This window comes from Pseudomonas cichorii (assembly GCF_019719005.1).
GTDB lineage: Bacteria > Pseudomonadota > Gammaproteobacteria > Pseudomonadales > Pseudomonadaceae > Aquipseudomonas > Aquipseudomonas cichorii_E.
The window spans coordinates 1-55830 of sequence record NZ_JAIGPJ010000021.1 but is presented as its reverse complement, the minus strand read 5'-3'; the positions used below and the strand labels follow the sequence as shown (position 1 = coordinate 55830).

General features: G+C 59.4%; 54 protein-coding genes (1 of these 54 only partly in view). 25 read left to right on the top strand and 29 right to left on the bottom strand.

The features are described from left to right. The 4 genes in view from rsmA to K5D32_RS16110 are tightly spaced (each overlapping or abutting the next) and all read right to left on the bottom strand, a layout consistent with a single transcriptional unit that may run on beyond the window. Positions 1-365 carry the 5' end (the start) of a 16S rRNA (adenine(1518)-N(6)/adenine(1519)-N(6))-dimethyltransferase RsmA gene (gene rsmA / locus K5D32_RS16125; protein ID WP_221593939.1) on the bottom strand. Its footprint begins 442 nt before the window's first position, so the window shows 365 of its 807 coding nt (coding positions 1-365); its start codon is at positions 363-365; the stop codon falls past the left edge of the window. Then, complete coding sequence (gene pdxA, locus K5D32_RS16120) at positions 362-1351, bottom strand: 4-hydroxythreonine-4-phosphate dehydrogenase PdxA (protein WP_221601012.1); 990 nt, start codon at positions 1349-1351, stop codon at positions 362-364. Before pdxA ends, rsmA begins: the two co-directional genes overlap by 4 nt. Next, on the bottom strand, positions 1348-2670 hold the full coding sequence (locus tag K5D32_RS16115) for a peptidylprolyl isomerase (RefSeq protein ID WP_221577892.1): 1323 nt from the start codon (positions 2668-2670) through the stop codon (positions 1348-1350). The genes pdxA and K5D32_RS16115 overlap by 4 nt, the downstream gene beginning before the upstream one ends. Next, positions 2651-5422: an LPS-assembly protein LptD gene (locus K5D32_RS16110; protein ID WP_221577891.1), complete on the bottom strand. Its 2772-nt coding sequence runs from the start codon at positions 5420-5422 to the stop codon at positions 2651-2653. Before K5D32_RS16110 ends, K5D32_RS16115 begins: the two co-directional genes overlap by 20 nt. Positions 5423-5551: 129 nt before the next feature. On the opposite strand from K5D32_RS16110, the gene K5D32_RS16105 reads away from it, so the two are divergent. The 3 genes from K5D32_RS16105 to K5D32_RS16095 are packed head-to-tail and all read left to right on the top strand — an operon-like array spanning position 5552 to position 8054. Then, positions 5552-6565, top strand: a complete 1014-nt coding sequence (locus tag K5D32_RS16105) for an aminoglycoside phosphotransferase family protein (RefSeq protein ID WP_221601010.1) — start codon at positions 5552-5554, stop codon at positions 6563-6565. 46 nt (positions 6566-6611) lie between these two features. Next, positions 6612-7286, top strand: a complete 675-nt coding sequence (murU, locus tag K5D32_RS16100) for an N-acetylmuramate alpha-1-phosphate uridylyltransferase MurU (RefSeq protein ID WP_221601008.1) — start codon at positions 6612-6614, stop codon at positions 7284-7286. Beyond that, positions 7287-8054 carry a TerB family tellurite resistance protein gene (locus K5D32_RS16095; protein WP_221577889.1) on the top strand — a complete coding sequence of 256 codons (768 nt, stop codon included), beginning with the start codon at positions 7287-7289 and terminating at the stop codon, positions 8052-8054. 69 nt (positions 8055-8123) lie between these two features. Here K5D32_RS16095 and K5D32_RS16090 read toward each other — a convergent pair whose 3' ends face one another. Continuing rightward, a complete protein-coding gene (locus tag K5D32_RS16090) occupies positions 8124-9083 on the bottom strand; it encodes an alpha/beta hydrolase family protein (protein WP_221601006.1) in 960 nt (319 codons plus the stop codon). Between the two features lie 106 nt (positions 9084-9189). On the opposite strand from K5D32_RS16090, the gene K5D32_RS16085 reads away from it, so the two are divergent. From K5D32_RS16085 to trpE, 9 genes are all read left to right on the top strand, one after another. Then, the gene (locus K5D32_RS16085) at positions 9190-11202 is read left to right on the top strand and encodes a histidine kinase (protein ID WP_221601004.1); all 2013 of its coding nucleotides are present in this window, start codon (positions 9190-9192) and stop codon (positions 11200-11202) included. Further along, positions 11199-11828: a response regulator transcription factor gene (locus K5D32_RS16080; protein ID WP_198724448.1), complete on the top strand. Its 630-nt coding sequence runs from the start codon at positions 11199-11201 to the stop codon at positions 11826-11828. Before K5D32_RS16085 ends, K5D32_RS16080 begins: the two co-directional genes overlap by 4 nt. Before the next feature lie 273 nt (positions 11829-12101). Next, positions 12102-13226, top strand: a complete 1125-nt coding sequence (locus K5D32_RS16075) for an ABC transporter ATP-binding protein (protein ID WP_221577886.1) — start codon at positions 12102-12104, stop codon at positions 13224-13226. 81 nt (positions 13227-13307) lie between these two features. Further along, entirely contained in the window at positions 13308-14339 is a 1032-nt protein-coding gene (locus tag K5D32_RS16070; RefSeq protein ID WP_095068342.1) for a polyamine ABC transporter substrate-binding protein, read from the top strand. Positions 14340-14418: 79 nt separating this feature from the next. Then, positions 14419-15666 (top strand): ABC transporter permease, encoded by a 1248-nt coding sequence (locus tag K5D32_RS16065; protein ID WP_221593933.1) that lies wholly within the window; start codon positions 14419-14421, stop codon positions 15664-15666. An 11-nt stretch (positions 15667-15677) separates the two neighbouring features. Further along, positions 15678-16502, top strand: coding sequence for an ABC transporter permease (locus K5D32_RS16060; RefSeq protein WP_221601002.1), 825 nt, complete (start codon positions 15678-15680; stop codon positions 16500-16502). Positions 16503-16651: 149 nt separating this feature from the next. Beyond that, complete coding sequence (gene rpe, locus K5D32_RS16055; protein WP_221601000.1) at positions 16652-17326, top strand: ribulose-phosphate 3-epimerase; 675 nt, start codon at positions 16652-16654, stop codon at positions 17324-17326. Continuing rightward, entirely contained in the window at positions 17323-18141 is an 819-nt protein-coding gene (locus tag K5D32_RS16050; protein WP_221577882.1) for a phosphoglycolate phosphatase, read from the top strand. The genes rpe and K5D32_RS16050 overlap by 4 nt, the downstream gene beginning before the upstream one ends. A 70-nt stretch (positions 18142-18211) precedes the next feature. Then, a complete protein-coding gene (trpE, locus tag K5D32_RS16045; protein WP_221600998.1) occupies positions 18212-19699 on the top strand; it encodes an anthranilate synthase component I in 1488 nt (495 codons plus the stop codon). A gap of 84 nt (positions 19700-19783) precedes the next feature. Here the strand turns inward: trpE and K5D32_RS16040 are convergent, their stop codons facing one another. Beyond that, on the bottom strand, positions 19784-20812 hold the full coding sequence (locus K5D32_RS16040) for a bile acid:sodium symporter family protein (RefSeq protein WP_221600996.1): 1029 nt from the start codon (positions 20810-20812) through the stop codon (positions 19784-19786). Between the two features lie 85 nt (positions 20813-20897). On the opposite strand from K5D32_RS16040, the gene K5D32_RS16035 reads away from it, so the two are divergent. Beyond that, on the top strand, positions 20898-21701 hold the full coding sequence (locus K5D32_RS16035; protein WP_221600994.1) for a helix-turn-helix transcriptional regulator: 804 nt from the start codon (positions 20898-20900) through the stop codon (positions 21699-21701). A 234-nt stretch (positions 21702-21935) separates the two neighbouring features. Then, complete coding sequence (locus tag K5D32_RS16030) at positions 21936-22832, top strand: PA4780 family RIO1-like protein kinase (RefSeq protein WP_221577878.1); 897 nt, start codon at positions 21936-21938, stop codon at positions 22830-22832. A 54-nt stretch (positions 22833-22886) separates the two neighbouring features. Here the strand turns inward: K5D32_RS16030 and cueR are convergent, their stop codons facing one another. The 3 genes from cueR to K5D32_RS16015 all read right to left on the bottom strand — a co-directional run bounded on the left by cueR (position 22887) and on the right by K5D32_RS16015 (position 25933). Next, positions 22887-23288 (bottom strand): Cu(I)-responsive transcriptional regulator, encoded by a 402-nt coding sequence (gene cueR / locus K5D32_RS16025; RefSeq protein WP_221577877.1) that lies wholly within the window; start codon positions 23286-23288, stop codon positions 22887-22889. Next, positions 23285-25483 (bottom strand): cation-translocating P-type ATPase, encoded by a 2199-nt coding sequence (locus tag K5D32_RS16020; protein ID WP_221600992.1) that lies wholly within the window; start codon positions 25481-25483, stop codon positions 23285-23287. Before K5D32_RS16020 ends, cueR begins: the two co-directional genes overlap by 4 nt. Before the next feature lie 69 nt (positions 25484-25552). Next, the gene (locus tag K5D32_RS16015; protein ID WP_200994974.1) at positions 25553-25933 is read right to left on the bottom strand and encodes a hypothetical protein; all 381 of its coding nucleotides are present in this window, start codon (positions 25931-25933) and stop codon (positions 25553-25555) included. A gap of 146 nt (positions 25934-26079) precedes the next feature. Between K5D32_RS16015 and K5D32_RS16010 the strand changes: the two genes are divergently transcribed. Together K5D32_RS16010 and K5D32_RS16005 are read left to right on the top strand one after the other, a co-directional pair. Then, positions 26080-26280, top strand: coding sequence for a heavy-metal-associated domain-containing protein (locus tag K5D32_RS16010; protein WP_221577874.1), 201 nt, complete (start codon positions 26080-26082; stop codon positions 26278-26280). 91 nt (positions 26281-26371) lie between these two features. Further along, the gene (locus K5D32_RS16005; protein ID WP_221577873.1) at positions 26372-27574 is read left to right on the top strand and encodes a multidrug effflux MFS transporter; all 1203 of its coding nucleotides are present in this window, start codon (positions 26372-26374) and stop codon (positions 27572-27574) included. A gap of 129 nt (positions 27575-27703) precedes the next feature. Here the strand turns inward: K5D32_RS16005 and K5D32_RS16000 are convergent, their stop codons facing one another. Next, positions 27704-28717 (bottom strand): zinc-binding alcohol dehydrogenase family protein, encoded by a 1014-nt coding sequence (locus K5D32_RS16000; RefSeq protein ID WP_221577872.1) that lies wholly within the window; start codon positions 28715-28717, stop codon positions 27704-27706. A 116-nt stretch (positions 28718-28833) separates the two neighbouring features. On the opposite strand from K5D32_RS16000, the gene K5D32_RS15995 reads away from it, so the two are divergent. Beyond that, entirely contained in the window at positions 28834-29745 is a 912-nt protein-coding gene (locus K5D32_RS15995; RefSeq protein ID WP_221577871.1) for a LysR family transcriptional regulator, read from the top strand. A 447-nt stretch (positions 29746-30192) separates the two neighbouring features. Beyond that, positions 30193-30885, top strand: a complete 693-nt coding sequence (locus K5D32_RS15990) for a helix-turn-helix transcriptional regulator (RefSeq protein ID WP_221577870.1) — start codon at positions 30193-30195, stop codon at positions 30883-30885. A gap of 51 nt (positions 30886-30936) precedes the next feature. Here the strand turns inward: K5D32_RS15990 and K5D32_RS15985 are convergent, their stop codons facing one another. The 7 genes from K5D32_RS15985 to K5D32_RS15955 form a co-directional block, all read right to left on the bottom strand. Then, on the bottom strand, positions 30937-31890 hold the full coding sequence (locus K5D32_RS15985; protein WP_221577869.1) for an adenosine deaminase: 954 nt from the start codon (positions 31888-31890) through the stop codon (positions 30937-30939). A 76-nt stretch (positions 31891-31966) separates the two neighbouring features. Continuing rightward, positions 31967-32935, bottom strand: a complete 969-nt coding sequence (locus K5D32_RS15980; protein WP_221600990.1) for a 2-oxoglutarate and iron-dependent oxygenase domain-containing protein — start codon at positions 32933-32935, stop codon at positions 31967-31969. An 81-nt stretch (positions 32936-33016) separates the two neighbouring features. After that, positions 33017-34111 (bottom strand): BMP family ABC transporter substrate-binding protein, encoded by a 1095-nt coding sequence (locus K5D32_RS15975; protein ID WP_198724479.1) that lies wholly within the window; start codon positions 34109-34111, stop codon positions 33017-33019. 167 nt (positions 34112-34278) lie between these two features. Then, positions 34279-35070 carry a Fe(3+) dicitrate ABC transporter ATP-binding protein FecE gene (gene fecE / locus K5D32_RS15970; protein WP_095068353.1) on the bottom strand — a complete coding sequence of 264 codons (792 nt, stop codon included), beginning with the start codon at positions 35068-35070 and terminating at the stop codon, positions 34279-34281. A 4-nt stretch (positions 35071-35074) separates the two neighbouring features. Next, the gene (locus K5D32_RS15965; protein WP_221600988.1) at positions 35075-36043 is read right to left on the bottom strand and encodes an iron chelate uptake ABC transporter family permease subunit; all 969 of its coding nucleotides are present in this window, start codon (positions 36041-36043) and stop codon (positions 35075-35077) included. Then, positions 36040-37029 (bottom strand): iron-dicitrate ABC transporter permease FecC, encoded by a 990-nt coding sequence (gene fecC / locus K5D32_RS15960; protein ID WP_221600986.1) that lies wholly within the window; start codon positions 37027-37029, stop codon positions 36040-36042. The genes K5D32_RS15965 and fecC overlap by 4 nt, the downstream gene beginning before the upstream one ends. Continuing rightward, positions 37030-37950 carry a Fe(3+) dicitrate ABC transporter substrate-binding protein FecB gene (locus K5D32_RS15955; RefSeq protein ID WP_221577864.1) on the bottom strand — a complete coding sequence of 307 codons (921 nt, stop codon included), beginning with the start codon at positions 37948-37950 and terminating at the stop codon, positions 37030-37032. A gap of 225 nt (positions 37951-38175) precedes the next feature. Between K5D32_RS15955 and K5D32_RS15950 the strand changes: the two genes are divergently transcribed. Further along, on the top strand, positions 38176-39267 hold the full coding sequence (locus tag K5D32_RS15950; protein WP_221600984.1) for a calcium:proton antiporter: 1092 nt from the start codon (positions 38176-38178) through the stop codon (positions 39265-39267). Positions 39268-39349: 82 nt separating this feature from the next. Here the strand turns inward: K5D32_RS15950 and K5D32_RS15945 are convergent, their stop codons facing one another. The 4 genes from K5D32_RS15945 to K5D32_RS15930 all read right to left on the bottom strand — a co-directional run bounded on the left by K5D32_RS15945 (position 39350) and on the right by K5D32_RS15930 (position 42331). Then, on the bottom strand, positions 39350-40708 hold the full coding sequence (locus K5D32_RS15945; protein WP_221600982.1) for an 8-oxoguanine deaminase: 1359 nt from the start codon (positions 40706-40708) through the stop codon (positions 39350-39352). A 156-nt stretch (positions 40709-40864) separates the two neighbouring features. After that, entirely contained in the window at positions 40865-41146 is a 282-nt protein-coding gene (locus tag K5D32_RS15940) for a helix-turn-helix domain-containing protein (protein ID WP_221577861.1), read from the bottom strand. A 113-nt stretch (positions 41147-41259) separates the two neighbouring features. Then, positions 41260-41946, bottom strand: coding sequence for an SDR family oxidoreductase (locus tag K5D32_RS15935; protein WP_221577860.1), 687 nt, complete (start codon positions 41944-41946; stop codon positions 41260-41262). Between the two features lie 34 nt (positions 41947-41980). Continuing rightward, a complete protein-coding gene (locus K5D32_RS15930) occupies positions 41981-42331 on the bottom strand; it encodes a MerR family transcriptional regulator (RefSeq protein WP_221593921.1) in 351 nt (116 codons plus the stop codon). Positions 42332-42413: 82 nt separating this feature from the next. Between K5D32_RS15930 and K5D32_RS15925 the strand changes: the two genes are divergently transcribed. Genes K5D32_RS15925 through K5D32_RS15910 form a run of 4 tightly spaced genes read left to right on the top strand, consistent with a single transcriptional unit; the run spans position 42414 to position 44400 of the window. Further along, positions 42414-42827 (top strand): hypothetical protein, encoded by a 414-nt coding sequence (locus K5D32_RS15925; protein ID WP_221600980.1) that lies wholly within the window; start codon positions 42414-42416, stop codon positions 42825-42827. Positions 42828-42882: 55 nt separating this feature from the next. Next, a complete protein-coding gene (locus tag K5D32_RS15920) occupies positions 42883-43368 on the top strand; it encodes a hypothetical protein (RefSeq protein ID WP_221600978.1) in 486 nt (161 codons plus the stop codon). Continuing rightward, a complete protein-coding gene (locus K5D32_RS15915; RefSeq protein ID WP_260407415.1) occupies positions 43365-43811 on the top strand; it encodes a hypothetical protein in 447 nt (148 codons plus the stop codon). Before K5D32_RS15920 ends, K5D32_RS15915 begins: the two co-directional genes overlap by 4 nt. Beyond that, entirely contained in the window at positions 43768-44400 is a 633-nt protein-coding gene (locus tag K5D32_RS15910) for a BRCT domain-containing protein (RefSeq protein WP_221600976.1), read from the top strand. Before K5D32_RS15915 ends, K5D32_RS15910 begins: the two co-directional genes overlap by 44 nt. Positions 44401-44471: 71 nt before the next feature. Here the strand turns inward: K5D32_RS15910 and K5D32_RS15905 are convergent, their stop codons facing one another. From K5D32_RS15905 to K5D32_RS15875, 7 genes are all read right to left on the bottom strand, one after another. Next, positions 44472-45395, bottom strand: coding sequence for an ABC transporter permease (locus K5D32_RS15905; RefSeq protein ID WP_221600974.1), 924 nt, complete (start codon positions 45393-45395; stop codon positions 44472-44474). Then, entirely contained in the window at positions 45395-46495 is a 1101-nt protein-coding gene (locus K5D32_RS15900; RefSeq protein WP_198724493.1) for an ABC transporter permease, read from the bottom strand. Before K5D32_RS15900 ends, K5D32_RS15905 begins: the two co-directional genes overlap by 1 nt. Before the next feature lie 11 nt (positions 46496-46506). Further along, on the bottom strand, positions 46507-48060 hold the full coding sequence (locus K5D32_RS15895) for an ABC transporter ATP-binding protein (protein WP_221600972.1): 1554 nt from the start codon (positions 48058-48060) through the stop codon (positions 46507-46509). Between the two features lie 525 nt (positions 48061-48585). Beyond that, positions 48586-49179 carry a YigZ family protein gene (locus K5D32_RS15890; RefSeq protein WP_221577855.1) on the bottom strand — a complete coding sequence of 198 codons (594 nt, stop codon included), beginning with the start codon at positions 49177-49179 and terminating at the stop codon, positions 48586-48588. A gap of 32 nt (positions 49180-49211) precedes the next feature. Further along, the gene (locus K5D32_RS15885) at positions 49212-49874 is read right to left on the bottom strand and encodes a TetR/AcrR family transcriptional regulator (RefSeq protein WP_025258390.1); all 663 of its coding nucleotides are present in this window, start codon (positions 49872-49874) and stop codon (positions 49212-49214) included. Positions 49875-49959: 85 nt separating this feature from the next. Then, positions 49960-51357: a uracil-xanthine permease family protein gene (locus K5D32_RS15880; protein WP_221577854.1), complete on the bottom strand. Its 1398-nt coding sequence runs from the start codon at positions 51355-51357 to the stop codon at positions 49960-49962. Positions 51358-51533: 176 nt separating this feature from the next. Beyond that, positions 51534-52454 (bottom strand): LysR family transcriptional regulator, encoded by a 921-nt coding sequence (locus K5D32_RS15875; protein WP_095068356.1) that lies wholly within the window; start codon positions 52452-52454, stop codon positions 51534-51536. A gap of 111 nt (positions 52455-52565) precedes the next feature. On the opposite strand from K5D32_RS15875, the gene K5D32_RS15870 reads away from it, so the two are divergent. Next, the gene (locus tag K5D32_RS15870) at positions 52566-53912 is read left to right on the top strand and encodes an aspartate aminotransferase family protein (RefSeq protein WP_200994954.1); all 1347 of its coding nucleotides are present in this window, start codon (positions 52566-52568) and stop codon (positions 53910-53912) included. A 51-nt stretch (positions 53913-53963) separates the two neighbouring features. Continuing rightward, positions 53964-55457 carry a CoA-acylating methylmalonate-semialdehyde dehydrogenase gene (locus tag K5D32_RS15865; protein ID WP_221600970.1) on the top strand — a complete coding sequence of 498 codons (1494 nt, stop codon included), beginning with the start codon at positions 53964-53966 and terminating at the stop codon, positions 55455-55457. An 81-nt stretch (positions 55458-55538) separates the two neighbouring features. Here K5D32_RS15865 and K5D32_RS15860 read toward each other — a convergent pair. Further along, positions 55539-55830: hypothetical protein (locus K5D32_RS15860; RefSeq protein ID WP_221600967.1), on the bottom strand; the 292-nt coding region annotated here is incomplete at its 5' end.

Sequence of the window (55830 nt, the reverse complement as noted above, 5' to 3'; positions counted from 1 at the left end):
TGAAAGATCAGCGGCGTGGAGATGTTGTAGGGCAGGTTGCCCACGACGCGCAGGCTGCTGGGCGCAGCGCCCAGGCTGTTGAAGTCGAACTTCAGGGCATCGCCCTGATGCAGGTTGAAGTTCGGCTTGCCTGCGAACTGGCTGTTGAGGATCGGGATCAGGTCCTTGTCCAGCTCGACCACATCCAGATGTGCGCCGCTGTTGAGCAGGCCTTCGGTCAGGGCACCCTGGCCCGGGCCGATTTCCAGCAGGCGGTCTTCAGGCTTGGCGCGGATGGCGCGCAGGATCTTGTCGATGACGCCAGCATCGTGCAGGAAGTTCTGTCCGAAGCGCTTGCGCGCCCGGTGTTGGTATTGCTCGGTCATGAATGAGTCTCGGCCATCTGGTAGGCGGTTTGCAGGGCTACTTGCAGGCTGCCGGTGTCGATCTTCCCGCTGCCTGCCAGATCCAGCGCAGTGCCATGATCGACGGAGGTGCGGATGATCGGCAGGCCGAGCGTGATGTTGACTGCCGCGCCGAAACCTTTGTATTTCAGCACGGGCAGGCCCTGGTCGTGATACATCGCCAGCACTGCGTCGCAATGCTCCAGATATTTGGGGGTAAACAGAGTGTCCGCAGGCAGCGGGCCTCGCAGGTCGATGCCCTCGCTGCGCAGACGCTCCAGGGTTGGTTCGATGATTTCGATTTCTTCGCGACCCAGGTGTCCGCCTTCTCCCGCATGGGGGTTTAGGCCGCAGACCAGAATGCGTGGTCGTGGGATGCCGAACTTGTTGACCAGATCGGCATGCAGGATGCGCGTGACGCGCTCAAGGCGTTCCGGTGTGATGGCATCGGCAATGTCACGCAACGGAAGATGAGTGGTCACCAGTGCCACGCGCAGATCACCCGTAGCCAGCATCATCACCACCTGTTCGGTATGAGTCAGCTCGGCAAGAAACTCGGTATGCCCGGAAAAGGCGATGCCGCCTTCGTTGATCACACCCTTGTGGACAGGAGCGGTGATCATCCCGGCGAACAGCCCGTCGACACAGCCTTGTGCGGCGCGGGTAAGGGTCTGTAGCACGAAGGCCGCATTGGCCGTGTCCAGCGTGCCGGTTACCACCCTGGCTTGCAGCGGGGTATCCCAGACATACAAGCTGCCAGCAGGCGCCGGTTGCTCGGGAAGAGCATCGGGAGTGACGGCAATCAGGTTGACGGCCACGCCCAACTGAGTGGCCCGTTCCAGGAGCAGGTCACGGTTGGTAATGGCAATCAGGGGATGTGGCTGAGGCTGCGTGGCGAGCAGCAGGCAAAGGTCAGGACCAATGCCGGCCGGCTCGCCGGGTGTCAGTGCGAAACGCTTTGGTTTCACTGTGCAGCCTGGGCCGCGCCGGGAAGCTTGATCTCGACGTAGGCTTCGTCACGGATCTGACGCAACCAGGTTTGCAGCTCTTCGTCGTACTTGCGGTTACGCAGTACGAGCAGGGCTTGCTGGTCACGGGCCTGGCTGGTGGCGTCAGTGGCGCGACGGCCAAGAACTTCCAGAATGTGCCAGCCGTATGCAGTCTTGAATGGCTTGGACAGCACGCCTTGTGGCGTATCGTTCATGGCTGCACGGAACTCTGGAACCAGCGAGTTGGGGTCAACCCAGTTCAGGTCGCCGCCGTTGAGCGCCGAGCCCGGATCTTCCGAGAAGCTCTTGGCCAGTTCGCTGAAGTTCTCGCCAGCTTCTATACGGTCATAAAGCTTGGTCGCCAGACGACGTGTCTCTTCTTCGCTGCGGATTTCGCTTGGCTTGATCAGGATGTGACGCACATGCACTTCGTCGCGCATCTGGGTCTGGCCTTCGCCGCCGCGCTTTTCCAGCAGCTTGAGGATGATGAAGCCGCCCGGTGTACGTGCCGGAGGGGTTACTTCACCCGGACGCATGGAACTGAGCATGTCACCGAAAGGTGGTGGCAACTGAGCAGCCTTGCGCCAGCCCATGTCGCCGCCTTCCAGTGCGCTTTCGCTTGCAGACCGTGCAACGGCCAGTTGAGCGAAGTCGGCGCCTTTCTGCAGTTGACCGTAGATATCCTGAGCCTGACGGGCAGCCGCCTGGATCGCATCCGACGAAGCGCTGTCCGGTGTCGCGATCAGGATATTGGCCAGATGGAACTCTTCGGACAGCTGAGCCTTGCCCAGGTCGGAAGCCAGGAAGTTCTTCACTTCCTGCTCGGAAACCTGGATGCGCTCGGCCACACGACGCTGGCGCACGCGGCTGATGACCATCTCGCGACGAACCTGCTCGCGGGCATCGTTGTAGGACAGACCGTCATGAGCCAGGGCAGCACGGAACTGCTGGACGCTCATGTTATTGCGCTGGGCGATGGTCTCGATAGCCTGGTTCAGCTCTTCATCGGTGATACGAATGCCGGAGCGTTCGCCGATCTGCAACTGAAGGTTTTCCAGGATCAGGCGATCAAGTACCTGCGACTGCAGCGCTTCGGCCGGCGGCGTACCGGCTCCGCGCTTGGCAATGGTCTGCTGGACTTCGCGAACACGCTGGTCCATCTGGCTTTTCATGATCACGTCGTTGTCGACGATGGCCACTACGCTGTCCAGAGGTTGAACCGCTGCATGAACAGCGCCGCTCAGGAGTAACGCGCCCAGCATCAGCGGGCGCAGACAATCAGAAAGCTTGGTCTTCACGTTCACGATAACCTTGAATGCCTTTGTCGAGGAAGCTCTCTACTTTGGCGCCGGTAACGCCGCCCAGTCCCTTCAACACAATTTGTAGGAATACGCCGCGGTCGCCTTTCTCGTTCTGAGGGGCAGCCTGGCTGTATTCGTCGTAGTCGACCCAGTAGCGGTTGATCAGACGCAGTTTCCAACAGCAGTTGTCGTACTCGAAACCACCAAAGGCTTCAAGGGTACGGTCGCGGTTGTAGTCATACTGCCAGCGGCTGATAAGGCTCCATTGCGGCACGATTGGCCAGATGACCGAGAAATCGTGTTGCTGGATCTTGTAGTAGTCCTTCACGTAGCCCGGTTGACCTGGAGTGCCATAGTCGCCACCGCCCACTGTCCAGCGACCGGTGTTCTCGTCGTAGCGGACCTGGTCGTTGCGATAGCGATAGCCGGCGTTGATGATCTTGCCCGGGTTATCTTCAGGCTGGTAATGCAGCATGGTGCTGCCCGAACGCGTGCTGCGGCTGTCCGGATCCCAGTTGAAGTCGGAGTTGATGCGGAAGTCGCGGTTGAAGCGGTATTCGTGCTCCAGCGCATAAGGCGAAACCTTGGCCTTGGCATCGTCGCGGTCGGCGAAGGTGATACCTGGCAGTTGAACCTTGCGATCACGGAAGTACACCGCCTGACCGATGCTGAAGCGCTGACGCTCAAAGCCGTTCTCTTCGATCCAGCGGTTGGTGACACCGAAGGACAGCTTGTTCTCGTCGCCGATACGGTCGTAACCGGTAAAGCGGTTGTCGCGGAACAGGGACGAGTAGTTGAACGTGCTTTCGCTCGTGTCGAAAACCGGAATGTCATTCTGGTTCTCTTCCGGCACGTACAGGTAGAACATGCGCGGTTCCAGCGTCTGGCGATAATCCTTGCCGAACCACTGGGTATTGCGGTCGAAGTACAGGCCGCTGTCGACGCTCACGATAGGCAGGCTGCGGGTCTGTTTGCTTTCGAAGTCAGGCACGGCGGCTCTGCCGCGGCTGTCCAGATCCAGGTCGTACTGGGTGTAGACATACTTCAGCTTGGGCGTCAGGAAGCCATAGGTCCAGTTCATCGGCAGGCTGACCGACGGAGCCAGGTTCAGACGATCACCGTTGGCGCGAGCCAGGCCGCCTACGTTGGTGTCCAGGCGAGCTTCCGGGTTGCCGTCCTTGTCGAAGTAGGTGCCGCTCTGCAGGTCGCGCTCGAAGCGCACGGCTTCGGTTTCATAATCGAAACGCAGGCCGGCAGGGTTGTATGGCAGCGTGCCGTTGAGCGTGAGTTGTGGCACACGGTCATACGGCGTGATGTTGGCGATCGATGCCAGTTTGTAGGCATGGACGTTGAGCATTGCCCTGTAGCTATCACCGCGATAGGTCAGGGACCCTTGCTGGTTGAGGAACTCAGGTGTGTTCACGCCGATCTGGTCGGTATCCAGATCCTGGAAGTAGTACGGGTCGCTGATGTCGGTGTAGTCGACCTTGGTCAGCCAGCGGGAGTCAAGACCACCGGTGTGCTGCCAGTTGAGCATCCAGCGTTTTTTCTCGTACTCGGACTGCAGTCTGCGCTCGTCATCTTCGTCGTTGAGGTAAGCGCCGCCGAACTGGCCTTCGCTGCTCTTGGTGAGATAACGGAACTCGCCTTCCATCAACAGGCCGCGGTCGGCCATGTAGCGTGGATACAACGTGGCGTCGTAGTTGGGCGCCAGGTTGAAGTAGTAAGGCGTAACCAGGGTGAAGCCGTTGTCGCCACCGGCAGCAATGGTCGGCGGCAGGAAGCCGGACTGGCGACGGTCGTCGATCGGGAAGTAGATATACGGCGTGTAGAGTACCGGTATGTCCTTGACCCGCAGCGTGACGTTGGTCGCGGTGCCGAAACCGGTGGCCGGGTTCAGCGTGATGTTGTTGCCCTTGAGCGTCCAGGCGTTGCTGCCCGGTTCGCAGGAGGTATAGGTACCGTCCTTGAGGCGGATGATCGCGTTCTCTGCACGCTTTGCGTAGCGCGCGTTACCGCGAATGTTCGACTTGTGCAGAACGTATTCCGCGTTGTCGACCTGGGCTTCGCCGGTGTCGAGTTGCAGTTCGGCACGGTCGCCGACGATCAGGGCACCGTTGTCGCGCAAGCGGACATCGCCGTTGAGCTCGCCACGGTTCTCGGCCTGATACAGAGCGGCTTCCTGAGCCTGAGCCTGCATGCTGCCCTGACGCAGGACGACATCGCCAGCCAGGGTCGCAATCTGCTTTTCCTGCTCGTAGCGCGATGCCTTGGCACCGACGAACAGGGGAGCGTCGCTCTTGGGGGTCTTGTCATCCATGCCTGGACGGATCGGCTCGACATAGGCTCCCGAGCAATAAGGACCGGTTTCGGCCAATTGCGCAGCCGTGAGCTTTTCACGGGGAACCCAGTCAAGGTGGCTGTAGTCAGCACTACGCGACGCCAGACCTTTACCTTTGGCTTCGCTGACCAGTTTTGTCGTGTCGACAGTCGTGCCGGCCGTGGTGCCTTGCGAAATCACTGTGCCGTTGGAGCTGACCTCGGTCGCGCTGTGCACGGGACGTGGAGGCAGCGCTACAGCAGCCGTATTCGATTTCGGCGCACAGTTCCAGGCACCCGAAGCAGAGACTGAGCAGTCATACTGTTCCGCGGCAACCACGAACTGAGTGGCCAGGGGTTGCATCGCCAGCAGACTGCCGGTTACGAGCAACGGAAATTTTTTACGAAACGCGGGGGATTTCAATGCCATCTTATTAGTCCGGGCTTCCTGCGCGCCATCTGCCCGCGGGGGGGCCGCACGCCTCTCGATGGGCTGAAAAAGATCCCGGATAATAAAGCATGACCCGCTTGACGGCTAGCGCCGTCGGAGACCCTTGTAATGTCAGACCAAGATATACGCCTTCAATCCCTGAAAGTTTGGCTCGATGAGCAGTTGCCAGCGCTCTTTGCCAGACAGAAATGGGGCGCCGTACCCCCGGCCACGTTGACTGCGGCCAGTAGCGACGCGAGTTTCCGTCGCTACTTCCGCTGGGAAGGCAGCGATAAAACTTTTATTGTCATGGATGCGCCTCCACCTCAGGAAAACTGCAAACCTTTCGTGGACATTGCTCATTTATTGGCCAGCTCGGGCATTAATGTTCCGAAAATTCATGCCGAAGACCTGACGCAGGGCTTTTTGCTGCTCAGCGATCTGGGGCGTCAGACGTATCTGGACGTCATCGATGCGGACAACGCCGATGCATTGTTTGCCGATGCCATCGAAGCGCTGCTGACTTATCAGCAACTGCCGATGGATGCGCCGTTGCCCAGTTATGACGTGGCCTTGTTGCGTCGTGAGCTGGAGCTTTTCCCCGAGTGGTATGTAAAGCGTCACTTGGGGATTGAGATGGACTCCGCGCAACTGGCCAGTTGGCAGCATGTCAGCGACCTGTTGATCGAAAGCGCCCTGGCGCAGCCCAAGGTGCTGGTTCATCGCGACTACATGCCGCGCAACCTGATGATCAGTGAGCCCAATCCGGGCGTGCTGGATTTCCAGGATGCGGTCTACGGGCCGGTTACTTATGACATTACCTGCCTGTTCAAGGATGCGTTCCTGAGCTGGCCTGAAGAGCGCGTTGCCGGCTGGCTGAACACTTACTGGAACAAGGCGCGCGCCCTGGGTATTGAGATTCATGAAGACTTCGCCGCCTTTTCGCGGGCCAGTGATCTGATGGGTGTGCAGCGGCACTTGAAGGTCATCGGGATTTTTGCCCGCATCTGCCATCGTGATGGCAAGCCGCGCTATCTGGGTGATGTTCCGCGCTTCTTCTCGTATATAGAGGCCGTTGTGTCGCGACGTCCGGAGCTGGCAGAACTGGGACAACTGCTGACCAGCCTGCGGCCATCGGCGTGAGGTGTGATTATTTTGAAGAAGGATCGATTGTGTGGAAGAGGCTTGCATGAAAGCGATGATTCTCGCCGCCGGTAAAGGCGAGCGGATGCGACCGTTGACCTTGCACACACCAAAACCTCTGGTGCGTGCCGGTGGTGTTCCCTTGATCGAATACCATCTCAAGGCATTGCAGGAGGCCGGGTTTCACGACCTGATCATCAACCATGCCTGGCTGGGGCAACAGATAGAAGACTATCTTGAGGATGGCCAGCGTTGGGGCGTGAACATTCGCTACTCACCCGAAGGCGAGCCACTGGAAACCGGTGGCGGTATCTTTCGCGCACTGCCACTGCTGGGGGATGAGCCCTTTGTTGTGGTCAACGGCGATATCTGGACCGATTACAACTTTGCCGGGCTGCGCACGCCCCTGACCGGGCTTGCCCATCTGGTGATGATCGATAACCCCGCGCACCATCCGACTGGCGATTTCGCTCTTGTCGACGGCCTGCTGCAGGAGTCTTCTGCAGAAGACGTACCGCGTCTGACCTACAGCGGCATTGCCATCCTGCATCCGCGCCTTTTCGCTGGCTGCGAAGCCGGTGCCTTCAAGCTGGCTCCGTTGCTGTGTCAGGCGATGGCTCAGGGGCTGGTCACGGGTGAGCATTTCCGGGGGATCTGGATTGACGTCGGTACTCATGAGCGTCTTGGCGAAGTCGAGCGATTGCTGTCGGGGACCCGCTAGATGCTGTGGCCAGGCACGCTGCTCGGCGCCGGAGCCGGATATGCCATTGCCGATATTCCGGGCGCGATGTTAGGTGCGTTGCTGGGACAGGCTCTGGATCGTCGGCTGCAACTGCACACCTGGGCGCATCTGCGTGAGCGCCTGGGTGGCCGTTCGGCGGTACGTGACGAAGATCTGCTGTTCGTGCTGCTGGGGCGTCTGGCCAAAAGTGGCGGCCGTGTCATGGCCAGCCATATCCATCAGGCTCAGGCGGAAATGCGCCGCTTGAACATGGATGAGGCTGCACAGCGTCTTGCCATTGCCGCTTTCAATCGCGGTAAGGACGGTGCTGACGGATTGCGCGGTTATCTGCGTCGTCTGCGCGGCCAGCCGGGCATGGCTGAAGGCCTGTTGCGGGCTTGCTGGCGCATGGCCTGGGCCGACGGCAAGGTCACCCGTATCGAACGTGAATTGATCGGTGCGTGGGGGATGTGGCTGGGCTGGTCAGAGCTGAAAGTCGAGGCGCTGGCTGCCGAACACGACCCGATGAAAAGGCCGTCCGTCAGCAGTTCGGACGAATACAGCGGGGCGCTTTCACTGCTGGGAGTGCAGGCCGATACCGACCCGGCGAGCATCAAGCGCGCCTATCGTCGTCTGCTGAGTCGGCATCATCCGGACAAGATCGCGGGAGGCGGTGCCAACACATTGCAAGTGCGTGTTGCCACCGAAAAGACCAGCGAATTGCACAGTGCCTATAGAGTGATCAAGGCGCGTCGCGGGTTTCGTTGAGTGTGAGTGGTTGTTCGCGAATGAATTGGTTCCCACGGTGATCGCGTAGGAATTCATTCGCGAAAGCCTTTATTCCGCCTCTACCCAACCTCTGATACGGCGAAAGATCTGTTCCTGCTCGGCCTCTTCATTCCCCACAATGTTGATCAGTGCGACCTGAGTAAAGCCCGCCCCCTTGGCGCGTTTGCTGACTTGCAGGCGAGCACTGGCCGCCTGTGGTGACTGGCTCTTGTAGATGAAGTCTGCGGTCTTCATTTTCAGCGTCGGCACCAGTTCCAGCAGCGAAGGCTTGGTATTGACCGGCTCACGGGCCGCCACCATCGCGAATTTCTGGACCAGCGGAGATTGCCGCTCGTTCAGGAAGCGTGCTGCCCAATAGGCACCGCTGCTATGGCCGATCAGCACGATACTGCGTGCCTTGTTCTGCTGGGCAAAACTGATCGCGCTTTCGATGCGGGCAAAGATGTGTTCGGCTTCAGCCTTGGCGCGTTCTTCGGCCTCTGCGGCTTTTGCAACCTCGTCACCTGCCTGCGCCTGAGTGTCGGCTGCCTTGGCGGCATCATCCTTTGGCGCGTCCTTGGGCTTTTCTTCAGCGGCAGGCGCATCCGGTTCGCGTGGCATCAGGGCTTCGTCCTGCACATCCGGCAGGGTGATGCTCAGCGTGGCCCAGCCGGTGTCCGGAAACTTGCGACGCAACGGGCCGACGATATCCGGCCAGTCCGCCGACTCGCCCGCACCGGGCAGAAGAATGACCGCGCCTTTCGGGTCGGCACTGTTGGCGGGTTTCCAGAGTGCCAGGAAGCTTTCGTCACCGGCTTGCAGTTGCTGCAGGTCCTGAGGCGGCAGTTGGCGCTCGAGGGCGATGGCATCTTCCTGAGCCCGGGTCAGCAGCGGGGCGCGTTCCACAGGGGCTTCGGCGGAGGCAGCATCCTTGGCCGGTGCAGGATCGGCAGCCACCACCGGCAGCGCACAAGGTACTATCAGCGACAGGAGCAATGCAGGAAGCGTTGCACGAAAGGTATGGGGCATCGAATATTCCAGGCCAGAAACTATTCTGGCAGCCTAATGCGTTGATCGGTATTTGTCAGGTCCCGGGACGGTGCATGGCCGCCAAACGAAAACACAAGAGAACGACATGAGTGCTCTTCTGCGCATTGGTTTTATCGGCTGGCTGGCCCTGCTCTTGATGGCTCGGGTGCCGGATGCATGGGCTGGTGAATCAGAGCCTGTTGCGCAGGCATTGCTCAGCCAGGAGCAGCGCACCTGGCTGGACCAGCATGGTCCGTTGCGGGTCGGTCTGGTGATGCACGCGCCTTATGCACAGTTCGATCAGCGTCTGCAGCAGCTTTCCGGTGCCAACGTCGACTTGATGAATGCGCTGGCGGCGGCTCTGCGAGTGGAGTTGCTGTGGCGCAACTTTCCCGATCAGGCCGCACTGGAAAAGGCTGCGGCGGCGGGGCAGGTAGACCTTGCACCCGGCCTGATGCAAACCCCTTCCGGGCTGCGCACCTGGATGTTTTCCGATCCTTACCTGCGGGTTTCGCAACTGGTGATCGGGGAGCGCGATGGCAGCTCGGCAGTGGATCTGGAGAAAGTCGATGAGCGCTCGCGCGTAGCCGTGCGCATGCCGAGTTCGACAGCCGATTACCTGCGCAGCAATTACCCTCATCTGAACCTGCAAGGCGTGCCCCTCGAACGTCAGGCCCTTCAACTGCTGTTGAGTCAGCAGGCGCGCTACGCCGTGGTGGACGAGGCGCAACTCAGTCGTCTGTTCCGCGAGCCGGAGTTTGCCGGGCTGGCCGTGGTGGGCGATATCGGTCTGCCGCAACTGCTGCGGGTGGCGACACGCCGGGACACGCCACAACTGGCTGCCATCGTCAGTGAAGCCTTGCATGTGATTCCCGCCAAGGAGCTGGATCAACTGCATACACGCTGGATGCCGCTCAAGTCGTCGCGTTTCAGCGAGTCGCCCGGGCTGTGGCAGAACCTCTGTCTCTTGTTGCTGGTGATGTTGCTGGCCTGCTTCGCGATTTTGGTCTGGCAGCGCCGTCAGCAGCAGGCACTGGAGCAGGAGCTGGTCGATGCGCGGGAAGACATTGCCCGCCGCGTGGAAGGTGAGGAAGGGCTTCGCCTCGCGCAGTTCTCCATCGATCAGAGCACGGTGGGCATTCTCTGGGTCAACTGGGACAGCCGGGTGCGCTATGCCAATCATGCGGCAGAATCCATGCTCGGTTATGCGTCGGGCGCAGTGGTGGACCGGCCGCTGATCGATTTCGAGCCCGGCCTGCACATGGACCGCTGGCTGAACCTGTGGAAGAACGCCCGCTCCATGGAAGACAGCCCGCAAGTGTTCGAGACCAATTGCATCCGCGCCGATGGCAGTGTGTTGCCTGCGGGCGTATCCCTGAGTTTTCTGCGCTTTCGCGAGGCAGAGTATCTGGTGGTGTTCCTCAGTGACGTCAGTGAACGACGTCGCGCCCACGACCAGTTGCGCGAGTTGTCGGCGCATCTGGAAAGCGTGCGTGAAGAGGAAAAGGCCCGCATTGCTCGTGAAGTACACGACGAACTGGGCCAGATGCTGACGGTGCTGAAGCTGGAAACCTCCATGTGCGAGCTGGCCTATGCCGACCTTGACCCAGGCCTGAGCGAGCGGCTGAACAGCATGAAGCGTCTGATCGCTCAGCTCTTCCAGTTGGTTCGCGACGTCGCCACGGCCCTGCGACCGCCTATTCTCGATGCAGGCATTGCTTCGGCCATCGAGTGGCAGGCGCGGCGATTCGAGGCTCGCACGCAGATTCCGTGTCTGGTGCAGGTGCCGGACAACCTGCCGCCGCTCAGCGATGCCAGGGCCACTGGCATGTTTCGCATTCTTCAGGAGGCGCTGACCAACGTCATGCGTCACGCTCAGGCGCACACGGTTGAAGTCAGCCTGACGCTGGACGGCGATGTGATGTGCATGACCATTGCCGACGACGGCCAGGGTTTTGTGATGCAATCGCAAAAGCCTGTCTCGTTCGGTCTGGTGGGGATGCGCGAGCGTGTCCTGATGCTGGGTGGCAGACTGGAACTGGACAGCGAGGTCGGTGAAGGCACAACCTTGCGCGCTTATATCCCGTTGGACCCTGTTGGGCAGGAGCGAGAACATTGATTCGTGTACTGGTCGCTGAAGACCACACCATCGTGCGTGAGGGCATCAAGCAGCTTATCGGCCTGGCGAAGGATCTGCTCGTCGTGGGCGAGGCCAGTAATGGCGAGCAGTTGCTCGAAACCCTGCGGCATGTGCCCTGCGAAGTGGTGTTGCTGGATATCTCCATGCCTGGCGTCAACGGGCTTGAGGCGATTCCCAGGATCCGGGCGTTGAATAACCCGCCGGTGATCCTGGTGCTGTCGATGCACGACGAAGCGCAAATGGCTGCCCGCGCCCTGAAGATCGGCGCGGCGGGATATGCAACCAAGGACAGCGATCCTGCCTTGCTGCTGACAGCCATTCGTCGGGTGGCGGCAGGAGGGCGTTATATCGATCCGGATCTGGCTGACCGCATGGTTTTCGAGGTCGGCCTGACCGACAGTCGCCCGCTGCATTCGCTGTTGTCGGAGCGCGAATTTTCGGTGTTCGAGCGTCTGGCTCAGGGCGCCAACGTCAATGACATTGCTCAGCAACTTGCCTTGAGCAGCAAGACCATCAGCACCCACAAGGCGCGCCTGATGCAGAAGATGAACCTGCACTCCCTGGCGGACCTTGTGAAATATGCTATGGAGCACAAGCTGCTCTGATCCTGAAAACGACAAGTAGGAGCGAATTCATTCGCGAAAGAAGGCTGCACTGTAGTGTCAGGTGGGGCGCTTTCCCGAATGAATTCGGTCCTACAGGGTTTTCTGTGTACAAAAGTGCTGAATTGCCACTTATCCAATCCCGCCATCCGTGTAGGGCAATCCCTACACTGACTCTTCCAGCCTGCTTAGGCAAATCTCTCCTGGCCCCCGATTTGCGCGGTATGTGCGCTGTTCTAGTCTTGATCCCACGCAGACAAAACAAAGGTGTGGGTAATGAGCTACGTCGATTCAAGCGCTGGGGCAAATGATGTTCTGGTCAGCTTTCGTGGTGTGCAGAAAAGCTACGACGGCGAAGCACTCATCGTCAAAGACCTGAACCTGGATATTCGCAAAGGCGAATTCCTCACCCTGCTCGGGCCATCGGGCTCCGGCAAGACCACCAGTCTGATGATGCTGGCCGGTTTCGAGACGCCGACCGCGGGCGAAATCCTGCTGGGTGGCCGCGCCATCAACAACGTGCCGCCCCACAAGCGCGACATTGGCATGGTGTTCCAGAACTACGCACTGTTCCCGCACATGACGGTCGCCGAGAACCTGGCGTTCCCGCTTTCGGTGCGCGGCATGAGCAAGAGCGAGATCGGCGACAAGGTCAAGCGCGCACTGGGCATGGTTCAACTGGATGCCTTCGCGCATCGCTACCCGGCGCAGTTGTCCGGTGGTCAGCAGCAGCGTGTGGCCCTGGCCCGTGCGCTGGTTTTCGAGCCGCAACTGGTGCTGATGGACGAGCCTCTCGGCGCACTCGACAAGCAATTGCGCGAACACATGCAGATGGAAATCAAGCACCTGCACCAGCGTCTGGGCGTGACCGTGGTCTACGTGACCCACGACCAGGGCGAAGCCCTGACCATGTCCGACCGGGTTGCGGTTTTCCATCAGGGCGAAATCCAGCAGATCGCACCGCCGCGTACCCTTTATGAAGAACCCAGCAATACCTTCGTCGCCAACTTCATTGGCGAGAACAACCGTCTCAACGGGCGCCTGGTCAGCCAGAACGGCGACCGCTGCGTCGTCGAGCTGGAACGGGGAGAGAAGGTCGAGGCACTGGCAATCAATGTCGGCCAGACCGGCGAGCCGGTCACCCTCTCTATCCGTCCGGAACGCATCAGCCTCAATGGCCGTAGCGAAAGTTGTGTAAACCGTTTCTCGGGCCGTGTTGCCGAGTTCATCTATCTGGGCGACCACGTTCGTGTGCGTCTGGAAGTGGCAGGCAAGACCGACTTTTTCGTCAAGCAGCCTATCGCCGAACTGGATGCGGCCTTGAGCGTTGGCGATGTCGTGCCCCTTGGATGGCAAGTCGAGCACGCTCGCGCGCTCGATCCCTTGCAGCAAGTGCATTGATCTATCGATAAAAGCAACAACAGAGGCGAACGATCGCCCGTCCCAATCGCTTACCAACACTGCTCGTGGAGAAAAGAATAAATGCTGAAATCATTGAAGTTCACCGCTATCACGTTGGGCATGATGTGCGCGTCCCAAGCCATGGCCGCTGATCTGACCGTTATCTCTTTCGGCGGCGCCAACAAGGCCGCTCAGGAAAAGGCTTTCTATGCCCCTTGGGAGAAAGCAGGCAACGGCAAGATCATCGCTGGCGAGTACAACGGTGAAATGGCCAAGATCAAGACCATGGTCGACACCAAGAGCGTTTCCTGGGATCTGGTAGAAGTCGAATCGCCGGAACTGTCCCGTGGTTGCGACGAAGACATGTTCGAAGAGCTGGACCCTGCGCTGTTCGGCAAGGCCGAGAACTTCGTACCGGGCGCGCTGACCACTTGCGGCGCCGGCTTCTTCGTATGGTCCACCGTGTTGGCTTACAACGCCGACAAGGTCAGCACCGCTCCGACCAGTTGGGTCGATTTCTGGGACACCAAGAAATTCCCGGGCAAGCGCGGCCTGCGCAAAGGCGCCAAATACACCCTGGAATTCGCCCTGATGGCCGACGGCGTCGCGCCGAAAGACGTCTACAAGGTGCTGGCCAGCAAGGACGGTCAGGACCGTGCCTTCAAGAAGCTCGATGAGCTCAAGCCAAACATTCAATGGTGGGAAGCAGGCGCTCAGCCGCCTCAGTACCTCGCTTCAGGCGACGTGGTCATGAGCTCGGCCTACAACGGCCGTATCGCTGCCGTGCAGAAAGAAAGCAACCTGAAAGTGGTCTGGACCGGCGGCGTGTATGACTTCGACGCATGGGCCATTCCAAAGGGCTCGAAAAACGTTGAAGCGGCGAAGAAGTTCATCGCTTACATCCTGAGCCCGGAGCAGCAGAAGACATACTCGCAGAACATCGCCTACGGCCCGGCCAACACCCAGGCGGTCGCTTTGCTGGACAAGGAAACCCTGCAGAACATGCCGACCACTCCTGAAAACATCAAGGATCAGGTGCAGATGGACGTGACGTTCTGGACTGACAACGGCGAGTCGCTGGAGCAGCGCTTCACCGCTTGGGCAGCCAAGTAATCGCGTCAACCTGAGTTAGATCCAGGAGCGTTTCCGGTTCAGGAAACGCTCCCCTCGTTAGTAGATTTCGGAGTTCGATATGGCCACCGCCGTGCCCCTGACTGAAGGCGCCAGCCCCAACCTGAAGCAACGCCTGGCTCGCGCCGAGCGGGTCAACCGCTGGAAAGCACAGGCTCTGATCGCTCCGTTGGTCATCTTTCTGCTGCTGGTCTTTCTGGTGCCCATCGCTGCGCTGCTCTACAAGAGCGTCAGCAACCCGGAAGTCGTTTCAGCACTGCCGAGTACCGTGATTGAAGTCGGGAAATGGGACGGTAAAGGGCTTCCGCCCGAGTCGACTTACAAGGCACTGAGCCTGGATCTGGCTGAAACCCGCAAGAATTCGACCCTGGGCGATCTGTCCAAGCGTCTGAACATGGAACTGGCCGGCTATCGCAGCCTGCTGAGCAAGACCGCTCGTGCTTTGCCCTTCAAGACCGAGCCTGCCTCTTATAAAGATGCACTGGAAGCGCTGGACGAGCGTTGGGGCGATCCTGCCTATTGGCAGGCGATTCGCCGCAATACCAGTAGTGTCACCCCTTATTACCTGCTGGCCGCTGTTGACCATCGCATCGACGATGTCGGTGAAGTGGCCGCTGCGACTCCTGACCAGGCCATTTACCTGGATATCTTCACTCGCACATTCTGGATGGGCCTGGTCATCACCTCCATCTGCCTGGTGCTGGCGTATCCCTTGGCGTATCTGCTGGCCAGCCTGCCTGCTCGTCAGAGCAACCTGCTGATGATTCTGGTTCTGCTGCCGTTCTGGACCTCGATTCTGGTGCGGGTCGCGGCCTGGATCGTGCTGCTGCAATCGAGTGGCCTGATCAACGGCGCGCTGATCGCCATGGGTATCATCGACAAGCCTATCGAGCTGGTCTTCAACCGGGTCGGCGTCTACATCTCGATGGTGCATATCATGCTGCCGTTCATGATCCTGCCGATCTACAGCGTGATGAAAAACATCTCGCCGACTTACATGCGTGCCGCCATTTCCCTGGGCTGCCATCCGTTCACCAGCTTCTGGCGCGTGTACTTCCCGCAGACCTACGCCGGGATCGGTGCAGGCTGCCTGCTGGTCTTCATCCTGTCCATCGGCTACTACATCACCCCGGCCTTGCTGGGCAGCCCGAACGACCAGATGGTCAGCTATTTCGTGGCCTTCTACACCAACACCAGCATCAATTGGGGCATGGCGACAGCGCTGGGCGGCCTGCTGCTGTTGGCAACCATCGTGCTGTATCTGATCTATAGCTGGTTGGTCGGCGCCAGCCGCCTGCGCTTGAGCTGAGGGGAATCATCATGCTGAATTCGTATTCGTCGCCCATCGAGCGCATCTGGTATTACGCACTGCGCATCATCTGCGCGCTGGTGCTGCTGTTTCTGGTGCTGCCGGTGCTGGTCATCGTGCCACTGTCGTTCAACTCGGGCAGCTTTCTGGTCTACCCGCTGCAAGGCTTTTCATTGCAGTGGTATCAGGACTTCTTCGCTTCTGCCGAGTGGATGCGCTCCCTGAAAAACAGCATGATCGTCGCACCCGCTTCCACGCTGCTGGCGATGGTCTTCGGCACACTGGCCGCCATCGGCCTGACCCGTGGCGACTTCCCCGGCAAGCCGCTGGTCATGGCGCTGGTGATCTCGCCGATGGTCGTGCCGATGGTGATCGTGGGCGTTGCCAGCTACCTGTTCTTCGCGCCGCTGGGACTGGGCAACAGCTACACCTCGCTGATCCTGGTGCATGCGGTGCTGGGTGTGCCGTTCGTGATCATCACCGTGTCGGCCACCTTGCAGGGCTTCAACCACAACCTGGTGCGCGCCGCCGCCAACTTGGGCGCTTCGCCACTGACGGCGTTCCGTCGGGTAACCCTGCCATTGATCGCGCCCGGCGTCATCTCCGGTGCGCTGTTCGCCTTCGCGACCTCGTTCGATGAAGTGGTCGTCACCCTGTTCCTCGCCGGCCCTGAGCAAGCGACCCTGCCGCGCCAGATGTTCAGCGGCATCCGCGAAAACCTCAGCCCGACCATCGCCGCCGCCGCGACCTTGCTGATCGCCTTCTCGGTGGCGTTGCTGCTGGTGCTGGAGTGGCTGCGCGGGCGCAGCGAGAAGTTGAGGACGACGGGGGAATAGGTGGGAGCGGCAAGCTTCAAGCTTTAAGCTTCAAGTCAAAAGCTTGGAGCTTGGAGCTTGCGACTTACAGCTTGAAGCTTGTCGCTTTCTCCTCGCTGCTTCTGCGCTTACAATGCGCGCCACCGTGATTCAGCTCAAACAGGTGCGCCATGCAGCCCTTCGTTATTGCCCCATCGATCCTTTCCGCTGACTTCGCCCGTCTGGGTGAGGACGTCGACTCTGTACTGGCCGCGGGTGCCGACTTCGTTCACTTCGATGTCATGGACAATCACTATGTCCCGAACCTGACCATCGGTCCGATGGTGTGCAGCGCGTTGCGCAAGTATGGCGTCACTGCGCCCATCGACGTGCACCTGATGGTCAGCCCGGTGGATCGCATCATCGGCGATTTCATCGAAGCCGGTGCCACCTACATCACCTTCCACCCTGAAGCCACTCAGCACATCGACCGTTCGCTGCAACTGATCCGCGAAGGCGGTTGCAAGGCAGGTCTGGTGTTCAACCCGGCGACGCCCCTGAACCTGCTGGAATACGTCATGGACAAGGTCGACATGATCCTGCTCATGAGCGTCAACCCGGGTTTCGGCGGTCAGAAGTTCATTCCCGGTACGCTGAACAAGCTGCGCGAAGCGCGGGCCTTGATCGATGCGTCGGGGCGTGACATCCGTCTGGAAATCGATGGTGGCGTCAACGTCGCCAACATCCGTGAAATCGCGGCTGCAGGTGCCGATACTTTTGTTGCCGGCTCGGCTATCTTCAATGCCCCCGACTACAAAGAAGTAATCGATAAAATGCGCAACGAACTGGCGTCAGCCCGCGCATGAGCGGCTTCGAGCAGTTGTTTGCGGGCAATTTGCCCAGGCTGATCATGTTCGATCTGGACGGAACCCTCGTGGATTCCGGGCCTGATCTGGCCGTGGCCGTCGACAAGATGCTGCTCGAACTCGGTCGCCCGCCGGCCGGTCTTGAGTCGGTTCGGCAATGGATCGGCAATGGCGCACCGGTACTGGTGCGTCGTGCGCTGGCCAATGACATTGACCACAGCGGCGTCGATGACGCCCTGGCCGAGCAGGCGCTGGAAATCTTCATGCAGGCTTATGCCGAAAAGCATGAGTTCACCGTGGTCTACCCCGGCGTTCGTGAAACCCTGAAATGGTTGCAGAAGATGGGCGTCGAAATGGCCCTCATCACCAACAAGCCGGAGCGCTTCGTCGCTCCGCTGCTGGATGAAATGAAACTGGGACGTTTCTTTCGCTGGATCATCGGTGGCGACACCATGCCGCAGAAAAAGCCGGATCCGGCAGCCCTGTTCTTTGTCATGAAAATGACCGGTATTCCTGCCTCCCAATCACTGTTCGTCGGGGACTCACGCTCTGATGTGCAGGCGGCCAAGGCGGCTGGCGTGGCCTGTGTAGGGCTGACCTATGGCTACAACCATGGCAGGCCCATCGCTGAAGAATCCCCGGCGCTGGTGATCGATGATCTGCGCAAGCTGATTCCCGGTTGCCTGGATCAGGACGCTGAGATACTGTTGCCCGATATTCAACGTCCCTCCCTTAGAGATTCCATCGTGGTGGTCACTCGCAAACTCTGGATGAAAGTCATCAAGGCCCTGGCCCGTTGGCGTTGGCGCGCCTGACTTGATCCCGGCCGCCTGCGCGGCACGTTTGCCTACCTGACCGTTTTACCCTCAAACCACGAGGCTGCTCATGAACCGTGAAGAATTCCTGCGTTTGGCTGCTGCTGGCTATAACCGCATCCCGCTTGCCCACGAAACCCTGGCTGACTTCGACACGCCGCTGTCGATCTACCTGAAACTGGCCGACCAGCCGAACTCCTACCTGCTGGAGTCGGTACAGGGCGGCGAGAAGTGGGGTCGTTACTCGATCATCGGCTTGCCGTGCAGCACCGTGATGCGCGTCCATGGTCACCATGTCAGCGTGACCCATGACGGCGTTGAAATCGAAAGCCACGACGTCGAAGACCCGCTGGCCTTCGTCGAAGAGTTCAAGGCGCGTTACAACGTCCCGACCATTGCCGGTCTGCCACGCTTCAACGGTGGTCTGGTGGGTTACTTCGGCTATGACTGTGTGCGTTATGTCGAAAAGCGTCTGGCCAACTGCCCTAATCCGGACCCGCTGGGTGTGCCGGATATCCTGCTGATGGTTTCCGATGCGGTCGTGGTATTCGATAACCTGGCGGGCAAGATGCACGCCATTGTATTGATCGATCCGGCCCAGCAGGACGCTTATGAAAACGGACGTGCGCGCCTTGATGAACTGATGGAAAAACTCCGTCAGCCCATCACGCCACGCCGTGGCCTGGAGCTGGACAGACCGCCAGCTGCAGAGCCTGTGTTCCGTTCCAGCTTCACCCAGAACGATTACGAAAAGGCTGTCGACACCATCAAGCAATACATCCTCGCCGGGGATGTGATGCAGGTCGTGCCGTCGCAGCGCATGTCCATCGACTTCAAGGCCGCGCCTATCGACCTGTATCGGGCGTTGCGCTGCTTCAACCCGACGCCTTACATGTACTTCTTCAACTTCGGCGACTTCCATGTGGTCGGCAGTTCGCCGGAAGTGCTGGTGCGGGTCGAGGACAATCTGGTCACCGTTCGCCCGATTGCCGGTACACGTCCGCGTGGTGCCACCGAAGAGGCCGACCGTGCCCTGGAAGAAGACCTGCTGTCCGACGACAAGGAAATCGCCGAGCACCTGATGCTTATCGATCTGGGCCGTAACGACACGGGGCGCGTCTCGGAAATCGGTTCGGTCAAGCTGACCGAGAAGATGGTCATCGAGCGTTATTCCAATGTGATGCACATCGTTTCCAACGTCACTGGCCAACTGAAAAGCGGGCTGACGGCCATGGACGCCCTGCGCGCCATCCTGCCGGCAGGCACGTTGTCCGGTGCGCCGAAAATCCGAGCCATGGAAATCATCGACGAGCTGGAGCCCGTCAAGCGTGGCGTCTACGGCGGTGCGGTGGGGTACATGGCCTGGAACGGCAATATGGACACCGCGATTGCCATTCGTACCGCGGTCATCAAAAACGGCGAACTGCATGTGCAGGCGGGCGGCGGTATCGTTGCCGACTCGGTGCCAGCCCTTGAGTGGGAGGAGACCATCAACAAGCGGCGTGCGATGTTCCGGGCGGTGGCGTTGGCGGAGCAGACGGCGGGCGAGAAGGCGTGAGCTTCAAGCGGTAAGCCACAAGCTTTAAGCTTCAAGTGAAACGCGGTGTTGGCTTTGGGCTGGCACCGCGTTTTTGTTTTCTGGTCAGGCGGCTCGTGCTTCTTCCAAGGCTGCGGCGGACAGTTGCTGGTTGTGGCGGTTGGCGTAGTTTTCGGCCATGACCGAGCAGACGATCAACTGCATGGGGTGGTAGATCATGATCGGCAGCAGGATCAGGCCCAGGCCCGGGTTGGCGCCGAAGATCAGGGCTGCCATGGGCGCTCCGGCGGCCAGGGATTTCTTGGTGGCGCAGAACACGGCTGCAACGCGGTCGCCATGATCGAACTCAAGGGCGCGTGCGGTGCGGGTCGTCATGAACAGGATCACGGCCAACAGCACGGCGGTGCCGATAAAGGCGGTCAGAATCACGCTGCTGCCCTGGGCTTGCCACATGCCTGAAATCATCGAGTTGCAGAACGCCGCATAGACCAGCAACAGGATCACAATCTTGTCGATCAGGTTGGTGTACTTCTTGTGCCGGGCAAAGAACTTGCCTGCCAGCGGGCGAATCAATTGGCCGAGAACCAGTGGCAGCAACAACATGCCGCACAGGTCCAGCAAGGTCGAACCCAGGTCGATCCCGCCCGCACCTGTGCCCACCACCAGGCTGACCAGCCATGGGGTGATGAAAATCCCCAGTACGCTGGACAGGCTGGCGTTGAGAATCGCCGCAGGCACGTTGCCTTTGGCGCTGCCGGTCAGGGCAACCGACGAAGAAATGGTGGAGGGCAGTGCGCACAGGTAGAAGAAACCCAGCATCAACAGGGCAGGGACATAGGCGCTCAACAGCTTGTTGCTGATCAGCCAGAGAACCGGGAACACCACAAAGGTGAAAGCCTGGATCATGATGTGCAGGCGCCAGTTCTTGAGGCCGTTCCTGATCTGCTCGCTGGACAGATTGACGCCATGCAGGAAGAACACCACGAACACGCCGATATTGATGACGTATTCGGCATGCATGCCGCCGCCTGTGGCGCCGAAGTGCGGGAAGAAATAGGCCAGAACCGTCGCCAGGACCATTCCACAGAGGAACCAGTCGGTCACGACGCGCTTGAGGTGTTTGAGTGCTTGCATAAGAGGCTCGTGCATTCTTTGTAAAAGTGAATGTCCGCAGGCTACTCTGTTGTCTTGTAGCCGTCTTGCGACATAAGGCCATTAGATGCCGAGTAACGGACAAAACACGTCACATCCTCCTACGGGCGAGCGGCACATACCGGTCTTGCAGGATTTGCCGCGTCCGCTTTATGCCCGTGCCGAAAGCCTGAGCGCCGGGTCCTGGACGCCGCCTCATCGCCATGACTGGGTGCAGTTTTCCTACGCCATCAGTGGCGTGCTGGGCGTACATACCGCTGAGGGCAGTTTCTTCGCGCCGCCGCAGTGGGGGGTGTGGGTTCCAGCGGGGCTGGAGCATCAGGTGGTGACGTCCATGCAGGCCGAGATGCGCAGCCTGTATGTGCGAACCCAGGATTCCGGTTGGGCACCGGAGCGTTGCCGGGTGCTGGAAGTGACCCCGCTGGCCCGGGAGCTGATAAAGACTTTCTGCCTGCTGCCCGTGGCTTACCCGGAAGATGACAGCCCTGAGGCGCGTCTGGTGCAGGTGCTGCTGGATCAGTTGTCGCAACTGCCGGAGGTGGGATTTTCCCTGCCGTTGCCCCGGCACCCCAGGTTACTGGGCTTGTGCAATGAGCTGATTGAAAACCCTGCCAGGGTGATCACGCTGCATGACTGGGCTGCACGTCTCGGGATGTCGGAGAAAACCCTGATGCGCCTGTTTCAGCGGGAAACCGGCCTGAGCTTTCGAGGCTGGCGTCAGCGTGCGAGGTTACTGTCATCGCTCAGCGCGCTGGAGGAGGGTGACAGCGTGACCAACGCTGCCCTGGCATGTGGTTATGACTCCACTTCAGCCTTCATTGCGGCTTTCAAGGGGCTGTTCGGTTACACGCCGGGGGAACTGTTCAAGTAGATTTCGGCATGAAAGCGCGGCTGATTGCTGCTTTTTCCTACAGAAAGAGTTTTTGAATTCGTAATATCTTTCACCGCTCATGCGGCACGAAAGGTGCTTGAATCAAGGAGTTGAGGCCGTTTTCCACGAAAACTATTCAATCCCGACGGCCATTACCCCTACTCGCTGGCGGAGGATTGCCGTATAACGGCAACAATCGCGTATCTGGCAACAAAGGACCCACAATAAAAGCTGATGAAAACTCCTAAACGCATTGAACCCCTGATCGAAGACGGTCTGGTCGACGAGGTGCTGCGCCCTCTCATGAGTGGGAAAGAGGCAGCTGTTTATGTGGTGCGCTGTGGCAAGGAGCTGCGGTGTGCCAAGGTTTACAAGGAGGCGAACAAACGCAGTTTCCGTCAGGCGGCCGAGTATCAGGAAGGCCGCAAGGTACGCAACAGCCGACAGGCCCGGGCCATGGCCAAAGGTTCCAAGTTCGGTCGCAAGGAAACCGAAGACGCATGGCAGAACGCCGAAGTGGCAGCCTTGTTCCGTCTGGCCAGTGCTGGCGTCAGGGTTCCCAAGCCTTTCGACTTTCTGGAAGGCGTGCTGCTCATGGAGCTGGTTGCCGACGAGTACGGCGATGCAGCGCCACGTCTGAACGATGTGGTGCTGGAGCCGGATCAGGCGCGGGAATACCACGCATTCCTGATCGAGCAGATCGTGCTGATGCTGTGTGCCGGTCTGGTGCATGGTGACCTGTCCGAGTTCAACGTGCTGCTGGGGCCAAGCGGGCCGGTGATCATCGACTTGCCTCAGGCGGTGGATGCGGCTGGCAACAACCACGCCTTCAGTATGCTGGAGCGGGATGTGGGCAACATGGCTTCCTACTTCGGCCGCTTTGCGCCTGAGCTCAAGGCCACTCGTTACGCCAAGGAAATGTGGTCGTATTACGAGGCCGGTACGCTGTCACCGTCTACGGTGCTCACAGGCCAGTTCGAGGATGATGAGGAAGCGGCTGACGTCAGAGGTGTGCTGCGCGAGATCGAAGCGGCGCGTCTGGATGAAGCCCGTCGTCAGGCTGCCCGTGCCGCCGACGATGCCCCCCCGGGCAAACCCAACGAAGAACCGCCACCGCCTTGGATGCAGTAGTTTGATTTCGCTCCTGCTGTGTGGGAGCGAATTCATTCGCGAAGGGGCGTATGTTCAGCTACAACCACCACCCGACGCCAGGTCCTTGAGGATCGGGCAATCGGGGCGGTCGTCGCCGTGGCAGTGTTCCACCAGCTCCTGCAAGGTATCGCGCAGGCTCGCCAGCTCTTCGATCTTCTGATTCAGGTCGGCGATGTGTTGATGAGCCAGCGCCTTCACATCGCTACTTGCACGCTGACGGTCCTGCCAGAGGGTCAGCAGCTTGCCGACTTCCTCCAGTGAAAACCCCAGATCCCGGGAGCGTTTGATGAACGCCAGAGTGTGCAGGTCGTCAGCGCTGTACAGGCGGTAGCCGCTGTCGCTGCGACTGGCAGGCCGCAACAGGCCGATAGACTCGTAATAACGAATCATCTTGGCGCTCAAGCCGCTTTTACTGGCTGCCTGGCCGATGTTCATTGCGCGTCTCCCACGTCATCCGGCTTCCAGGTTTTCAACAGCAGGGCATTGCTCACCACGCTGACACTGGACAAGGCCATGGCGGCTCCTGCCAGCACCGGATTGAGATAACCCAGGGCTGCCAGCGGAATACCGATCAGGTTGTAGACAAAGGCCCAGAACAGGTTCTGGCGGATCTTGGCGTAGGTCTTGCGGCTGATCTCCAGTGCTGCGGGCACCAGGCGCGGATCGCCGCGCATCAGGGTGATCCCGGCGGCATGCATCGCCACATCGGTGCCGCCGCCCATGGCGATACCGATATCGGCAGCCGCCAGGGCAGGTGCATCGTTGATGCCGTCACCGACCATGGCCACCACATGATTCCTTTTCAGGACTTCAACGATCGAGGCTTTTTCGTCGGGCATCACTTCGGCGTGTACATTGCGGATACCCAGGGCATCAGCGACCGCTCTGGCGCTGCCGGGGTTGTCGCCGGTGAGCAAGTGGCAACTGATATCTCGTGCGCCCAGTTGCTGCATGGCCTGTTCCGCGCCGGGCTTGAGGGTGTCGCCAAACGCGAACATGCCCAGCACCACCGGTTGAGGGCCCAGTTCGATCAGCCAGGACAGGGTTCTGCCTTCGGCTTCCCAGGTTCTGGCGGACTCGGCCAGTTCGCCCATCTGCAAGTTGTTTTCTTCCAGCAGACGCCGGTTACCCAAGGCCAGTTGATGTCCTTCGACGTCACCGGCGATGCCGCGCCCGGTGAGTGCCTGGCTGTGTTCGGTGTTGTCCAGCTTCAGTTGCCATTCGCGACACACATCCAGCACCGCCTTGGCCAGCGGATGCTCACTCCCGCGTTGCAGGGCGCCCGCCCGTTCCAGTAACTGTTCTTCGTTGCCTTTCACGGCAATCATGTTGGTAATGCGTGGTGTGCCGCAGGTCAGTGTGCCGGTTTTGTCGAACACCACGACGTCCACTTCATGGGCGCGCTCCAGTGCTTCGGCGTCCTTGATCAGAATGCCGTAGCGCGCCGCCACGCCCGTTCCGGCCATGATCGCGGCGGGCGTTGCCAGGCCAAGGGCGCAAGGGCAGGCGATGACCAGCACGGCGACAGCATTGATCAAGGCGACTTCCAGCGATGCTCCGGCCAGCATCCAGCCTGTCAGGGTAAAAAACGCGATGACCAGCACCGCAGGCACGAACACCTGGCTGACTTTATCCACCAGTCTCTGGATCGGCGCCTTGCCCGCCTGAGCGTCCTCGACCAGTTTGATGATGCGCGCCAGTACCGTCTGGGTGCCCAGGGCCGTGGTCCTGATCAGCAACCGGCCTTCGCCGTTGATGGCGCCGCCGGTGACGTTGTCGCCGGGCTGTTTGGCCACCGGCAGGCTCTCGCCACTGATCAGGGCTTCATCGGCATGACTGCGGCCTTCCACGACCTGCCCATCCACCGGGAAGCGCTCACCGGGTTTGACCAGCACCAGATCATCGAGGCGCAAGGCGCTGATGGCGACATCGTGCTCCTGGCTGTCAATCACTTGCAGGGCGCGTTCCGGTCGCAATGCTTCCAGAGCGCGGATGGCGCTGGCAGTCTGACGCTTGGCACGGCTCTCCAGGTATTTGCCCAGCAGCACCAGCGCGATGACCACGGCCGAGGCCTCGAAATACAGGTGCGGCGTCTTGCCGGGCGCTGCGCTGATCCATTGATAGAGGCTCAGGCCGTATCCGGCACTGGTGCCGATGGCAACCAGCAGGTCCATATTGCCAGCGCCTGCCCGCAAGGCTTTCCAGGCGGCGACGTAAAAGCGTGCGCCGAGGATGAATTGCACCGGGGTGGCCAGTGCAACCTGAACCCAGGCGGGCAACATCCAGTGCACGCCAAAAGGGCTCAGCAACATCGGCATGACCAGCGGCAAGGCCAGGACCAGCGCCAGTACCAGGGCCCAGCGTTCGCGGTTCAGTTGGCGGATCCTGCTGGCGGAATCGGCCTGCTCGTTCTGCAGCAGTGTCGCGCCATAGCCTGCCTGGCTCACGGCGTCGATCAACGTCTGCGGGTCGGTTCCGTTCCCGGTCTGTACATGGGCGCGTTCACTGGCCAGGTTGACTGTGACGCTGGTGACCCCGGGCACTTTGGCCAGGGCACGCTCGACCCGACCTGCGCAGCTTGCGCAAGTCATGCCGGTGATCGGCAGGTCGAAGGTGGTGGGTTCTTGCATCTTTTCACTCCCTGAAGGCTTGATGCCTACAAGGGTCAACCTTGCCACATGGGCAAGGTCAAGTGCGAATCAATAGTTCAGGTCGGCTTTCTTCAGGTACATGCCATTCAGGTCGGTGGCGATGCGGTATTTGAGGATGTCTCCGGCGCGCAGTTTGATCTTGGTGCTGCTCTGGGCCTCCATTCCGGCTGCGCAGCCGACCACGTTGCCTGGCAGCCTGCGCAGGCGCACCGAAACGTCGCCCGGTGGCAGGTTGAAGGATACGGAGTCTTCCTGGAACAGGCGGCCAGCCAGCTGGTCCTGGATATAAATGCCGATTTCGCAGGAAGTTGCGACTTCCAGGCGCTCTCGGGAAATGATCAGGATGCCGTAGTCCTGAGCGGCCTGAACGCTGGGGGAAGCGGCCAAGAGACCGAGAATGCCGAAGAGGCTCAATACTGACCAGCGCATGGCTGATACTCCTGCTGTAGACGTCGATGACGAAGCTTGGCTCAGGCCTGCAACTAATACCAGCCCGGCAGGAAAAACAGAAACTTGACCTTGCCACCATGACAAGGTTGAAGATGCGTGTCATCCATCACTCAAGGAGCATCGGCATGCAGCTATTGAAGGTACAAGGCATGACGTGCGGGCATTGTGTCCGTGCAGTGACTCAAGCCATCAAGAACGATGATCCGTCCGCCGAGGTACAGGTCGACCTGGCCAGTTCGCAAGTGCGTGTGCAAAGTGCGTTATCCACAGAGCGGCTCATCGAATTGATCGGCGAAGAGGGGTATCAGGCACAGCCTGATGGCTGAAAAGTCCTGAATTAATTTTTCCCTGTCCGGCGTTATGGGCAAGGCAAGCCGGTTAGACTAACCAGCTGCCTTGCACACGTCTGGACCCTCAATGAATTTCAAGACCATCCTCATTCTTGGTGCCTTGAGCGCCTTTGGCCCGCTGGCCATCGACTTCTATCTACCCGGTTTCCCCGCCATGGCGGCGTATTTCGGAACCGACGAAAAGCACGTGCAGTTGACCCTGGCAGCCTATTTCCTGGGCCTGTCCATCGGGCAACTGGCCTATGGACCTGTGGCAGACCGTTTTGGTCGGCGGATTCCGTTGCTGGTCGGTGTCACGCTCTTCACGCTGGCTTCGCTGGCCTGCACCTTCGCGCCGAGCCTGGACTGGCTGATCGGAGCGCGTTTCGTTCAGGCCCTCGGTGGTTGTGCCGGTATGGTGCTGGCGCGGGCCATTGTCAGTGACAAATGCAATGCCGTGGAGTCGGCCAAGGTCTTCTCGCAGTTGATGCTGGTCATGGGGCTTGCGCCGATTCTGGCACCGATGCTGGGGGGCGTGCTGGTCAATGTCGCTGGCTGGCAATCGATTTTCCTGTGCCTGACGATCTTCAGTGCGCTGTGCCTTGCGGCCGTGGCGATGGGGTTGCCGGAAAGCATGCCGGCCGGTGTGCCGCGTCAGCCGCTGAGCGGTGCATTGAAGCAGTACGGTAATCTGCTCAAGGACCACGTCTTCATCGGGCATGCCCTGACCGGCGGCATTGTCATGGCCGGGATGTTCTCCTACATCGCCGGTTCGCCTTTCGTGTTCATCAAGTTGTATGGCGTCCCAGCCGAGCATTACGGCTGGCTGTTCGGCATGAATGCGGCGGCGTTCATTCTGGTAGCTCAGGTCAATGCACGTCTGTTGCGCAAGCGCAGCCCGGCTTTCCTGTTGCTGCGTACCATCTGGGTCTATCTGGCGGCAGCCCTGACACTGCTGGGCATTGCCAGCCTGCGCACCGAACAGCTCTGGCCGTTGCTGGTCCCGCTGTTCATCTGCATTGCCAGCCTGGGTTGCATCATCCCCAATGCTTCGGCTTGCGCAATGAATGGCCAATGGGCAAGGGCAGGCAGTGCTTCGGCGTTGTTGGGTTGTTTGCAGTTCAGTGTCGCGGCGGGCGCGGCGAGTCTGGTGGGTGTGCTGCATGACGGCACGGCAACGCCCATGGCGCTCGTGATCAGCCTGTGCGGTGTGCTTGCAACGGTGGTTGCGCTGTATACCCGCCGCCTGCAGGCTCGCCGGGATGCATCCAGGCAGGAACCGATCAGTTAAGGCCTGAGCAAAACTTGTTGGAGGCAGCTTGCTGGCGAAAAGGCCTGAAAACCGGCAGATATTTTGCGTCTGAAGTCGCCAGCAAGCTGCCTCCCACAAATGAACGGCATTACTCCTGCATCTTGCTTATCAGAACCCCTCAAGCACGATCTTGCCCTTGGCCTTGCCGCTTTCCAGTAACTCATGGGCGCGGCGCAGGTTTTCGGCGTTGATGGTGCCGAAGTGTTCGCCAAAGGTGGTTTTCAGGGTTCCGGCGTCGATCAGTTCGGCGACCCGGTTGAGCAGGTTGTGCTGTTCGATCATGTCGGGCGTCTCGAACATCGAGCGGGTGTACATGAACTCCCAGTGCAACGACAGGCTCTTGCGCTTGAGCTTGGAAACATCCAGCGCCTTGGGGTCATCGATCAGTGCCAGCTTGCCCTGAGGCTGTAGCGATTCCACCAGTTGGTCCAGGTGCAGGTCGGTCTGAGTCAGGCTCGCAACGTGAGTCACCTGATTCTGGCCGATGCGCTTGAGTTCTTCACTCAGCGGTTTGCTGTGATCAATCACGTCATGAGCGCCCAGGTCGCGCACCCAGCTTGTGGTTTGCGGGCGAGATGCAGTACCGATGACTTTCAGCGAAGTCAGTTGGCGAGCCAGTTGCGTCAGGATCGAGCCGACACCGCCCGCTGCGCCGACGATCAACAGGCTCTGCTCTTTATCAGCCTGGCCCTCTGCGATCTGCAAACGTTCGAACAGTAATTCCCAGGCAGTAATCGCCGTCAGGGGCAGAGCCGCCGCGTGGGCAAAACTCAGGGACTTGGGCATGTGCCCGACGATCCGCTCATCCACCACATGCAATTCGCTGTTGGCACCGGTCCGGGTCAGCGAGCCGGCGTAGAACACCTTGTCGCCTGGCTGGAACAGCGTCACTTCGCTGCCGACCGCTTTCACCACGCCCGCCACATCCCAACCCAGAACCTTGGCGGCTCCGGCTTCGGGCTGGACGTTTTGCCGAACCTTGGTGTCCACGGGGTTCACGGAAATCGCTTTGACCTCCACCAATACATCGCGAGCACCCGCAACCGGCTCTGGCAGCTCGATGTCCTGTAGCGCATTGAGGTCGCTGATGGGCAGTGACTGGTAATAGGCGATGGCTTTCATGCAAGGCTCCTTGAGTCGGGAAAGTGGATGAACAGATGATTCGTCATTTCCATTAAAGATAAAACCCGCTAAAACGGCACTCTCTTTCAATATTATTTTGATAATCCGGGGCTGGAATGCTGCGTTTCGATGATTTGCAGTTGTTTGTGCGAGCGGCTGATCTGGGCAGTCTGTCTGCGGCGGCACGCAGCATGGACATGTCGGCGGCAGTGGCCAGTGCGGCACTCAAGCGCATCGAGCAGCAGCTTGGCGTGCGCCTGCTGGCACGCTCCACCCGCAGTTTGCGCCTGACCGCCGACGGTGAAGGTTTTCTGGAATATGCCCGTGCAGCCCTTGGCAGTCTGGAAGACGGTCGACGCCTGCTGGCCAGTAATCAGGAAAGCTGCAATGGCGTCCTGCAACTCTCGGCACCTTCGGATTTCGGTCGCAATGTCCTGCTGCCCTGGCTCGACGAGTTTCAGCAGCAACACCCGCAATTGTCCGTACGCCTGCTGGTGGGCGACCGGGTCGACGATCTGTTTCGCCAACCTGTGGATGTGGCCCTGCGTTATGGCGAACCTGGGGATTCGAGCCTGGTGGCACGACCTGTGGCACCTGACAATCGGCGGGTGCTGTGCGCGGCTCCCGACTATCTGGCCCGCCATGGCGAACCGCAGCAGGTGGGCGAGCTGGCGCAGCATAATTGCCTGTTGCTCATGCTCGGTGACCGGATTCACGATCACTGGACCTTTCACGATGGCAAGCGGGAAGTGAGCCTGACGGTGGGCGGCAACCGCTTCAGCCCCGATGGTGACGTTGTGCGCCGCTGGGCCTTGGCGGGGGCGGGAGTGGCGTACCGCTCATGGCTGGATATCGCCGCCGATGTCCATGCCGGACGCCTTAAAGTATTGATGCCACATTTGCGCGGCGAAGCCGTGCCGCTGAATCTGTTATGTGCTCATCGAGTACAACTGAACAAACCGGTAAATCTGTTGCTCGAAATGCTTCGTGCCCGATGTGCGCGACATGCTGCACTTGCAAGTCGTTAGTTGTTTGGATGACTAAAGAATTTTAGGAAAAGACTGACGGATACTTCGGAAAATATAAGAGGTAAATACAGTTTTCAATTTCAAAGTGCCAACATAAGGACAGGCGTTGCAAACGACTGCGATGGAGTGTTTCCGGTGCCTTGGCACCAAGGGCTTGCGTTTTTTTGCGATGTGCTCTGGAGGCCATGGAACGGAAGGCTTTGAGTTGCGACGTCTACACGGAAATATTAGGGTTTTCATCTTCAGGAAGGTCCTGCAAACTTCGGGCATTGCGTTACAAATATGTCTGGTATTGATCGGGTTGATGTAACTTTTACCTGATCGGGTTGCAGGACATAGAGTTTATACTTGTCATTTCAGGTTGGATCCACGTTTCAACTTTACGGGAGCGGGATTGTTATCAATATGCCATCGCTATAGACGAATGTTTCAACAGGGAGTGAATACATGGAATATGCACCTTGCATCAGTCAGATTGCGACACTGCTGGCCGACCCCAAGCGTAGCGCAATGATTTGGGCATTGATGGATGGTACCGCTCGTCCTGCCAACGAGTTGGCATTAATGGCGGGGCTCTCGACGTCTTCGGCAGGTGCGCATCTGGCGCGACTGGCCAGTGGCGGACTGTTGAAACAGGAGGCACGTGGGCGCACACGTTTCTTCCGGTTGGCAGCGCCTGAAATCGGGGCCGCCGTGGAAGCGCTGGCCAATGCCTCGATGGTGAGTGCCGACCAGATCAGCCGCAATGTGGCGCAACCCATGCCGCCGTTGCCCATACGTCGCGCACGCATCTGTTCCGATCACCTGGGAGGGGAAATGGCCGCCGAGCTTTACCAGCGCTTGCTGGGTGCCGGCTGGATCGAGCAGATGGAGCAGCGGGTCGAGGTGACCAGCAAGGGAATGGCCAAGTTCGCCGAGCGAGGCATTTACGTCCCGGCGCTGGCATTGCGACAACGGGAGACGGTCTGTGTCTGCCCGGACTGGAGCGAGCGAAGTCCGCATCTTGGCGGCGCGCTGGGTGCAGGGCTTTTGCAGTTGTTCATTCAGATGGGCTGGCTGCGCACTACCGAGGAGTCCAGCACCTTGCAGGTTTCGTCCAACGGGCAGCGTGAAATCGGCAAGATAGCCTCGGCGGCCTGATGCTGCGCAATGGCGGGCAGCGCCTTGTGCGCCTGCCCGCGATGCTGTTGATTACGGCTTGACCAGACGCGCATCCAGACTGTTTTGCGCCAGACGTTTTGCCTGATCCTGAGTCATGCCCAGATGGGTGTGCAGCGCGTGGAAGTTTTCGGTGACATAACCGCCGAAGTAGGCCGGGTCATCGGAGTTCACGGTGACCTTCACGCCACGCTCCAGCATGTCGAGAATGTTGTGTTGGGACATATGGTCGAACACGCACAGCTTGGTGTTGGACAACGGGCAGACGGTCAGCGGAATCTGTTCATCGATGATCCGCTGCATCAGGCGCTCGTCTTCGATGGCACGCACGCCATGATCGATACGCTGGATCTTCAACAGATCCAGTGCCTCCCAGATGTACTCGGGTGGACCTTCTTCACCGGCATGGGCCACGGTCAGGAAGCCTTCGTTGCGAGCACGGTCGAACACCCGCTGGAACTTGCTGGGCGGGTGGCCCATTTCCGAGCTGTCCAGGCCCACGGCCACGAATGCATCACGGAACGGCAGCGCCTGATCCAGGGTTTTCTCGGCTTCTTCTTCGCTCAGGTGGCGCAGGAAACTCAGGATCAGGCCGCTGCTGACGCCCAGTTGCGACTGGCCGTCCTTGAGGGCTCCGGTGATGCCCGCCAAAACCACTTCAAACGGGATGCCCCGGTCGGTGTGGGTCTGTGGGTCGAAGAAGGGTTCGGTATGGATGACGTTCTGCGCCTTGCAGCGTTGCAGGTAAGCCCAGGTCAGGTCGTAGAAATCCTGCTCGGTGCGCAGCACGTCCGCGCCCTGATAGTAGAGGTCCAGAAACTCTTGCAGATTGTTGAAGGCATAAGCCCCGCGCAAGGCCTCGACGTCGTTCCAGGGCAGTGCGATTTTGTTGCGCTCGGCCAGCGCAAACAGCAACTCAGGCTCCAGGGAGCCTTCCAGATGCAGGTGCAATTCTGCCTTGGGCAGGGCGTTCAACCAGTCGTACATGTTCTTTTCTCATCAGGTGCAGATGGCGGCATTCTACAGATGCAGCGCTCCGGCAGGGTAAAACCTGACCGTCAGTTCAGGTAATGGCCTCCTGCTCGCGTCGATACGCATAGGTGTCGGCAAAGCGTGACAGCAGAAACTCCGCGCAGGTGGTGACAGGATAGCGTGCCGGATTGCTTTCGCTCTGGCAGCCAGGGAGGCATTCGATACGGGTGTCCGGATGCGGTTCCGCGAAGAAGGGCATGGAGTAGCGATCGACGCCCAGCGGGCTGATGACCCGGTGCGGCGTAGACACATAACGGTCGTTGCTCCAGCGCGCCATCATGTCGCCGATATTGACCACGAACGTGCCCTCAAGCGGCGGCGCATCGATCCACTGGCCGCGAACATCACGTACCTGTAGCCCGCCGGCCGCATCTTGATACAGCAGCGTGATGCAGCCGTAATCGGTATGGGCTCCGGCACCTTGCTGTTCGGTGGAGGTTGCGGTATGGCGTGGCGGGTAATGGATCATGCGAAAGACGCTGACCGGGTCCTTGAAACGCTGATCGAAAAAGTCAGGTTCGATACCCAGGGCCAGGGTCATGGCCCGCAGCAGCGTCTGGGCCAGGGCCTGCATATCCAGATAATGCTGCTCCATCAGGCTTTCCCAGCCCGGTATGTCGGGGTGGCGATTCGGTCCGCGCAAGGGTTTGCCAGCCAGCACATCGGGATGGCCGGCATCCATGTGCAGGCCCATGTCGAAGGTTTCCTTGAGGTCGCTGGGCAGGTTCGGGTCCAGTTGCTCGGTGGCAATGGCACCATAGCCGCGATGATGCGAGCTTTGGGTGATGTCTATCCTGAGTTTCTCAGCCTGAGGCAGAGCAAAGAGTTGCTTGCCGGTGCTCAGCACCTGTTCGATGCGCTGGGCCGTGATCGGGTGGCCCTTGATGTAGAAAAAGCCCCACTCGCGGCAGGCCTGATCGATCTGGCTGGCAACCGCCTGCCAGGCCTGTTCGTCAGGTGTGTAGAGCGGGGCGATGTCGATGATGGGAAGCGGGTTCATGAACCATTCCTGAGTGTTCGTTGTGTTGCCTGAGAGGCGCGAGCAGGCGGGCGTACAACGGCCTGCTCGCGAACGAGCAGCTTACTTCGGCAGTTCTGCCTTGATCCCTTCAACGTAGTAGTTCATCGAGGCCAGCTCGGCATTGGTGGCGACCTTGCCTTCCGGGATCTTCACTGCGCCGGTCTGGTCCTTGATCGGGCCGGTGAACGGATGGAATTCACCGCTCTCGATGCTGGCGATGATCTTCTGCGCTTCGGCTTTCACGTCAGCCGGGACGATATCGCTGATCGGCAGCTCAACCGTGCCTTCCTTCAGGCCGCCCCAGTAATCCTGCGGTTTCCAGGTGCCGGCAATCACGCCTTCGGTGGCCTGGATGTAATGCGGGCCCCAGTTGTTGACGATGGAGGTCAGGACCGCCTTCGGCCCGAAGTGCGCCATGTCCGAAGCATAGCCAACCGCGTAGACACCACGGCGCTCGGCCGTCTGGATCGGGGCCGGGCTGTCGGTGTGCTGGAACACCACGTCCACGCCCTGATCGATCAGCGCGTTGGCGGCGTCGGCTTCCTTGCCCGGATCGAACCAGGAGTTGACCCAGACCACCTTGATTTCAGTGCCGGGGTTGTACTTGTTCAGTGCCAGCTGGATGGCGTCGATATCGCGCAGGACTTCAGGAATCGGGAACGAGGCGACATAACCGATCTTCTTGGTCTTGGTCATCTTCGCCGCCAGGAAGCCGCCGACATAACGACCTTCATACGTGCGGGCCAGATAAGTGCCCATGTTCTTGTCCTGCTTGTAGCCGGTGGCGTGCTCGAACTTCACCTTCGGGAACTGCTTGGCGACTTTCAGCGTCGGGTTCATGTAACCGAAAGAGGTGCTGAAAATCAGGTCGAAGCCACCCTTGGCCATATTGCGAATCACGCGCTCGGCATCCGCACCTTCCGGCACGTTCTCGACGTAACTGCTGCTGACCTTGTCGCCCAGCGCCGCGACCATCGCCTTGCGGCCCTGCTCGTGTTGATAAGTCCAGCCATGGTCGCCGATGGGGCCGATGTAGACGAAGCCGACTTTCAGAGGATCGGCAGCCGAAGCGAGCAGACTGGAACCCAGGCCGACAACGGCAGCCATGGCACACAGCAGTTTTTTCAGAGGACGACGTGGGTTGGTGAGGTGCATCGGGTCTAGCTCCTTGCAATCTTGTTGGCATGACCGACTAAGCGGGGTATGCCTCCAGCCAATGCAAAAAACTGACCACAAAGACAACTTGTGACGGGCTGCCGGTTCCCGGGCTCAAGGCCCTTCAAGGCATGCAGCCCGAAGGTGCAGAAGCGCTTGCCGCGCTTCTAACTGGTGCAGCGGGTGCTGCGTTCGACAATGCACATCGGCGTGCCTGCCACCGGTTCACGCATGATCTGCACCTGCACATCGAAAACCCGGCTCACCAGTTCGGCATCCAGTACTTCATCGGGCGTTCCGCTGGCTACCAGACGTCCCGCCTGCATCACCGCCAGATGGTCGGCATAACGGCAGGCCTGGTTGATGTCGTGCAACACGGTGATAACCGTCTTGCCCTCTGCGCTGAGCTGGCGCATCAGGTCCAGCAGCTCGACCTGATGGCTGATGTCCAGATAGGTGGTCGGCTCATCCAGCAGAACGATGGCGGCATCCTGCGCCAGGACCATCGCCAGCCAGGCTCGCTGGCGCTGCCCGCCCGACAGATCGGATAAAGGGCGCTCGGCCAGTGCTTCCAGCTCCATGCGCTGCAGGGCCTGATCGACACTGCTGCGGTCGGCACCGCTCAAACGTCCCCACAGGCTGTTATGGGGGCTGCGCCCGTAGGCCACGAGTTGCCGCACGCTGACGCCTTCGGGAATCGGCAACACTTGCGGCAGAAAGGCAATCTTGCGCGCCAGCTCCCGTGGCGAAAGCTGCGCGTAGGCCTGACCGTCAAGGCTTAGCGTGCCTGACTGCGGGGTGAGAATCCTGGCGAACGCCTTGAGCAAGGTGGACTTGCCGCAGCCATTGGGGCCGATCAATGCCGTGACCTTGCCCGGCGGCGGACTGAACGACAGCGCCTGCACGATACGGGTATCGCCGTAGCCGATGTCGAGTTGCTGTGCCTGGAGAATGCTCATGGAATCAACCTTTGAATCTTGCCAGCAGCCAGAGGAAATACGGGGCACCGATCACCGCCGTGAGAATACCGGCAGGAATCTCGCTGGGTGCGATCAGCGTGCGTCCCAGGGTGTCGGCCAGCACCAGCAACAGCGAGCCCAGCAGCATCGAAGCAGGTAACAGATATTGGTGATGACCGCCCACCAGACGCCGGGCCATGTGTGGCGCAACCAGCCCGACAAAACCCACCGGGCCGATGATGCCTACGCCCGCGCTGGTCAGCAGCACCGCGCCACCCATGGCCAGCCAGCGGATGCGCTTCAAGCCGGTGCCGAGGCTTTGTGCGGCTTCGTCACCCAGGCCGATCAGGTTCAAGGGCTTGGCCAGCAACAGGCAGGCCGGGATCAATACCAGAAACGGCAGTGCCAGCCAGACATGGTGCCAGTTGCGACTCCACAAACTGCCGGTCAGGGCCAGCAGCGCGGTGTTGATATCCAGCGGATTGGACAGGATCAGAAACTCGGTGATGCTCGACAACGTGACCGCAATCGCCACCCCGGACAGCGCGAACCGTACGCCGGAAAACTGCACGCCGGTGTTGTACAGCGCCAGCAGCAAGGCGCCGGCTGCACCACCCAGGCAAGCCACCAGCGGCAGCCAGGCCACCGGCATCTGTGGGAAACCTATGATTGCGATGGTCAGCGCCAGCCCGGCACCCTGAGTGACACCGAGGATTTCCGGCGAGGCCAGCGGGTTGCGGATAACGCCTTGGACGATGGCACCGGCCAGCCCGAAGGCGCTCCCGGTCAGAATGGCGATCAGGCCCCGTGGCAGGCGATGGTTCCAGACCTCGAAGTCCTTGCTGTCGTGGGCGATCAAATGATCGAGCACCGCGCCGGGCGTCAGCCAGACCGTGCCTGCGCTCAGGCTGAGGAGTAGCGCGAGCAGTAACAGCGCGAGCAGAATCAGCAATCTTGAACGTGGCTGATTCATAGCGTGCGCCTTGCCAGAAACAGAAAGAACGGCGCGCCAATCAGCGCAGTGACGACACCGGCTGGCGTCTCCACCGGAAAGGCCACGGCGCGGCTGATCAGATCGGACGCGAGCACAATCGCCGCACCCAGACCGGCGCTGATGGGGATCAGCCAGCGGTAATCGTTCCCCAGCCATTGGCGGGCGATGTTGGGCGCAATCAGGCCGACAAAGGCAATCGGCCCTACGGCACAGACACTGGCACCCACCAGCAACAGGCTGACAACGAACACCAGAAAGCGCAGCGCGCCGATCCGTACACCCAGCGAGCGTGCGGCATCTTCGCCCAGGTTGATCAGGTTCAGGCGTGGCGCGCAGGTAATCGCCAGTACCACGCCGATCAAGGTGCAAGGCCAGAGCAACTGCAATTGTTCTGCGCCCACATTGGCCAGCGAGCCGGCCAGCCAGTTAAGGACGCTTTGTGCCTGGGCTTCCACCAGAATCACGGTCAGCCGGGTCAGTGCCGCACACAGTGCAGCCACTGCCACGCCGGCCAGTACCAGTCGGCCCTGAGCCGTGGCAGGCGACCAGGCGCCGCCGAGGCTGAAGACGGTGATCCACGCCAGCGCGCCGCCGATTGCCGTCATCAACAAGGCACCGCCGGGGAAGGGCGGCGCGACCAGACCTGTGGAAAACAATGCCAGCCCCAATGCCGCGCCCGCTGTCACCCCAAACAGAGACGGCGAAGCCAGCCGATTACGGGTGATGCCCTGCATCAATGCACCGGCCACGCCGAGACAGGCACCGACCAGTGCTGCGCAGGCCGCTCGGGGCACCCGCAGTTGCGCCACGATGTAAGCGATGTTGCCGCCTTCGAGCCCCAGAGTGAACAGGCCGTTCCAGGCATCGATCTGCCGGATGCTGAAAGGCGACAGCGCGAACAGCGACATCCAGAACAGGCCCAGGCACGTTACGGCAATCACTGCCGCCATCAGCCAGCGGCGCATTTATGGATTCAGTACGGCCTTGCCGCCCTTGAGAATGGCCAGGGCATCATCGGCGATCTGCTCGGAGGCCATGATGCCGCGATTGCGCGCCCAGCTATCGCCATCGACTTCGGCGACCTGCTTGTTGCGCACCGCGCTCAGCACCTGCCAGAGCGGCTGCTTGCTCCAGGTGTCGACAAGGCTGGGACGACGATAATGGCCGACCAGCAGCCAGCCGGGGTCCAGGGCCAGCAATTGCTCAAGGCTGACGAACTCTGTCGGTGCCGCGTTCTTGCGTACTTCAGGGACTTGCAAACCGACGGCCTGCAACACGCCGCCAGCATAAGAGTGCGGGCCATGGACCGAGAAGCTGTCTTCACGGGCAACGCCGAACAGCGCTTTGGTATTGGCCGGAATCTGCGCCGCGACCTCTTTGAGGTGCTTGCGGTTTTCCTCAATCCGCGCCTGCATCTGCGGGCCTTTGCCCAGCGCGACGCCAATCAGTTCGGCGGATTTCAGACTGCCTTCATAATCCTCGCCACGCGACGGCAACATCAGCGTCGGCGCGAGGCTGGCCAGATCGTTGTAGAGCGCCTGATGACGGCCCAGGTCAGCAATGATCAGGTCCGGCTTGAGGCGGGCAATCACTTCGATATTGGGTTGCGAGCGCAGGCCAACCGACTGCCATTCGCCTACAGCCTTGCGCACCTTGGGCAGCACGCGGTTGGCATCGCCGTCATCGGCAGCACCGACCGGGGTCACGCCTACCGAGGCCAAGCCGTCGAGAAAGGAAAACTCCAGCACCACCACGCGCTTGGGCGCGTCCGGCAGATGAACCTTGTGTTGGCCGTCATCGATATCGATGGGCGCGGCCTGAGCGATGCTGGCCGAGAGAGCCAGCAGGCCGCAAGCCAGCAAACGAGAGAGGCGGGAAGTACGCATGGCAATACCTTTGTAGCGGAAACAGTCGCGCCAGAGGGCACGAAGAAAACGGCGGGCACTATTTCATATCGAAGCGGCAGGATCAAAAGTCATTTGCCCATGAGGTTGGTTCTCGTCCGTCCCGCTTTATGAAACCTTTTGTCACAAAGCGCACTCTCAACCACTTCATCAATGCTGACCTTCAAGGATGTCACGCGACAATAGGTCGCAAGGGCATGGACTCTAATGGGCTCATTACTCAGGCAAGAAAAGTTTCTGTTGCTGGCGATCATTGCCACCTTTATCGCCTATCCCCTGGAGCATGTGCTGCTGGGCAATGGCCAGACGGTCGCGCTGGTCGCCGGGCTGGCGCTGGTGGGCTTTATCGTCTGCGCTTCGCTGCGGGTGGCGCATCATGCCGAGCAGTTGGCGGAAAAAGTCGGCGACCCCTACGGCACCATGATCCTGACCCTGTCGGCGGTGCTGGTCGAAGTGGTGATCCTGGCGATCATGATGAGCAACGAACCATCCCCGACCCTGGTGCGCGACACGATCTACGCCGCCGTGATGCTGGATATCAATGGCATCCTCGGGCTGGCGGCCTTGATGGGCGGACTCAAGCATGGCGAGCAGGCCTACAACGATAATTCGGCGCGCACCTACAGCGTGATGATCCTGACAGCCATGGGCGTGTCGATGGTGGTGCCCGAGTTCATTCCCAAGGCGGACTGGAAGCTGTATTCGGCGTTCACCATCGGCGCGATGATTGTGCTGTACACCTTGTTTCTGCGCATGCAGGTCGGGCCGCACAGTTATTTTTTCAGCTACAGCTATCCCGAGAAAAACAGACGCAAGGATCAGCCTGAAGAACCAGGCGAATCGATTAACCTGACACGCTCCATCGGGACACTGGTGCTGGGCGTGGTGGTGATCGGGGCGCTGGCGGAAGTGATGTCCAAGACCATCGATCTTGGGCTGGAAGGCAGTGGTGCGCCGCCCGTGCTTACGGCGATTCTGGTGGCGGCGATTTCTGCTGCGCCGGAGATCCTGACGGCCTTGCGCGCCGCCTTGGCCAACCGCATGCAGTCGGTGGTCAATATTGCATTGGGCGCTTCGCTGTCCACCGTGATCCTGACGGTTCCTGCAATGGAGGCGATGGCGCTCTACAGCGGGCAACCGTTCCAGATGGCCATGACGCCTGTGCAGACGGTGATGGTCTTTATCACCCTGCTGGTCTGCGCCATCAACCTCAATGACGGAGAAACCAACGCCATCGAGGGCATGACACATTTCGTGCTGTTCGCGACCTTCATCATGCTCTCGTGCCTGGGACTGTAGGACCGGATTTATCCGGGAAGAGGATATTCAAGGCAATAGAGGTGCTGTGAATGTACAGGCCCTTTCCCGGATGAATCCGGTCCTACATGGAGTGCAATAACTGGTGTGCGGCCTGGCGGTGATCGGCGATCAGTTTCTTCAGGTCCAGGCCTTCGACCTGCCCATCTGTCACCCGCCAACGGCCCGCGATCATCACCCGATCCGCCCTGTCCGCACCACACAGCAGCAGCGCCGAAAGCGGGTCATGGCTGCCGGAAAAGCGCAGCTCATCAAGCTTGAACAGCGCCAGATCCGCCTGCTTGCCCACGGCCAGTTCACCGATATCGGTACGCCCCAACAACTGCGCCGAGCCGTGGGTTGCCCAGCCCAGTACACGCTCCGGGGTAATGTCCTGCGCGCCGTAGCGCAATCGCTGCAGATAGAGCGCCTGTCGCGCTTCGAGGATCATGTTGGAGGCATCGTTGGAAGCCGAACCGTCGACCCCAAGGCCCAATGGCGCACCGGCGGCGGTGAGGTCCAGTGTCGGGCAGATGCCCGAAGCCAGGCGCATGTTCGAGCTGGGGCAATGACAGATCCCGGTGCCTGCTGCACCAAGGCGCGCGATTTCATCCGGGTTGAAATGAATGCCGTGGGCCAGCCAGGTGCGCGGTCCGAGCCAGCCGACGCTGTCCAGATAATCCACCGTCCGCAGCCCGAAACGTTGCAGGCAGAAGTCCTCTTCATCCAGGGTTTCAGCCAGATGGGTATGCAGACGCACGTCGAGTTTTTCTGCCAGCGCGGCACTCTCGGCCATGATCTGCGGCGTCACCGAAAACGGCGAGCAAGGTGCCAGGGCAATCTGGATCTGCGCGCCATCTCCACGCTCGTGATAGGTCTCGATCAGGCGCTGGCTGTCGGCCAGAATCACCTCGCCTTGTTGCACGGTCTGTTGCGGCGGCAACCCGCCATCGGCTTCGCCCAGGCTCATGGAACCTCGGGTCAGCATGGCGCGCATGCCCAGCTCACGAACACTGTGCACCTGAATATCAATGGCCTGCTCCAGGCCATCGGGAAACAGATAATGATGATCCGCCGCAGTGGTGCAGCCCGACAGCAGCAATTCAACCAGCGCGACCTGACTGGCCAGCGCGAGCTTTTCCGGCGTCAGGCGTGCCCACACCGGGTACAGGGTCTTGAGCCACGGGAACAAAGGCTGATTTACCACCGGTGCCCAGGCGCGAGTCAGGGTTTGATAGAAGTGATGATGCGTGTTGATCAGCCCCGGCAACAGCACGTGCTCGCGGGCATCGAACACTTGATCACAGGGGCGGGAAGGGTGCTGACCAGCGGCCAGCAGCTCAACGATCACACCCTCTTCGACCACCAGACCGCCACGGGCGTCCAGGTCATTGGCAGTGAAGACGGCAAGGGGATTTTTCAACCAGATACGGATCGCAGGCATAGGCCGGCTCCTCTGAAAGTGGGTTCAGGTTAGCCAGCTCAGTTTTTCCCTGTCTGCTGATCCAGGGTTGCCGGTGATTGTGAACAATGCACGGGCAAGGCGAAGAAGTGTATTACTCGCTCAACTCACAATCAAACATCAACACCGAGCATGTAATCAGGCTGCATCCAGGCGCATGGAAACAACAAGCCCTGCATTTGCCGCCAGATCGACCAGAGCGTCAAGGCTGAACAGATCCACTCGCCCGGACTTCAAGTTGGAAAAACGTGGCTTGGTAATCCCAAGGCGAGCCGCTTTTTCGGTATCGGTGCCAGGCCATTTCTTGATGGATTCGTTCAGCTCGATCATGAGTGTCGAGCGTAACGTCAAGCGAGCCGCCTCTTGAGTGGTATCGGCAAGGGCATCCCAGACACTGGCAAATGTGTGTTCGTCGTTCATGGTTAACTTCTCATCAAATCACGCAGCCATTTACGATTGTGAGCCACCGACATTCATGAGTGGTCCTGCTCTGAAAGCCAGAGCAGAATCCGTTCATCCATCAGTGTGTTGCTTCACCAGACAATCGTCTCGCCCTTGTAGTTGATGAAGTAGTGCCCGCCCTTGCCGGCGTAGTCATTGAGCTGTTTGACCAGCCCGGTGGTGCTGGTCAGGACGTCGATTTCTGCGTTTTCGCCGCCCATTTCGGTTTTCACCCAGCCTGGATGCAGGGAGAGGACGGTGGGGCTGTGTTCGCCCAGTTGGCTGACGAAGGAGTTGGTCATGGAGTTGAGTGCGGCCTTGCTCGCCTTGTAGAGGGCTATTTCGTTTCCGTCCGGGCAGGCGACGCTGCCGAGCACCGAGCTCATGAACGCCAGTACGCCGGTTTCCGGACGAATCTGGCTGACCAGACGCTCGGCCAGACGAATAGGCGCGACGGCGTTGGTCAGGAACAACTGGCCCAGTTCGGCGGCGGTGGACTGGGCTGCGCTTTGATGCTTGGGCCCGATCACGCCGGCGTTGACGAACAGCACATCGAACACTTCGCCCTTGAGCTTCTGGACCAGTACTTCCAGTGAGGCGATTTCGTCGATATCCAGCGCTTCGATGCGAACACCGGAAATGGCCTTGAGGTTGTCGGCCTTTTGCGGGTCACGAACGGTGGCGATCACATTCCAGCCCTGTTCGGTCAGACGCTGGACCAGCCCGAGGCCCAAGCCACGGGATGCGCCGATGATCAGAGCGGTTTTGGTAGCGGTCATGAAAAAACTCCTTGGCAGTTAAAAGAAAAATATCTCAGGGGCTCAGCGGGCAACTCTGGTGCAGGCGCTCTTGAAGCTCGCTGCGCAGCTCACCCAGTTGCGCAATGCGCGTGTCGATCAGCGTCAGCTTGTCCCGAAGCAGTTGGGCAATTGCGATATCCGGTGCAGGTGCCTTCCATAGTTCGGCCACGCTATTGCCGATTTCGTTCAGGCTGAAGCCCAGACGCTGGGCAACCTTGATGAATTGCACCAGTTGCACCGTTTCCACTGGGTAATGACGATAGCCGTTGTCGGTACGCTGAGCGGAAATCAGGCCGCGCTGCTCATAAAAACGCAGCGTGTCGCGACTGACGGCGGTGGCTTGAGCCAGTTCACCAATACGCATGCAATCCTGTCCTTTAGGGCTTGACCCTGGAGCGTACTCCACCCTTTAGCCTGTTGGTATCTCAATCGACAGGACCTGTTTTATGTGGAAAACCCGACAATACCGCCAAGTAGTCCGTGCCAGCGCCTGGTACGACCTGATCGTCACCGCCGCTTTCGCCACACCCTGGACGTTCATGGCGCTGCACGGAATGTTATCGACGCTGAGCCAGCAATGGGGGCTGCCGGGAGAGCTACCAGCGTTCGAGCCCATGCACATGTTGATGGCAAATTTGCTGGGCTCGATTGTCTGCGTGTGGGCCGTACTGCGCATCCGTGATCCGCAGCAGGTATTCGGCCGTTATGACGCGGCGGGACGATTACTGTTTGCCGCCTGGCAGGGTTATGCGCTGATACATGGTGCCAGCAGCCTGCTGATCGGGATTCTGGTGATGGAGCTGGTTTGGGCGGTCGTGCAGCTGTGGCCGGTGCGGAGCGGTGTCGAGCAATCATCTTGACATCATTTTTTGCGGCCAGTAGAAAGCATGGATATTCCTGGCCATGGAGAGGCCGATGTCGATACCTGCCCCCGAAAACCCATCAAAGAAACGTTCTGCCAAACCCAAGCATGACTGGGTTGCCCACGATGACTTTTACGACGGTGACTTCCTCCGTGGATGGCTATTCGCAGTCCACCGTGTGCACACCGCAGCTCTGGGTTACAGCCTTCTGCCTGACAACAAGTCAGGGGTTAAGGGTTACAAGCACTTGTTGAACGAAGAAAGTTTCTCCTTATCCAGTCGTTCACTCATTTTCAATACTCCGCTCGCATCCAGTGATTGGAATGCTGCCTTGAAAACAGAGCTGCGGGCCATCCAGATTTCTCGTGCCTCCAAGGGAAAGGACGGTTACGCGCAAGTGGCTTTATATAGCCTCAATGACGCGAAAACCGGTCTGAAAAATGAACGAATCCTGGAAACAACCCAAAGTGCCGTTATCGCATATCTGCGTTACGGAACCGAGTTTCCGCCCTCTGAAAACGGTAATGAGCCAGTATGACGACTCATGTTTATCGCAAGATTAGTGAGCCAGTCAGAACGGGACTGACCCATGCCCAAATCTGGGAGGACGACGATAAAGGGCTGATTCAGTGTTGGGAAAACGGGCGTGAGCGTGCCGCAGTACTGCCGGAACTGGCAGCCCAGTGTCTGGCAAACCAATTGCCTATCCTGGGATGGAAAGGTGGAGTTTCGCACGCCTTGAAAAAGCGCGAAAAATTCGGGTCTCTGAAGTATCTGGCTCAATGGCAGGGGTTGAGGGGAGATGACCTTGATATTGATCTCTCCAGGGAGTACAGGCTGACATGTTCCGCAACCGGCATGATTGTCACCTTTACCTCTGATCAGTCGAAGTACCTCAGTAAGACCACTGCAGCAATCAACGATGGAGAAACGGTCGATGGTCGACTTGCATCAGGAGTTTCAGAACAGTCGCTTTTTTAGTGCAGCCCGTATCGATCAACGGTCTGTCGATGCCTTGATCGGTATCAGTGCGGGCATGTGTGCTGACGGCAAGATCAATCAGATGGAGGCGCTGTTTCTCAAGGAGTGGATTGAGGCCAATCTCGCTCATCTTGACGACCCGGTCGTTAACCTTCTCTATGGTCGACTGGAAAACATGTTGAGCGACGGGATTCTTGATGAGGAAGAGTCTCAGGAGCTCTTTAGTCTGCTTAAGCAGTTCGGCGGTGCTCAAAAGACCTCGTCGATGAATTTTTCGACGCCGAGCACTCTGCCGCTCAACAATCCTCTTCCTGCTTTCAGCTGGGAAAATAACGTTTTCATGTTTACTGGCACGATGGCTTACGGTCCAAGGAAACATTGCGAGGCATTAGTCGTGGAGCGTGGGGGGCTGATTGGTGGCTCTCTCAGTAAGAAGATCAACTTTCTGGTCATTGGTAGTATTGGCAACGATCAATGGTTGCACAGCAGTTACGGGCTCAAGATAAAGAAAGCGGTAGAACTTCGAGAGACGGGTGTGCCTATTGCCATTGTCAGTGAAGAGCATTGGCAGCAGGCTTTGTTTGGATGATCTCGTCCGTCTTCGCGACTGAAGTCGCTCCTACCGGTTCGGCGTAGGAGTGACTTCAGTCACGAAATGCCTCAATGCCCCGCCTGCCACGGCTGCCCCAATGAAACCGGCGCATACAGTTTTCTCAGCGCATCCCGCGACAGCAGCACCAGGACGATGATGGTCGCCACATACGGCAGCATCGCCAGCAGGTTGGAGGGGATCGCCAGGCCAATGCCTTGTGCAACCAGATGCAGGATGCTGGCGAGGCCGAAGAGGTACGCACCCAGCAGCAGACGCCAGACTCGCCAGCTGGCGAATACCACCAGTGCCAGCGCGATCCAGCCGCGGCCGGCGCTCATGTTTTCGGCCCACATCGGTGTGTAGGCCAGCGACAGATAAGCGCCCGCCAGCCCTGCCATTGCTCCGCCGAACAGCACGGCCAGAGTTCGCACCCGCAAGACCGGCAAGCCCATGGCGCTGGCGGCATCGGGGTTTTCGCCGACGGCCTGGATGATCAGACCGATGCGGCTTTTGAGCAGTGCCCAGGCCACCAGGGCAAACAGCGCGAAGGACAGGTACACCAGCAGATCCTGGGCAAACAGCATGCGGCCGATCAGCGGGATATCGCTGAGGAAAGGAATCGCCACTGGCTCGAAACCATGCAGCGGTTTGCCCACCCAGGCCGCGCCGACGAAGCTCGAAAGGCCCACACCAAAAATGGTCAGCGCCAGCCCTGTGGCAACCTGATTGGCGTTGAATACCAGCGCAACAACGGCAAACAACGCCGACAGCAACATGCCCGCCAGCATGGCCAGCAGCACGCCGAGCCAAAGGTTGCCGGTACTCAGGGCGATGATGAAACCGATCACCGCGCCGAACAGCATCATGCCTTCCTGGCCCAGATTGATGACGCCGCTTTTTTCGCAGATCAGTTCGCCCAGGGCCACCAGTAACAGCGGCGTGCCGCATCGGATCATGGCGTAGAAAATATTGCTCAGCAGGTCGATATCCATCATGCGGCTCCCGCGACAGGCGCCATCTGGCGTTTGGCCCAGCGCAGTTTCAGGCGCGGGCGATAAAGGATCAGCACATCACAGGCCAGCAGGAAGAACAGCATCATCCCCTGGAACAATTGCGTAATGGCCAGTGGCAGGTTGAGGGTCATTTGCGCTTGCTCGCCGCCCAGGTACAAGAGGGCGATCAGCAGGCTGGAAAACAGAATGCCGATGGGGTTCAGGCGTCCGAGAAAGGCCACGGTGATTGCCGCATAGCCATATCCTGGCGATACCTGCGGAACCAGTTGGCCGATGGGGCCGGTCACTTCACTGACGCCCGCCAGACCGGCCAATGCGCCACTGATCAAAAGCGCCAGCCAGACCAGATGTTTTTCGCGAAAGCCCACGAATCCCGCAGCCCGCTTGTCCAGCCCCAGCACTTTTATCTGGAAGCCGACAAAGCTGCGTTGCAGCAGGACCCAGACCGCCACCAGCGCCAGCAGGGCAAAATACACACCGACATGGGCGCGACCATCCTCCATCAGCAGCGGCAAGCGGCTGGCATCCCCAAAGGTGGCCGACTCCGGGAAGTTCATGCCCGCCGGGTCCTTGAGTGGCCCGTGAACAAAGAACAGAAGCAGGTTCAGGGCGATGTAGTTGAGCATGATGCTGGTGAGGATTTCATTGGCATTGAAGCGGGTGCGCAGCCAGGCCGTCACGCCAGCCCATGCAGCGCCAGCCAGCGTGCCGGCAATCAGAATCATCACCAGCGCCCAGCGGCTTTGCATATCGATCACGTTGACTGCCACTGCGCTGCCGGCCAGTGCGCCCAGCAGCAATTGGCCTTCCGCGCCGATGTTCCAGATACGGGCCTGATAGGCGACCGCCAGCCCGAGGGCGCAGAGCAGGATCGGCAAGGTCTTGACCATCAGTTCCGACACGCCATACCAGTCACTGACCGGCGCGATCAGCAGGGTATGCAGCGTCACCCACGGATCGAGCTTCAGGCCGATGAACAGCAGCGAGCCGCAGACAAGCGTCAGGGCGGCAGCCAGCAAGGGCGAACACCACAACATGGCGCGCGATTGCTGGCCGCGCGGTTCCAGGGAAAGCAGCATGTTTGGCTCCGTTAACCCAGCGCGACGGCTTGGGGGTGAGAATGATCGAACTGTCCCGCCATCCAGCCGCCGATCTGCACGGCGTTGGTCTGTTCGGTTGGGATCAGTTGCGAAAGCTTGCCGCTGCTCAGGGCCGCGAGTCGGTCGCTGATCTGGAACAGTTCGTCCAGATCTTCTGAAATCACCAGAATCGCGGCACCTGCATCACGAAGGGCAATCAGGGCTCGATGAATTGCCGCCGCTGCGCCGACATCGACGCCCCATGTCGGGTGAGCGGCCACCAGCAGTTTCGGGTTTTGCAGAATCTCGCGGCCCAGAATGAATTTCTGCAGATTGCCGCCCGACAGGCTATGCGCAGCAGTCTGGGCATCGGGAGTCTTGACCGCAAAGCGGCGAATGATTTCGTCGGCCAGCGCCCGGACCTTGCTGCGCTGGATCAGCCCGTTGCTGACCAGACCTTGTTGAAAGGCCGTCAGGAGGGCGTTGTCGGTCAGGCTCAGTTCGGGGACTGCGCCATGGCCCAGACGTTCGGCGGGCACAAAGGCCAGGCCGAGTTTGCGACGGGCATCCGGGCGCAGGTTGCCGACCTTGTCATCGGCAAAGCGAACAGTCGCAGCCTGTGCGCTGGTCAGTGTCTGTTCACCGCTGAGCAAGGCAAGCAGTTCGTCCTGGCCATTGCCCGCGACGCCGGCAATTCCGACGATCTCGCCGCTGCGCACTTCAAGGTCAACGTCCTGCAACGAGCAGCCGAAGGGATCGGGGTTATGCCAGGAGAGTTTTTCGACCTTCAGGAACGGCGCTGCGCCACTGGCTTTCTCGTATTGAGCGGTCAGTCCTTCTGCATCGCCGACCATCAGGCGCGCCAGTTCCAGATCGGTGCATTGCGCAGGAATGCAGTGCCCGGAAACCTTGCCGCCACGCAGCACTGTCGCGCTGTGGCACAAGGCCCGGACCTCGCCCAGTTTGTGGCTGATGAACAGAATGCTGCAGCCTTCCTCGGCCAGACGCCGCAAGGTAACGAACAGCTCGTCGGCCTCCTGAGGCGTGAGCACTGAGGTGGGTTCGTCCAGAATCAAAAGACGGATGTCCTGCATCAGGCAGCGGATGATTTCCACTTTCTGGCGCTCGCCAATGGACAGGCTGTGGACAAGTCGCTGCGGTTCCAGCGCCATGCCGTAACGCTGGGATACTTCGCGAATGCGCGGTTCCAGTTGTTTTGGCGTGCCCGCCGAGCGGCCCATGGCCAAGGCAATGTTCTGCGCGACGGTCAGGGTTTCGAACAGAGAGAAATGCTGAAACACCATGCCGATCCCCAACCCCCTGGCTTGCGCCGGGTTGCGCATGGACAGCGCTTCGCCCTGCCAGATGATCGAGCCTGAATCCGGCTGGGTCACGCCGTAGATAATCTTCATCAGCGTGCTTTTGCCAGCACCGTTTTCACCCAGCAAGGCGTGGATTTCGCCGGGCTGGATACTCAGGTCGATAGCGTCGTTGGCCAGACAGCCGGGGTATCGCTTGGTGATATGGCGCAGTTGCAGGCGCGGGGGCGGCGCGTGGTTTGGCATGACAGGCTCGGATCATGGAGTGGGTCGCCGGTGGATAAAGCAAAATCCTGGCCAGTGAGTCAGGTTTGTGGCGAATGTTGTCAGGCGGGCATGTGCAGCGTGTTTCCAAGCCTTTGGCGAAGATACCGAAAGCGCTTTGGCACCAGTTCGGGGCGTCCCTGTGCAGGGCAAGTGCCATTATGGATCATCGGGGTTGTGCAAAAAATGTACAGCAGGCCCGGAGGGCGATACCCCAAGCGATTGCGCGACCCTTGCACCTGTTATCCACAGGTTGTTCCACAGTAACTGTGCGAAAGCCGAAAACCGGGTAATAAAGGGATCTGCGGTAGCTTCCAATGGTGCTAAAGAGCGTTAAGACGCTGTTTTAGCATTGTTTTTATCCGGTTAAGTCGCGGTTGTGCAAAAAACGATCACTTGTCTGCGCCGTACGTCCGGTAAGGCTTTCAGCCTGATGTGCTCAGCTTATCCACAGCCGGATGCACAGTAGATGTGGGCAACTCATGCTTAAAATCCGGGAACGTCGAATTACTGAGCTGACGCTGCATGCAGGAGAATTCTGCCGCGGCTCAAGTCCGCCAGTTGCCGTTGCAGCGAGGTGAGGTGTTCCGGACCGATGGCAATCGACATTTCCACGCCATTGGCGGTGAAGTGTTCGGCTTCGATCAGCCCGTTGCATTCGGCCAGGCGTACCTTGACCAGCGCCAGTTCGCTGAAGCTGCATTCCAGATTGAACTGCTCGCGATTGATCAGTGGCAGGCGCTCGGCTTGTTGCAGGCATTTGTTGGCGCCGCCGCCATAAGCCCGGGCCAGTCCTCCGGTGCCCAACTGGATGCCGCCATACCAGCGAATCACCAGCACTACGACCTGATCGAATTCCTGGGCTTCGATGGCTGCCAGTATCGGTCGGCCTGCCGTACCGCCGGGTTCGCCGTCATCACTGCTGCGATATTGAGCGCCGAGCTTCCAGGCCCAGCAATTGTGCGTCGCATCCAGATCGCTGTGCTGCTCGATGAAGGCTTGTGCTTCGGCCGGGCTGGCAATGGGCGCCGCGAGGGTGATGAAGCGGCTTTTGCGAATTTCTTCCCGATATTCGCAAGGACCGGTGAGGGTAAAAGGCATGGAGGTTTCCAGCAGACGACAAGGCCCGAATATTACAAGACCGGCGGCGTAAGCCCACACCCTTTGAGAATGATCTGGATCAGATTGGCGCTGGCATCATCCATATCCTGTCTGGTTTGCCGTGTACGACCGGTTACCCGACAGATCTGGGTGGCAAAGTCGGCGTAATGCTGAGTGCTGCCCCAGAGCAGGAAGATCAGGTTGACCGGATCCACCGGGTCCATTTTTCCGGCATCGATCCAGGCCTGGAAAACGGCGGCGCGACCCTGAAACCAGAGGCGGTAGTCCTGGCTGAAATACTCGCTCATGCACTCGCCGCCGCTGATGATTTCCATGGCGAAAATCCGCGAGGCCTGCGGGTTGCGGCGGGAGAACTCCATCTTGGCGCGAATGTAGCGTGCCAGCGCTTCTGCCGGATCGTCTTCCACCGTCAGGTTGTTGAAGGTGCTGTCCCACTGCTCGATGATGTTGCTCAATACGGCGGCGTACAGCCCCAGCTTGTTGGTGAAGTAATAATGCAGGTTGGCTTTCGGCAGTCCGGCCTTGAGCGCGATGGTGTTCATGCTGGTGCCCTTGAAACCATGACGGGCAAATTCGTCTTCGGCGGCCTTGATGATGGCTTCTTCGTTTTTCTGGCGAATACGGCTTGCAGGCTTGGTGCCGTGAGAGCTGTGGGCTGGGACTTCAAGGGTCATGTGCAGGTCCGGACAGGGTCATGGGGTGCAACGGGTGAACAGATAACGCACCCGCGTGAATCCGACAAGCGCTCATGCAGGAAAATTATTCCTGCGGTTCAAGGGTTTTGGCTGGCTGTTCGTTGTTTTCCCTGATGGCGATAGCCTTTTCCTCTGGAATCAGCAGGCACATGACGATGGCCGTGATACCACCGCTGGTGATTGCCGAGTCGAACAGGTTTTGCACCAGTTGTGGCATGTGGTGCAGCAGCGAAGGTTGCGCTGCGATGCCCAGGCCGACGCCGAACGAGGTGGCAATGATCAGCATGCTGCGCCGGTCCAGCGGCGCCTGGGCAAGAATGCGCACACCCGCTGCCGCGACGCTGCCGAACATCACCAGGGTCGCGCCGCCAAGCACGGGCTTGGGAATCTGTTGCACCACTGCGCCAATGGTCGGGAACAGGCCAAGCATGAACAGCACCACACCTATATAGAGGCCGACATAGCGGCTGGCGACACCGGTCAATTGGATCACGCCGTTGTTCTGGGCAAAGGTGGTGTTGGGGAAGGCACTGAACGTGGCGGCAATCATGCAACTGACACCGTCGCCCAGTACGCCGCCCTTTAGCCGTGACACATAGCTCGGGCCGCTGATGGGCTGGCGGGCCAGCATACAGTTGGCGGTCAGGTCACCGACGGTTTCGATGCTGCTGATCAGGTAAATCAGCGCGACGGGCAGGAAAGCGGTCCAGTCGAAGCTGAATCCGAACTTGAACGGGACCGGCACGCTGATCAGTGGCAAGTCATGAATGGGTTGCGGGACCAGCTTGCCGCTCATCCACGCGGCGACACTGCCCACGGCCAGCCCGATGATGATCGCTGACAAACGAATCCAGGGTGTTCGGGAGCGGTTGAGCGCAATGATGATTGCGAGTACGAATACACCCAACGCCAGGTTGACGGGTGCTCCGAAGTCCGGTGCGTTGAAACCGCCTCCCAGGTCCGTGACGCCGACCTTGATAAGGCTGATGCCGATCAGGGTGATGACAATGCCGGTAACCAGCGGGGTGATGACGCGACGCAACTGGCCAATGAAGCGACTGAGCACGATCTGCACCAGCGCACCGAAGAAGCAGACGCCGAAGATCATCGCCATGATGTCTTCCGGGCTGCCGCCGCGCTGTTTGACGATAAAGCCGGCAGACAGCACAGCGCCGAGGAAGGCGAAGCTGGTGCCTTGCAGGCAGATCATGCCTGCGCCGATGCCGAACGGGCGACGGGCCTGAATAAACGTCCCGACACCGGAAACCATCAGGGCCATGCTGATCAGGTACGGCATGTAAGCGCCCAGGCCCAGTGCCGAACCGATAATCAGGGGCGGGGTAATGATGCCGACGAAACTGGCGAGCACATGCTGCAGAGCCGCGAGTATGGCCGTTACCGGCTTGGGACGATCATTGAGGCCGTAGAGCAGGTCATTGTTATCGGAGGTATCAGGCTGCATGTCGAGCGCTCGGAATGAGGTGTGGTTACGTCTTGGCCAAGCACATTGCAAAAACCTGTCCACTTGCTCAGTTTATTTTTTGTTCTCTCGCTAAATGCATATCCATTTCAAGGGGATAAGCTGTTCCACGGTTTTTTTGACCAGCCCCATTCAACCTTTTTTTCATCCTCGGTGCGTTATCGCGTAGCAGCCAGGCTCTCCAGAAAGCTCTCCAGCACCAAATGAGGGCGACGGCCTTTGCGGGTGACGGAGACCAGGCTCAGATCGTAAAACCGTGAGTCCGGTTTCAAGGTGCGCAGCCTGCCTTGCTGGAGCCAGACATCGGCGTAGTGATCCGGCAGATAGCCTATATAACGACCGGTCAGGATCAGAAAGGCCATGCCTTCGCGATCTGAAGCGCTGGCAGTACACCTGAGTGCCTGATAGTGAGCCTGAATATCGACCGGCAAGCGAAAGGTGGGGGCGATGGCCTCCTGAAGTGCAATGCACTTATCTCCGAGTTCTGCATCTTTCACGTTAAACAAAGGGTGGCCGACCGCGCAGTACAGCAGGGAGCGTTCGCTATATAAAGGTTGGTACTCGAGGCCGGGCAGGGCATTGGTCTGCGGAACGACGCCGACATGCAGGCTGCCATCGAGCACGCCTTGCTCCACTTCCGAGGGGGAGAGCATGCGGATGTTGATATGCACGTCCGGGCCGCGTTCCTTCAGTTGCGACAGGGCATTGGTGATGCGCATGTGCGGTAGCGTCACCAGGTTATCTGTCACGCCGATATTCAGCTCTCCGCGCAGGTGCTGGTGCAGGCCGTTGACCTCGGTGCGAAAACTCTCAAGTGCGCTGAGCAACTGCAACGACGACTGATAGACCTCGCGGCCCTCATCCGTCACCGAGAAACCGGCTCGTCCTCGCTGGCACAGGCGTAAACCAAGTCGCTGTTCCAGGTCGCTCATTTGCTGGCTTATGGCCGAACGGCCAATGCCGAGCACGCTTTCTGCTGCCGAGAAACCACCGGCTTCGACTACGCTTTTGAAAATGCGTAGCAGACGGATATCGAAGTCACTGACTTGTGCCAAGGGATCGGGGCGGCGAATGCTCATTGTTTAGTAATCGCTTAACTAAAGATCGTAAAAGTTGGGTTTTTTAAACCTTATGGTCATGTCACCTTGACTGTAATTGCTCCAATAACACACCTTGTGAGGCTCGTTGCAATGAATGCGTTCGAAGTGTCTGATGTGCCTTCAGCCACCCAATTGAAGCTAGATGCTCATTGGATGCCTTATACCGCCAACCGCAATTTTCAGCGTGACCCGCGGATGATCGTTGCGGCACATGGCAGCCATCTCACTGACGACAAGGGACGCACGATCTACGACGGGCTTTCCGGGCTTTGGACCTGTGGCGCCGGACACACCCGCAAGGAAATCCAGGAAGCGGTTTCCAGGCAATTGGGTGTTCTGGATTACTCACCAGGGTTTCAGTTCGGCCATCCGCTGTCGTTCCAGCTCGCGGAAAAAATCACCGACCTGACGCCGGGCAATCTGAACCACGTTTTTTATACCAACTCCGGTTCCGAGTGCGCCGATACCGCCGTGAAAATGGTTCGCGCCTACTGGCGCCTCAAAGGCCAGTCGACCAAGACCAAAATGATCGGTCGTGCTCGTGGCTATCATGGCGTGAATATCGCGGGTACCAGCCTCGGGGGTGTGAACGGTAACCGCAAGATGTTTGGCCAGTTGATGGATGTGGATCACCTGCCGCACACCTTGCTGGCCAGCAATGCATTTTCCAAAGGGATGCCCGAGGCCGGAGGCATCGCACTGGCCGATGAAATGCTCAAGCTGATCGAATTGCATGATGCCTCGAATATTGCCGCCGTCATCGTTGAGCCGATGGCCGGTTCGGCCGGTGTAATCGTACCTCCTCAGGGGTATCTCAAGCGCCTGCGTGAAATCTGCGATCAGCACAACATCCTGCTGATCTTCGATGAAGTCATCACCGGTTTCGGTCGCACGGGCTCCATGTTCGGTGCCGACAGCTTTGGCGTCACGCCAGACCTGATGTGCATTGCCAAGCAGGTCACCAACGGTGCCATTCCCATGGGCGCGGTGATTGCAAGCAGCGAAATCTATCAAACCTTCATGAATCAGGCCACGCCGGAATATGCCGTGGAATTCCCCCATGGCTACACCTATTCCGCTCACCCGGTTGCCTGTGCCGCAGGTCTGGCGGCGCTGGAGTTGTTGCAGCGTGAAAATCTGGTCCAGCAGGTCGCTGAAACCGCACCGCACTTTGAAAGCCTGTTGCATGGCATCAAAGGCACGAAGAACGTCATCGATATCCGTAACTACGGTCTGGCAGGCGCCATCCAGATCGCGCCACGGGATGGCGATGCGATCGTTCGTCCGTTCGAGGCTGCGATGAAGCTGTGGCAGGCCGGATTCTATGTACGCTTTGGCGGCGACACCCTGCAGTTCGGGCCAACTTTCAACTGCAAGACGCAAGACCTGGATCGACTGTTCGATGCCGTAGGTGAAGCGCTTAACCTGATTGACTGATTGCCGGGGCTTTATACCGGTGATGGACGAGAATTTTCTGGAGCCATTTGCATGAGCAGTATCCAACACTTGATCCACGGTGAGCTGACTTCCGATAACGGACGTACTGCCGATGTGTTCAATCCGTCGACAGGTCAGGCGATTCACCAGGTCGCGCTGGCCAGTCGCGAAACCGTGCAACAAGCCATCGACTCGGCCAAGGCCGCTTTTCCGGCCTGGCGCAACACGCCACCAGCCAAACGTGCCCAGGTCATGTTCCGCTTCAAGCAATTACTGGAGCAGAACGAGGCACGTATCGCCCAGCTCATCAGCGAAGAGCACGGCAAGACCCTGGAGGACGCGGCAGGTGAATTGAAGCGCGGGATCGAAAACGTCGAGTACGCCTGTGCCGCGCCGGAAATCCTCAAGGGTGAATACAGCCGCAATGTCGGCCCGAACATTGATGCCTGGTCGGACTTTCAGCCGTTGGGGATTGTTGCCGGCATCACGCCGTTCAACTTCCCGGCCATGGTGCCGCTGTGGATGTATCCGTTGGCGATTGCCTGCGGCAACTGCTTCATCCTCAAACCTTCGGAACGTGATCCGAGTTCTACCCTGCTGATTGCCCAGTTGCTGCACGAAGCCGGTTTGCCCAATGGCGTGCTCAACGTTGTGCATGGCGACAAGGTGGCCGTTGATGCACTGATCGAGGCGCCGGAGGTCAAGGCACTGAGTTTTGTGGGCTCCACGCCGATTGCCGAGTACATCTATAAAGAAGGCGCTGCGCGAGGCAAGCGTGTCCAGGCGTTGGGTGGTGCAAAGAACCATGCGGTACTGATGCCCGATGCCGATCTGGATAACGCTGTCAGTGCGCTGATGGGCGCGGCCTATGGTTCATGCGGCGAGCGCTGCATGGCGATTTCGGTTGCCGTCTGTGTGGGCGATCAGATTGCCGATGCGCTGGTTGCCAAGCTGGTCCCGCAGATCAAGAGCCTGAAGATCGGTGCTGGCACCAGCTGTGGTCTGGACATGGGACCACTGGTGACCGGGCAGCATCGCGATAAAGTCAGTGGCTATATAGAGGATGGTGTTCAGTCCGGTGCAACGCTGGTTGTCGATGGGCGCGATATCCGCATTGCGGGTAATGAAGAAGGTTTCTTCATGGGCGGCTGCCTGTTTGATCGCGTGACGCCGCAGATGCGCATCTATAAGGAAGAGATATTCGGTCCGGTGCTGTGCATCGTGCGCGTCAACAGTCTTGAGCAGGCGATGCAACTGATCAACGAGCATGAATACGGCAACGGCACCTGCATCTTCACCCGCGATGGTGAAGCGGCACGCTTGTTCTGCGATGAAATCGAAGTCGGCATGGTCGGGGTCAACGTTCCGCTGCCGGTGCCTGTTGCCTATCACAGCTTTGGCGGCTGGAAGCGTTCACTGTTTGGCGACCTGCATGCCTATGGCCCGGATGGCGTGCGCTTCTATACCCGCCGCAAGGCCATTACCCAGCGCTGGCCGCAGCGTGCAAGTCATGAGGCATCGCAGTTTGCTTTCCCGAGCCTCTAAATAATCAATCCCGGGGATCGTCTTGTTAAGACAGTCCCCGTGTTTATTGGGGTAGCAGAGTTTTATGACAGTATTCTGAAATTAAGTGTTGACGGGCGATTTAATCTCTCTATAATTCGCCCCACTTCCGGCGCAGACGGAACTGAAAAAGCCTTGTAAATCAATAGTTTGCAGGTGTTTAGCGGTTCTGGAGTCGAGCGGGAAGTGCTTAGGTCGTGGTTGGGTCGACAGCGGTGTGAGAAAGCGTTTGACACAGCCTTCGGGTCCTGTAGAATTCGCCTCCCGCTGACGAGCAACTTGAAGTTGATCGAAGCGCAAGTGGTTGAAGTTGCAAAGGAAACTTTGAAACTTGTTGAAATAACCGCTTGACAGA

What these genes read in the sequence shown, in the direction of transcription:
- K5D32_RS15975 (WP_198724479.1), bottom strand. Translation starts at nt 34,111, where the DNA reads ATGCACCTCACCAACCCACGTCGTCCTCTGAAAAAACTGCTGTGTGCC.
- K5D32_RS15865 (WP_221600970.1), top strand. Translation starts at nt 53,964, where the DNA reads ATGAGCAGTATCCAACACTTGATCCACGGTGAGCTGACTTCCGATAAC.
- K5D32_RS15930 (WP_221593921.1), bottom strand. Translation starts at nt 42,331, where the DNA reads ATGCGTATTGGTGAACTGGCTCAAGCCACCGCCGTCAGTCGCGACACG.
- K5D32_RS15895 (WP_221600972.1), bottom strand. Translation starts at nt 48,060, where the DNA reads ATGCCAAACCACGCGCCGCCCCCGCGCCTGCAACTGCGCCATATCACC.
- murU (WP_221601008.1), top strand. Translation starts at nt 6,612, where the DNA reads ATGAAAGCGATGATTCTCGCCGCCGGTAAAGGCGAGCGGATGCGACCG.
- K5D32_RS16110 (WP_221577891.1), bottom strand. Translation starts at nt 5,422, where the DNA reads ATGGCATTGAAATCCCCCGCGTTTCGTAAAAAATTTCCGTTGCTCGTA.
- K5D32_RS16020 (WP_221600992.1), bottom strand. Translation starts at nt 25,483, where the DNA reads ATGCAAGAACCCACCACCTTCGACCTGCCGATCACCGGCATGACTTGC.
- K5D32_RS15980 (WP_221600990.1), bottom strand. Translation starts at nt 32,935, where the DNA reads ATGAACCCGCTTCCCATCATCGACATCGCCCCGCTCTACACACCTGAC.
- K5D32_RS15890 (WP_221577855.1), bottom strand. Translation starts at nt 49,179, where the DNA reads ATGCCTTTTACCCTCACCGGTCCTTGCGAATATCGGGAAGAAATTCGC.
- K5D32_RS16030 (WP_221577878.1), top strand. Translation starts at nt 21,936, where the DNA reads ATGAAAACTCCTAAACGCATTGAACCCCTGATCGAAGACGGTCTGGTC.
- K5D32_RS16050 (WP_221577882.1), top strand. Translation starts at nt 17,323, where the DNA reads ATGAGCGGCTTCGAGCAGTTGTTTGCGGGCAATTTGCCCAGGCTGATC.
- K5D32_RS16075 (WP_221577886.1), top strand. Translation starts at nt 12,102, where the DNA reads ATGAGCTACGTCGATTCAAGCGCTGGGGCAAATGATGTTCTGGTCAGC.
- K5D32_RS16035 (WP_221600994.1), top strand. Translation starts at nt 20,898, where the DNA reads ATGCCGAGTAACGGACAAAACACGTCACATCCTCCTACGGGCGAGCGG.
- K5D32_RS15900 (WP_198724493.1), bottom strand. Translation starts at nt 46,495, where the DNA reads ATGCTGCTTTCCCTGGAACCGCGCGGCCAGCAATCGCGCGCCATGTTG.
- K5D32_RS15935 (WP_221577860.1), bottom strand. Translation starts at nt 41,946, where the DNA reads ATGACCGCTACCAAAACCGCTCTGATCATCGGCGCATCCCGTGGCTTG.
- K5D32_RS16095 (WP_221577889.1), top strand. Translation starts at nt 7,287, where the DNA reads ATGCTGTGGCCAGGCACGCTGCTCGGCGCCGGAGCCGGATATGCCATT.
- K5D32_RS16005 (WP_221577873.1), top strand. Translation starts at nt 26,372, where the DNA reads ATGAATTTCAAGACCATCCTCATTCTTGGTGCCTTGAGCGCCTTTGGC.
- K5D32_RS15920 (WP_221600978.1), top strand. Translation starts at nt 42,883, where the DNA reads ATGTCGATACCTGCCCCCGAAAACCCATCAAAGAAACGTTCTGCCAAA.
- K5D32_RS15945 (WP_221600982.1), bottom strand. Translation starts at nt 40,708, where the DNA reads ATGCCTGCGATCCGTATCTGGTTGAAAAATCCCCTTGCCGTCTTCACT.
- K5D32_RS16065 (WP_221593933.1), top strand. Translation starts at nt 14,419, where the DNA reads ATGGCCACCGCCGTGCCCCTGACTGAAGGCGCCAGCCCCAACCTGAAG.
- K5D32_RS15910 (WP_221600976.1), top strand. Translation starts at nt 43,768, where the DNA reads ATGGTCGACTTGCATCAGGAGTTTCAGAACAGTCGCTTTTTTAGTGCA.
- K5D32_RS16085 (WP_221601004.1), top strand. Translation starts at nt 9,190, where the DNA reads ATGAGTGCTCTTCTGCGCATTGGTTTTATCGGCTGGCTGGCCCTGCTC.
- rpe (WP_221601000.1), top strand. Translation starts at nt 16,652, where the DNA reads ATGCAGCCCTTCGTTATTGCCCCATCGATCCTTTCCGCTGACTTCGCC.
- K5D32_RS16070 (WP_095068342.1), top strand. Translation starts at nt 13,308, where the DNA reads ATGCTGAAATCATTGAAGTTCACCGCTATCACGTTGGGCATGATGTGC.
- K5D32_RS15870 (WP_200994954.1), top strand. Translation starts at nt 52,566, where the DNA reads ATGAATGCGTTCGAAGTGTCTGATGTGCCTTCAGCCACCCAATTGAAG.
- K5D32_RS16010 (WP_221577874.1), top strand. Translation starts at nt 26,080, where the DNA reads ATGCAGCTATTGAAGGTACAAGGCATGACGTGCGGGCATTGTGTCCGT.
- K5D32_RS16040 (WP_221600996.1), bottom strand. Translation starts at nt 20,812, where the DNA reads ATGCAAGCACTCAAACACCTCAAGCGCGTCGTGACCGACTGGTTCCTC.
- K5D32_RS15905 (WP_221600974.1), bottom strand. Translation starts at nt 45,395, where the DNA reads ATGGATATCGACCTGCTGAGCAATATTTTCTACGCCATGATCCGATGC.
- K5D32_RS15880 (WP_221577854.1), bottom strand. Translation starts at nt 51,357, where the DNA reads ATGCAGCCTGATACCTCCGATAACAATGACCTGCTCTACGGCCTCAAT.
- trpE (WP_221600998.1), top strand. Translation starts at nt 18,212, where the DNA reads ATGAACCGTGAAGAATTCCTGCGTTTGGCTGCTGCTGGCTATAACCGC.
- K5D32_RS15940 (WP_221577861.1), bottom strand. Translation starts at nt 41,146, where the DNA reads ATGAACGACGAACACACATTTGCCAGTGTCTGGGATGCCCTTGCCGAT.
- K5D32_RS16105 (WP_221601010.1), top strand. Translation starts at nt 5,552, where the DNA reads ATGTCAGACCAAGATATACGCCTTCAATCCCTGAAAGTTTGGCTCGAT.
- K5D32_RS15985 (WP_221577869.1), bottom strand. Translation starts at nt 31,890, where the DNA reads ATGTACGACTGGTTGAACGCCCTGCCCAAGGCAGAATTGCACCTGCAT.
- K5D32_RS16060 (WP_221601002.1), top strand. Translation starts at nt 15,678, where the DNA reads ATGCTGAATTCGTATTCGTCGCCCATCGAGCGCATCTGGTATTACGCA.
- K5D32_RS15995 (WP_221577871.1), top strand. Translation starts at nt 28,834, where the DNA reads ATGCTGCGTTTCGATGATTTGCAGTTGTTTGTGCGAGCGGCTGATCTG.
- K5D32_RS15990 (WP_221577870.1), top strand. Translation starts at nt 30,193, where the DNA reads ATGGAATATGCACCTTGCATCAGTCAGATTGCGACACTGCTGGCCGAC.
- K5D32_RS16090 (WP_221601006.1), bottom strand. Translation starts at nt 9,083, where the DNA reads ATGCCCCATACCTTTCGTGCAACGCTTCCTGCATTGCTCCTGTCGCTG.
- cueR (WP_221577877.1), bottom strand. Translation starts at nt 23,288, where the DNA reads ATGAACATCGGCCAGGCAGCCAGTAAAAGCGGCTTGAGCGCCAAGATG.
- K5D32_RS16000 (WP_221577872.1), bottom strand. Translation starts at nt 28,717, where the DNA reads ATGAAAGCCATCGCCTATTACCAGTCACTGCCCATCAGCGACCTCAAT.
- K5D32_RS15965 (WP_221600988.1), bottom strand. Translation starts at nt 36,043, where the DNA reads ATGAATCAGCCACGTTCAAGATTGCTGATTCTGCTCGCGCTGTTACTG.
- K5D32_RS15950 (WP_221600984.1), top strand. Translation starts at nt 38,176, where the DNA reads ATGGGCTCATTACTCAGGCAAGAAAAGTTTCTGTTGCTGGCGATCATT.
- K5D32_RS15875 (WP_095068356.1), bottom strand. Translation starts at nt 52,454, where the DNA reads ATGAGCATTCGCCGCCCCGATCCCTTGGCACAAGTCAGTGACTTCGAT.
- K5D32_RS15885 (WP_025258390.1), bottom strand. Translation starts at nt 49,874, where the DNA reads ATGACCCTTGAAGTCCCAGCCCACAGCTCTCACGGCACCAAGCCTGCA.
- K5D32_RS15915 (WP_260407415.1), top strand. Translation starts at nt 43,365, where the DNA reads ATGACGACTCATGTTTATCGCAAGATTAGTGAGCCAGTCAGAACGGGA.
- K5D32_RS16015 (WP_200994974.1), bottom strand. Translation starts at nt 25,933, where the DNA reads ATGCGCTGGTCAGTATTGAGCCTCTTCGGCATTCTCGGTCTCTTGGCC.
- fecE (WP_095068353.1), bottom strand. Translation starts at nt 35,070, where the DNA reads ATGAGCATTCTCCAGGCACAGCAACTCGACATCGGCTACGGCGATACC.
- K5D32_RS15955 (WP_221577864.1), bottom strand. Translation starts at nt 37,950, where the DNA reads ATGCGTACTTCCCGCCTCTCTCGTTTGCTGGCTTGCGGCCTGCTGGCT.
- fecC (WP_221600986.1), bottom strand. Translation starts at nt 37,029, where the DNA reads ATGCGCCGCTGGCTGATGGCGGCAGTGATTGCCGTAACGTGCCTGGGC.
- K5D32_RS15925 (WP_221600980.1), top strand. Translation starts at nt 42,414, where the DNA reads ATGTGGAAAACCCGACAATACCGCCAAGTAGTCCGTGCCAGCGCCTGG.